Here is a 55,471-nt window from a genome sequence, read left to right on the forward strand (position 1 = left end):
GATCGGGCCGATGATCGCCCAGGTGGTGTCGCCGGTCATCACGCTGCCGCCCACGACGCCGATGCCCTGAAGCGTCCACAGGCCGCCCAGCAGGATCAGGACGACGGCGGCGATGACGAGGATCCACGACTTCATCGTTCACCTCATTTCTCACTGAACATCAGACCACACAGTCGCCGGTTTGCAATACGTGGAAATCCTGAATGCCGGGCGCGGTCTCGGCAAGGCGGCGATAGGACGGGCATTGGGTGAAGTCGTCCGCCGTGCAGCGCATGAGGTGTTCGATCAGCGCCTTGGAGGCCGTGATCTCCGCGAGCCTGCGCTCCAGTTCGTCGTGGTGGCGTTGCAGGAGCGCGTGCCGTTCGGCCTGGCCGGAGACGGTGAGCACCTCGCGGATCTGCTCCAGGCTCATGCCGGCCGCCTTGGCGCGGATGATCGTCAGCACGCGGACGAGGTGGTCGGCGGTGTAGCGGCGGCGGCCGTTCACCCGGGCGGCGGGGGCCAGCAGGCCCATCGCCTCCCAGTGCCGCAGGACGTGCGGCGCGAGGCCGAACCGCTCCGCGAGTTCGCCGATCCGCATGATCTCGCTTGACTTCATGTTGACATTAACTTGCAGGCCCGCCCCCGCGTCAAGTGCCGGGCGTCAGCGTGGTGGGGGCGGGGACCGGGAGGGGATGCGCGGCCTGCGGGCGCAGCCCGTCGAAGACCAGGCCGAGGTAGCGCCGCCACAGGCCGGGGGCCGCGTCTCCGAGTGGTGACGTCGCCTGTGCCACGGCGTTGATCAGTAGCACGATGTCGTGCCCGGTGACGTCGTCGCGTACGGCGCCGGCGGCCACCGCGCGGGCCGTCAGCGCCTGGGCCGCCGCCACCAGCCGGTCGCTGGCCGCCCGAAGCCGTGCGTCCTGACGCTTCCGCAGGCTGACCGCCTGACAGAAGGACCGGTCGGCGGCCTGCGACTCGATGGTGTCCGCCATGAACGTCAGCAGCGCCCGCCCGGCGTCGGCGTGGTCCAAAAGCTCCTCGCCTCTGGCGGCCACCTGGTCGAGCCGGTGCTCGAAGATCGCCGTGAGCAGGTGCTCCTTGGAGGCGAAGTGCCGGAACACCGTGCCCTTGCCGATGCCCGCCCGCGCCGCGATCCGCGCGATCGACACCTCCATGCCGTGCTCGGCGAACTCGGCCGTGGCGGCCTCCAGCAGCAACCGCCTGTTCCGTGCCGCGTCGGCCCGCATCCCGTCCACAAGGGCACTCTACCCAACCGGACCGGCCGGTCATGTTACGCTCTGGCTAACCTGACCAAGCGGTCCGTTTATGGAGGTGGCTCGATGGGGACGATGCAGGCGCTGACCGCCCGGGAGTACGGCGGGGTCGAGGTCCTGGAACTGCGGGAGGTGCCGATCCCGCGACCCGGGCCCGGCCAGATCCAGGTGCGGATCGCGGCGGCGGCGCTCAACCCGGCCGACCTCCGGCTGGCCAGCGGGGTGTTCGGGCAAGCGGCCCCGCTCACCTTCCCGCACGTTCTCGGCAACGACTTCGCCGGGACGGTCACCGCCGTCGGCGCGGGCGGCGGCCCGTACGCGGTGGGCGACGAGGTCTTCGGCATGGGCCTGCCGATGGCGGCCAGGGGCCTGGCCGGGCCGCTGTCCTCGCCGCCCCCGCTCGCCACAGGCACGATGGCGGAGTACGCGGTCTTCGACGCGGGCGCGCCCGCGCACGCCCTGCGGCCCGCCGGGCTGTCCGCCGAGCGCGCGGCGAGCCTGCCCACCGCCGCCCTGACCGCGCTGCCCCTGCTGCGTGCCGCGAGCCTCGCCGAGGGCACGAAGGCGCTGGTCATCGGGGCGGCGGGCGGAGTCGGCAGCGCGGTGGTGCCGCTGCTGGCGGCGCGCGGCGTCCACGTCGTGGCCACCGCCCTGCCCGAGGACGAGGAGTACGTACGCGGGCTCGGCGCGGCCGAAGTGATCGACTACCGGGCCGCCGACACGGCCGCGGAAACCCGCCGCCGCCATCCCGGGGGCGTGGACGCCCTGGTCAACCTGGTGCTGCCGGGGACGTCGCTGCCCGCCATGGCCGGGCTCGTCCGTCCCGGCGGGCGCGTGCTGAACATCGCCTTCCCCAGCCCCGGCCCCGGGTCCGGCATCGAGACCGTCTACATGACGGCGCGTCCCGGCGAGCTGGAGGAGGTGGCGGCGCTGACGGTGAAGGGCGTCCTGCCGGACGGCGTGACCCGGCGCTACCCCCGCGACCAGGCCGTACACGCCTACACCGACCTGGAGCACGGGCACGTCACCGGCAAACTGGTGATCACCTGGTGAAGCGGAGCGCGGCCCCGCGCACGATCGCCTGCCAGGTACGTTCGTGCGCGGGGGGCGCGTTCCGCGCGTGCCGCCGGGTGTGGGAGCGGCACGCGCATCGGCCGCCGGGGTCTCCGGCTCAGCCGATGCCGGCGACGATGCGGGCGACCTCGCCGGGCATCGACAGGAACGGGGAGTGCGAGGCGTCGAGCGCGGCCGTGGCGGTCGGGTTGCCAGGGAAGGCGGCGTCCGCCTCGGCGATGAACCTCGCCTGGAGGGCGGGCCGGACGGCCATGTCACGCGCGCACTTGATGTAGGTGCGGGGCACCGACCCCCAGCCGCGGCGGGTCAGGGTGGTGGTCTCCATGCCGATCCCGACCGGGCTGTCCGGGGTCAGCATCCCGAGCGCGGCCTCGGCGGTGACCGGGTCGACGTCCGCGCAGAACGCCTCGCGGAGCAGATCCCGGTAGGCCGGGTCGCCGGACAGGACGTCGAGCCGCAGCACGCCGGTCGCGCCCGGGTCGCCGAGCAGCGCCGCCGGGACGAGATTGCCGTCGCTCTCCGGCATCCGCGTGTACTCAAGTGCCGGGACGCCCGACGCGGGCATGTACGCGGTCAGGTACACCGCGTGGGCCACCAGCCGGGGCGCCTGCTCGGCGGCCCGGGTGAGCACCGCGCCGCCCATGCTGTGCGCCACGACGGTCACCGGCCTGCCCCGGCCGAGCCGTTCGATCTGGGCCACCAGCAGGTCACCGGCCTGGTCGAGGCCGATCCCGGCCATCGGGGAGACCTCTTCGGCGAAGTCCTGCGGCACGAAGGGGCGCTTGGTGATCGACCTGGGCCACTGGGCGCGCAACCCGTGGCCCGCCATGTCCACGGCCAGGGTCGTACGCCCGGTATGCGTCAGGTGCGCCTGTACCTCGCTCCAGCACCAGGAACCGTGCCAGAAACCGGGCAGAAAAAGTATCGGGGTGGACATGGTCGACTCCTTCGGTAAAGGTGGACCGGCCGAGTGGCGTGCGTCCCGGCCGGTCCCCCTTATTAAAAGGACCGTACTGCCCGGCGTTACCGGCCAAGTCGCAAATAGAGTGACAACCCCAGTGACTTTGCTCACGATCGGCCGCCCTTTTCGATAAGCCCGGGAAAAGGCCGTTCCGATAATCAGAATTCCGCCTTTTACGAAGGGTGCCGGCCGCCCTGGGGAGTGCTGGCCGTGCCGGCCCCGGCCGAGGTAGGGTAATAATCGTACGCGTACGAAACCTAGATGGGAGGGCTATGAGCGCGATCGACTCCGCGGAGGCGGCGGTGCCGCGCACGCCGTCGCCGGACGCCGGTCCCGCGGCCGGGCAGAGCATGGCGAGACTGCTGCGCCCGCACGCCCGGAGCTTCGCCGCCGTCGTGGTCTTGCAGGTCATCGGCGCCATCGCGGGGCTTTTGCCGCTGCTCGCCGTGGTCGAGCTGGGCCGCGCCCTGCTGTCGCCCGGCCCGGCCGACACCGGCCGGGTCTGGGCCGCGGTGATCGTGGGCGCGGCCGGCCTGCTGGTGCGGCTGGTGTTCACCGCCGCGTCGTCCGGGATCGGGCACCTGGTGGACGGCCAGGTCCAGCTCACCTTCCGCAGGCACCTGGCCGCGCGGCTGGGCCGGGTGCCGATCGGCTGGCTGTCTCGCCGCCGGACCGGCGAGCTGGCCAAGGTGGTGGGCGAGGACGTGAGCGCGGTCCACCCGTTCATCGCGCACGCCCCCGGCGAGCTGGTCTCCGCGTTCGTGGTCCCGCTGGTCTCGCTGGTCTACCTGCTGTCCATCGACTGGCGGCTCACGCTGATCACGCTGATCCCGGTGGCGCTGGCCATCGCGCACGTCCCGCTGCTGATGCTGCCCGCCCGGGCGCGCGAGCAGGAGGAGTTCGACGCGGCGATGGGCCGTATCGCCGACTCCGTCGTGGAGTTCGTGCAGGGGATCGCGGTGGTCAAGGCGTTCGGCGGCGGTGAGCGCGCCCACCGCGCCTTCCGCGCCGCCGCCGACGACTTCGTGGCCGTCTTCTCCCGCTGGGTGCGCGGCATGTCGCTGGTCGCCGCCGGGATGCAGCTCGCGCTGTCCCCGCCGTTCGTGCTGCTGGTCGTGCTGATCGGCGGTACCGCGCTGATCTCCGGCGGCGGCCTGGCCCCGGCCGACCTGCTGCCCTTCCTGCTGCTCGGGCTGGGGCTCACCGCCCCGGTGGCCGCGCTCGGGCACGGCTTCGACGACCTCCAGGCCGCCCGCCGCGCCGTCGGCCGGATCAAGGAGGTGAGCGAGGTGCCGCCGCTGCCCGAGCCCGCCGTCCCGGCCGTCCCGCACGGGCACCGGGTGGAGTTCCAGGGGGTCCGGTTCGGCTACGACGACGACCGCGAGGTGCTGCGCGGGATCGACCTGGCGCTCGAACCGGGCACCGTCACCGCGCTCGTCGGCCCGTCGGGGAGCGGCAAGTCCAGCCTGGTCCGGCTGCTGCCACGGTTCTTCGACCCGAGCGGCGGCTCGGTCCGCATCGGCGGGGTGGACCTGCGCGACCTGCCCACCCGGGACCTGTACCGGATGGTCTCCTTCGTCTTCCAGGACGTCCGGCTGCTGCGCGCGTCGGTCACCGACAACATCGCGCTGGCCGTACCGGACGCCGCCCCCGAGGATGTGGTCCGCGCCGCGCGCCAGGCGGGCGTCCATGACCGCGTCCTCGCCCTGCCGCGCGGCTACGACACGGTGATCGGCGAGGAGGCCGCGCTGTCCGGCGGCGAGGCGCAGCGGATCGCCCTGGCCCGCGCGCTGCTGGCCGACACGCCCGTCCTGGTCCTGGACGAGGCGACGTCCTTCGCCGACCCGCAGACCGAGCACGCGATCCGCCGCGCCCTCGCCGCGCCCGCGGGCGACCGGACGATCCTGGTCATCGCGCACCGCCTGGAGACGGTCGCCGACGCCGACACCGTCGTCCTGCTCGACGATGGCGTCATCGCCGAGCAGGGCCCCCCGGCCGAACTGCTCGCCACGAACGGAAAGTTCGCCGCCTTCTGGCGGTCCCACCGATCGGCCATCGCCGATCCGGCCGGCCCACCACAAGGAGGTCAGCCCCGATGACCCGCACCCTGCTGTCGCATGGTGGGCCGGGGGTATGCCCGCCCGATACGCCGCGCCATCGCCCTGCTGAGCGCTGTCAGGCCGCGAGGAGGTCAGGTCTGATGATCCGGCCTCTGTTGTGTGTGGTGGGCCGGGGGTACGCCGGGCCGATACGCCGCGCCATCGCCCTGCTGAGCGCTGTCAGGCCGCGAGGAGGTCAGGTCTGATGATCCGCGTTCTGTTGTGTGTGGTGGGCCGGGGGTTCGGTCGGCCGATGTGTCGCGCCGTCGCCTTGGTGGGCGCTGTCAGGCCGCGAGGAGGTCAGGCCCGGTGATCCGGACTCTGTTGCGTGTGGTGGGCCGGGAGTACGCCCGGCCGATGCGCCGCACCATTGCCCTGATGACCGCCACCGCGGTCGTCGAAGGGCTGCTCTACGCCCTGCTGGTGCCGGTGCTGCGGGCGCTGTTCGGCGGTAACCCCGCCGACGCCCGGCCCTGGCTGGTCGCCTTCGGGGGCGCGGTGGCGGCCTACGCCGTGCTGCGCTACTTCAGCGACCTGTCCGGCATGCGCGTCGGCACCACGATGCTGCGCGGCATGTACCACCGCCTCGGCGACCACCTGGCCAGGCTGCCCATCGGCTGGTACGACGCCGCCCGCGTCGGCGAGGTGTCCGTGATGGCCGGGCGCGGCCTGCTCCAGGCCATGGGCGTGGCCGCGCACCTGCTCGCCCCCTTCATCGCCGCCCTGGTCACGCCACTGACCATCGTCGCGGTGATGCTCGCGTTCGACTGGCGGATGGGGCTGGCCGCGCTGGCCGCCGCCCCCGTCGTGGCCGTGACCAGCGCCTGGACCGCGCGTGCGATGGCCGCCACCGACGCCGAACGCCACGAGCGCGACCACCAGGCGGGCGCCCGCGTCATCGAGTACCTCCAGGCCCAGCCGATCCTGCGGGCCGGGGGGCGCACCGCCGAGCGCTTCGGCCTGCTCGACGACGCGCTGCGGCAGGTCCAGCGGGCCTCCCGGCGTACCGCGCTGGCCGCGCTGCCCGGCGCGATCGGCCTGACCCTCACGGTGCAGGCGATGTTCACCGCGCTGCTGGTCCTCGGCGCCTACCTCGCCCTGGGCGGGGGCATCGGCGCCGCCGAGGTGCTGGCCATCCTGGTCCTGGCGGCCCGCTGCGCCGACCCGCTGCTGTCGCTGGCCGACATCGGCGGCAAACTGCGCGGCGCCCGCAGCGAGATCGACCGGCTGGACGCGGTACTGCGCACCGAGCCGCTGCCGCAGCCCGCCGAACCGCGCGAGCCGCGCGGGCACGGGCTGGAGTTCGACGCCGTGACCTTCCGGCACGGCGACCGTACGGTCCTTTCCGGCCTGTCCCTGTCGGTTCCCGAGGGACGGCGGGTCGCCGTCGTCGGGCCGTCCGGCGCGGGCAAGAGCACTCTGCTCCAACTGGTCGCGCGGTTCTACGACGTGGACGAGGGCGCGGTACGCGTCGGCGGCGCGGACGTCCGCGCGATCGGCACCGAGACGCTGATGTCCCGGATCGCCGTCGTCTTCCAGGACGTCTACCTCTTCGCGGGCACGATCGAGGACAACGTACGCCTCGGCCGCCCGGACGCCACCGACGCCGAAGTCCACGCGGCGGCGACCGCGGCCCGGCTGGACGAGGTGGTCGAGCGGCTGCCCGGCGGCTGGCACGCCGACGTCGGCGAGGGCGGCGCGCTGCTGTCCGGTGGCGAGCGCCAGCGGGTCTCCATCGCGCGGGCGCTGCTGAAGGACGCGCCGATCGTCCTGCTGGACGAGGTGACCTCGGCCCTCGACCCGATCAACGAGGCCGCCGTCCACCAGGGCATCGAACGCCTGATGGCGGGCCGCACGGTGGTGATGGTGGCGCACCGGCTGCGTACCGTGCAGCGTGCCGACCACATCGCCTTCCTTGAGGACGGCCGGATCGCCGAGCAGGGCGACCACGCCGAACTCCTCCGCCGCGGCGGCCGGTACGCCGACTTCTGGAACGCCTCCCTGGCCCCGGCCACACGGCAGTGAGCCCTCGGCCCCTGCCTCCGGCGATGCGCGGGCGGGCCGGGTCGCGGCCTCTGGACGTCCGGCCTTCGTGCGCGCCGATGAGCGGGGTGCCGTCCCCCGGCCCCTGCCTCCGGCGATGCGCGGGCGGGCCGGGACACTGGCTCCGGCCGGCCGCGAAGGCGCCGGTCACGGCCTTCGGCCGCCTGCCTCCGGCTCCGGCGAGGCGCGGGTCAGCGGCCTCCGGGGGCGTCGGTGGAGCGGAGGAGGCCGTCGATGATGGCGGTCAGGGCCTGGCGGTGGGTGTCGCGGGCGTTCAGTTCGGACCAGCGGCCGGCGACCCTGGCCAGGTGCGGGTGGGTGCCGCTCTCCACCCCGGCGATGACCTTGTTCTCAGGGCTCGATCCGGCGGCCCGGGCGCGGCGGCGTTCGCCGTTCACGCGGATGATCAGGTCGCCGACGATGTAGAACCAGATCGTGCGGTAGATGTAGACGGCCTGCTCGGGGGTGTGGCCGTAGTCGATGGCCGCGCCGATCATCTCATCGACGAACCACAGCGCCGAGGGGGCGGTGAAGTCGTCGCCGGTCAGCACCTCGACGATCCACACCCGCTCGGCGAGCAGTTCGTACAGCGTGGTCGCCACCGCCACGAGCCGGTCGCGCGGTTCGTCGGGGAACTCCGGGCGCGGAATGCGCCGGGCCTGCGCCTCCATCAGAAGCAGCAGCAACTCGTCCTTGTCGCGTACGTGGTAGTACAGCGCCATCGGCGCGCTGCCCAGCTCGCTCGCCAGCCGGCGCATCGACAGCTTCTCCGGGCCCTCGGACCGCAGGACGCGCTCCGCCGCGGCGATGATCGCCTCCAGGGACAGGCGCGGCGGCCGGCCGGCACCCTTCGCCTTGGGCGGCCCTGCTGCGGGCATCTCTTTTCCTCCACGACCGTCGATTGCCGGGAAAATCGCCAAGTCCCGAAAGCCCAAGTTTAGCAAAGGCCGGATTAACGCTTCCACGGTGGAATGAAATGCGCCGGAAACGACGGCGAATGGGATCGGGAAATGCGCCGGGACGGTTCAGCGGGCCGGGCGGACGAGGTCGTTCTCGTAGGCGGCGATGACGAGGTGGACGCGGTCGCGCGCCCGGAGTTTGCTCAGCAGGTTGCCGACGTGCGTCTTCACGGTCTTGATCGAGATGGTCAGGCTCGCCGCGATCTCGTCGTTGGACAGGCCGCGCCCGATCAGGGCCAGGACTTCGGTCTCCCGCTCGGTCAGCGCGGCCAGGCCGCCCGGCCGCTCGCCGGTGGGCCGGGCGAGGTACGCCTCGATGAGACGGGTGAGGACGCTCGGCGCGAACAGCGACTCGCCCCGGTGGACCCGGCGGATCGCGTCGAGCAACTGGGCGGGGTGGGAGTCCTTGAGCAGGAAGCCGCTCGCGCCCGCCTGGAGGGCCGTACGCACGTACTCGTCCAGCTCGAACATCGTCAGCACGATGACCTTCACCGATCCGGCGCGGGCGTCCGCCGTGATGCGGCGAGTGGCGGCGATGCCGTCGGTGTCCGGCATCCGGATGTCCATCAGCACCACGTCGGGACGCCGCTCGGCGCAGAGCCGGACGGCCTCCTCCCCGGTGCCCGCCTCGCCGACCACGCTCATGCCGTCGTCGGCGTCGATGACCGCCGCCAGGCTGTGCCGCAGCAACGGCTGGTCGTCGGCGACGAGGACGCGGATACCGCTTGTCATGGCCGGGCCTCGGGGACGCGGGCGGTCACGCGGAACCCGTTGCCCGCCTGCTCGGCGTGGAAGGTCCCGCCCAGCGCGGTGAGGCGTTCGCGCAGCCCGGCGATCCCGTGACCGGCCCCCGGGTGCGGGGTCCACCCGGGCACGGGCCCGTCGTCGTGGACGCTGGTGACGATCCAGTCGCCGTCGCGGCGGACGTACACGCTCGCGCCGGTGGGCCCGGCGTGCCTGGCGGTGTTGGTGAGGGCCTCGCGCACCACGAAGCAGATCGCGAGCTGCGCGCCGGGGCTGACGTCGGCCACGTCGTCGAGCCGGAGCGTGACGGCCGGGCCCGCGCGCTCGGCGTCCTCGATGATGGCGGGCAGGTCGTCCAGGGTCTCGGCGGGCCGCAGCGGCACCGCGGGCTCGGCGGGCTCGCGCAGCACGTTGAGCATCCGGCGCAGCTCGGTCGTGGTCTGCCGGCTGATCCGCTCGACGTCCGACAGCGCGGCGGCCCGGTCGCCCGTGCCGCCGAGGTGGCGGGCGGCGCTCGCCCGGACGGTGATCAGGCCGAGGCCGTGGGACACGATGTCGTGCAGCTCGCGGGCGATGCGCAGCCGTTCGGCCTGCGCCGCGCGCTCCCCGGCCCAGGCGGTCAGCCGCGCCTCGTACGCGATCCGCTGCCGCCGCGCCCGCAGCACCGCCAACGCGGTGGTCAGCACCGCCAGCGCCACCACGACCATTGGGACGACGATCGCCGCGCCGCTTTCCCGGCCGACCGCGAGCAGCGCGAACAACAGCACGAGGTGGACGGCGACGGCCGTCGGCCAGACCGGCCGCCTGCGCCTCGGAACCGCCTGGTCGCCCCCCACCCGTGCGATTCTATGGACCGCCTTCCGGCAGCGCATCGGCCCTGGGTCCGAGGGACCTGGGTCTGAGCCGCGTGGCCCAGGTACCGCCCGCGGCCCGATGCGCGGGCGGTCGCGTACCCGGTTCGCTTGGGCGCATGGTGACCATCGACGGCCTCGTCAAGCGGCGCGGCGGCAGAGAGATCCTGAGCGGCATCGGCTTTTCGGCCCGCCCCGGGCGGGTGACCGGGTTCCTCGGCCCGAACGGCGCGGGCAAGAGTTCCACGCTGCGCGTCCTGCTGGGCCTGGACCGGGCGACCGCCGGCACGGCGCTCATCGACGGCCTCCCGTACGCCCGGCTGCGCGACCCCCTCGGCACGGTCGGGGCGGTGCTGGACGGCTCCGGCGCGCACCGGGCGCGGACCGGCCGGGCGCACCTGCGCTGGGTGGCCCGCTCCGCCGGACTGCCCCGGGCCCGCGTCGACGAGGTGCTGGAACTCGTCGGCCTGACGCACGCCGCGGGCAAGCGCGTCGGCACGTACTCGCTGGGCATGGGGCGGCGGCTGGCGATGGCGACGGCGCTGCTCGGGGACCCGGCGGTGCTGATCCTGGACGAGCCGGTGAACGGGCTGGACCCGGAGGGCATCCGGTGGATCAGGACCTTGCTGCGCGAGCGCGCGGCGGCCGGCCGTACCGTACTGCTGTCCAGCCACCTGATGGGCGAACTCGCCGAGACGGTGGACGACGTGGTGGTCATCGACGCGGGCCGGATCGTCGCGGACGGCACGCTCGGCGAGGTCACCGGCGCGCACCGCACCCTTGAGGACGCGTTCTTCGCCCTCACCGGCGGCGGTTCCCGGCTCACCGGCGGCGGGGCCCGATGAGGGCGCTCGCGGCCGAGCTGGCCAAGCTCGCCTCGCTGCCCGCGGCGTGGGTCGCCGCGGCGACCGGGGTGCTGGTGCCGAGCGCGGTCGCGGCGATGACCGCCCGTGGCGGGCCGGTGCCGGGCGGGGAGGACATCGGCTACCAGGAGCTGGCGTTCGGCGTGCTGGGGGCGATCGTGCTCGGCGTCGTCGCCATCAGCAGCGAGTACGTCACCGAGAGCGCGGAGTCCGGCGGCGGGCGGCAGATCACCACCAGCCTGACCGCCGTCCCCTCCCGGACGCGGTTCCTGCTCGCCAAGATGGGCGCGGTCGCGATCGGCGGCGCGCTGCTCGCGGTCGTCGCGGCAGCGGCCACCATGGGCGTCGTCCAGGCGGGGGCGCAGACCCCGCCGCTGGGCGCGGACGACGTCCCGCGCCTGGCCGGCGTGGTCTGCTACTGGGCGCTCACCGCGCTGCTCGCCTTCGGGGTGACGGTGCTCACCCGGCACGGGGTCATCCCCGTCGCCCTGTTCATCGTGAACACCTCGGTCGTCAGCGTCACCTACCTGCTCACCAAGATCACCCCACTGGCGAACTACCTGCCGGACACGGCGGGCGTCCGCATGTTCATCCGTCACCTCGCGGACAACGACGTCGAGATCGCCCCGCTGACCGCCGGGCTGGTGATGACCGCATGGGTGGCCGCGCTGCTGGCGGTCGCCACCGTGGTGTTCACCTGGAGGGACGCGTGACGGCGGCCCGCGCCCTCGCGGCGGAACTGTCCAAGCTCCTCTCGCTGCCGGCGACCTGGCTCACCATCGCGGGCACCCTGGCCGCGAACCTGGTCCTCGCGGTGGCGTTCGCGCAGGCCGCGCTGCGGGGCACGGCCGCCACGCGGGACGTGGTGGACGTCGGGCTGGCCTCGATCGGCTACGCCCAGGCCGGGTTCGTGGTGCTGGGGGTGCTGGCCGCCTGCTCGGAGTACGTCGGCGGGCAGGTCCGTACCACGCTGGCCGCGATGCCGCACCGTGCCCGCCAGCTCGCCGCCAAGCACCTGGCGACGGCGATCGTCACGCTGCCCGCCGCCGCGCTCACGGCGGTCTCCGGGGTCGCGCTCACCGCCCTCGTACTCGGCGACACGCCCGCGACCTTCGGTCCCATCCTGGGCGTGACCGGATATCTCCTGCTCACCACGTTGATCGGCGTGGCCGCCGGAGCCCTGGCCCGGCGGACCCTCGTGGCGGTCGCCGTCCTGCTGGGGTACTTCTTCGTCGCCGGGCCGCTGCTGCGCGACAATCTCGACCTGGCGAAGTACCTGCCGGACACGGCTGGAGCGGCCATGTGGTTCCCGGCGCGCGGCGCGCTGACCCCGGCGCAGGGCGCGCTGGTGCTCACCGCCTGGACCGCCGCCCTCATCGCCGTCGCCCTGGCCGGGCACCATCGTCGGGACGCCTGAGTTCTGTCGGTGATCGCTGGTTGGATGCCCGGTATGGAGTTCTCCCCCCTCGCCCGGCGGCTGCTCGCCCTGATCACCGGCACCGCCGACGACGCTTCGTACTGGCCCCACGTCTCACAGTTGACCGTCGGGCTGGGCACGCCGGTCGGCGGCGGTGACGGCGACTCGTGGCCGCCGCGTTTCGAGATCGACGAGCGGATGCGGCAGCGGGTGGTGGAGCCGGCCCGCGAGCTGATCGGGTTCCTGCTGCCTGCGGACCGCGAGCCACCGCACGGGCGCTTCTGCGTGCTGGTGGCGGCGGGGCTGGCGGGCATGGACACCGAGGTGCGCGCCATGCTGGCCGAACGCTACGGGCCGATCGCGCTCGCCGAGATCGACCTGCTGCTCGGCTGGGACGTCGAGCGCCGGGCGCTGTTCGTCGTGCCCCGGCCGGACGGCCACCCGTCCGGCGTGGCCGAATGGCTCGCCGGCCTGCCCGGCTATCCGGCCTTCGCCCACGCGGCCCTGGAGAGCGCCGTGGCCCGTGTCGAGGCTCTCCACGCGGGCGAGACCCCCTACCGGGCGGAGGAGGCGTTCGACCGCGCGGAGACGAGCGTCCTGGGCCGGGCGGTACGGCTGGCGCTGTTCCGCGACGACGACCGGCTGCCCGGCCTGCTCGACCCGCTGGTGCGCGGGATCGCGGTGGCCCCCACCCAGGCCAGGACCCTGCCCTCGCAGCGGCTGCTGTTCGAGATCGCCCGCGTGGCGGAGGCGCACCCCACGCCTGAGGTGATCTCCGCGCTGCGCGCGGCCGGCCGGATCACCCGGCACGGCGGGGTGCCGGGCCAGCTCGATCGCAGCCTCAAGCGGATCGAGGCCGCGCTGGCCAACCGGCTGGAGGTGGCGTTCCGGGTGCCCGACGGGCGGGTACGGCAGGCCGTCGGCGACCACACGGCGGTGATCTCCACCGATGGCGAGGTCGAGCTGTCGTGGTGGCAGGGCGACAAGCGGCTGCGGTCCGTGCCCGCGGCGGTCAGACGTGAGCATCCCGACGAGGTCAAGCGGCTGCGCGAGCTGGTCAGGCAGACCAGGCAGCAGCAGGCGACCCTGGCCAGGGCGCTGGAGGCCGGGATCGGCGGGGAGACCGATCCGCCCTATCGGCGGCTGGCCGGGCGGCCGGTCGCCGACCGGCTGATCTGGGAGTTCGAGGTCTCGCCCGGCGTGTGGCGGGCCGAGCTGGGGATGGGTGTGCCGGACGCGCGGGTGCGGCTGTGGCACCCGGCCCGCGCGACAGTGGAGGAGGTGCGCGCCTGGCGGGAGGTCGTCCAGGACAAGGAGCTGCGCCAGCCGTTCAAGCAGGCGTTCCGCGAGGTCTACCTGCTCACCCCGGCCGAGGAGGCGGCGGGGGTGGGGTCGGCCCGGTTCGACGGGCACGTCCTGCGCTACCGCACCCTGCGCGCGCTGTTCAAGGAGCGGGGCTGGGCGGCCGAGTTCCAGGGGCACTGGGAGACCGACGGGCACGCCCGGCGGGTGATGGCGGGCGGAGGCTGGCGGGTGGCCCTCTCCCACGGCCTCTACGACGAGGAGCACGCGGTCACCGGCCTGGTCCAGTTCGAGCGGCGCACCGAGGACGGGTGGCGGCCGGTGTCGTTGACGGAGGTGCCGCCGCTGGTGTTCAGCGAGGCCATGCGCGATGTCGATCTGTTCGTGGCGGTGGCCTCGATCGCGGTCGATCCCCGGTTCGCCGAGGCGGGGCCCGACGCGCTGCGCGACACCTGGCGGTCCGGGGCGTTCGGGGCGCTGCCGCCGTCCGCCGAGGTGCGCAGGGACGCGCTGGCCCGGCTGATCGGGCGCACCGCCATCGCCGGGCGCTGCACGATGACCGACCGCTTCCTGGTGGTACGCGGTGACCTGCGCACGTACAAGATCCACCTCGGTTCGGCCAACGTCCTGATGGAGCCCAACGACGCCTACCTGTGCATCGTCACCGGGCGCGAACCCGGCACCCGGCTGTTCCTGCCGTTCGAGGAGGACGGCCAGTTGGCGCTCATCCTCAGCAAGGCGTTCCTGCTGGCCGACGACACCGCCATCACCGACCCCTCCATCACCCACCAGATCAGGGGGTGAGCGCTCAGTCCACGTGCCGGAAGTCCGGCCAGGCGGTCGCCCACGGGGTGTGCGGGTCCGAGCAGACCGTGATCGGCTGCCCCTGCTCCTCGTTGGCGACCCCGGTGCCGTGGTCGATGACCCCGGCCGGCGAACAGCCCGCGAAGCGCTCGCGCAGCCGCTCGGGCGGCAGGCCCACGAAGACCACCGTCCGCGTGGCCTGCGGCGGCGGCCCCTGGAACCACAGCTCGTTGTGGCCGCTGTAGACCGGGACACCCGGGGCGAACCTGTTCAGCGCGCCGGCCTCGCCGTAGTTCGCGGTGATCACGACCGTCCCCGGCGGCAGCGTCCGGTACACCTCGGCGACCTGGTCGGCGAACCGCGGCCAGCCCACCGACTCCCGGGCCACCTCGTTGGGCGAGCCGCTGAGGACCGGCAGCGGCAGCAGCGGCAGCGCCATGGCGATGCCGATGAGCGAGCCGCCGAGCAGCCCGCCCCACACCGTGCGCCGCCGGGCGGCCCGGCCGGCGGCCCACGCGGCGACGGGCACGCAGCCGGCCGCGTAGGCGAAGATCAGGCTGCCCGCCACGTAGTCCGCCCGCCCGCCCGACACGAAGCCGAGCAGGATCGTCACCAGGGTCGCGATGGCCAGTGCCCGCGTCTGCGGCCTGCGGCGCAGCCAGAGCCACCCGGCGACGGCGATGGCGAACGCGCCCATGCTGAGCAGCGACACCAGCATCGGCACGAACATGATCCGGTTCATCGGCTCGCTGAGCGCGGCGGCCATGGTGAGCTGGGGCCAGCCGTTGGTGGCCTGGTAGACCAGGTTCGGCGAGGCGATCAGCGCGGCCAGGGCCACCCCCGACCAGAACCACCGGTCGGCGAACACCACACGCGGCCCCTTCACCGCCAGTCCGGCCGTGATGAGCAGGCCGGTGGCCAGGCCCGTGATCAGCAGGACGATCAGATGCTTGTTGAACGTGGCCGCTCCCGCGACGGCCCCCGCCGCCACCCACCAGCGGCCGTCGCCGCGCAGCAGGGCGCGCAGCGCGAACAGCACGCACGCCGTCCAGAACACGAAGTCGGCCGACTGGGTGAGCAGGGTGTGCCCGGCGATCAGGGGGAACATCCCGGTGCCGAGCCCGGCGGCGGCGAGCGTCTGCGCGCCCGCCCGGCCGCCCAGCTCGCGGGTGATCGCCACGCCGAGCAGTACCAGCACCCCGGCGCACAACGCGGGCAGCACCCGCAGCCCGAGGATGGTGTCCCCGAACAGCCCGGTGGACAGCCGGGCCAGCAGCGGGGTCAGCGGCGGCTGGTCGAAGTACCCCCAGGCGGGGGACTGGCCGAGCAGCCGGAAGTACAGCTCGTCGCGGTGGTAGCCGTACCACGGGCTGAGCCCGAGCAGGGTGACCACGACGACGCCCGCGATGGGACCGACGGTCCGCCAGGCGAATGCCGGGAGCGGGGGAACGGCGAGCTTGCGGCGGGGGGCTCGAAGAAGCATGCCCCCACGGTCGCGGAGCCGCCGCGCCGTGTCGTCTGCCCCGGAGCAGAACGTGGGGTCAACCCGCGGGCATAGCCGGTGGCTCTCCTGGGTGTACGACGCCGTGGTCGAACACGTACACCACCGCCCTGCTGCGGTTGCGTACTCGCAGCTTGGTGAAGGTCCGGCTGATGTGCCAGGCGCGGAATGTCGGTCGGTGGCTCCCGGGGTGTACGACGCCGTGGCCCTCGGGTCGCGTACTGCGAGCGGAACGTCGGGTCAGCCTGTGGGCATAGCCGGTGGTTCTCCTGGGTGTACGACGCCGTGGTCGAACGCGAAGACCACCGCCCCGGCCCGGTCGCGCACGCCCAGTTTGGTGAAGATGCGGCCGACGTGGGTCTTGACCGTGCCCTCGCCGACCACCAGGTGGCGGGCGATCTCGGCGTTGGTGAGGCCGCGGCCGATGCCCTTGAGGACGTCCAGCTCGCGGGCGGTCAGCTCGCCGAGCCGCCGGACCGCGGCCGGGTCGGTCGCCGGATCGGTGCGGTAGCGCCGCAGCACCCGCCCGCAGACCGCCGGGTCCAGCCAGCCGTCGCCCGCCGCGACCGCGCGGACCGCGCGCTGGATGTCCTCGGCCGGGGCGTCCTTCAGGCAGAACCCGGACGCGCCCGCCCGCAGCGCCGCCGCCAGCACGGCGTCCTCGCCGAACGTGGTCAGCACCAGCACCCGCGCGGCCGGATCGGCGGCGAGCAGGGCACGGGTGGCCTCCACACCGTCCATCCGCGGCATCCGGATGTCCATGACCACGGCATCGGGCCGGGCCCGGGCGACCTCGGCCAGTGCCGCGTGCCCGTCGGCGGCCTCGCCGACCACGCCGAAGCCGTACGGCTCGCGCAGGATCGTGCGCAGCCCGGCCCTGGCCAGCTCCTGGTCATCGACCAGCACGACCGAGATCATGCCGGGAGGTCCGTCCGCACGGCCCACCGGCCGTCCTCCGGCCCGGCGGTGACCTGGCCGCCGATCATGCGCACCCGGTCGGCCATCGCGCGAAGTCCCATGCCGCCATTGTGCCGGGGCGGGCGGCCGGGCAGCGGGTTGGTGACCGTCGCCTGTACCGCGCCCTGCTCCGACACGCGCACCCGTACCTCGACGGGGCAGCGCGGCGCGTGCCGGGTCGCGTTGGCCAGGGCCTCCTGGACCAGCCGGTAGAGCACCATTCCGGTGGTCGCGCTCACCGCGGGCAGCGCGCCCTCGACGCTCGCGTCCAGGTCCAGGCCGGCCGCCCGGTATTCGGCGAACAGGCCGGGCAGCTCCGGCGCGGTGGGCTGCGGGGCGGCCACGGTGGCGTCGGGGGACTCCTCGGCCAGGACGCGGACCACCTTGCGCAGCTCGGTCATGCTCTGCCGGGCCAGGCGTTCGGCCTCGGCGATCCCGGCCGCGGCGGCCTTGGGGTCGTGTTCGAGCGCCAGCCGTACGCCGCCCAGGTGCAGTACCGTCACCGCGAGGGTGTGCGCCACGATGTCGTGGACGTCGGCGGCCAGCCGCTGCCGCTCGGTCAGGGCCGCGGCGGCGGTGGCGGCGCTCTCGGCCCGGTGCAGCCGCTCGCCTACCTCGATCCGGTAGCGCGCGGCCCAGCCGCTCCAGAAGACGAGGCTCGCGGCGGCCAGCCAGTTCGGCCACCCGGGGTCGGGCGAGGCGTACGCCGCCGCGCCCACCACGCCCAGCGAGGCGAGCCAGATCACGACGCCCGCCCGAAGCCGCAGGGCGAGCGCGACGAACGCGACGTAGAGCACCAGGATGAACCAGCCGACGCTGTTGATCGCCAGCCCGGTCAGCGCGGCGAAGGCCGCAGGGGCGAGGAGACCGGCCACCTCGGCGGTACGGCCGGGCCCGGCCCGGACCATGACGACACACAGGACGACCAGGCCGGTCCCGCCGGCCAGCGGCCATACGGGGTCACCGCCGCGGATGATCGTTTGCACCCACGACAGGCCGACCAGCAACACCAGCGCCCCAAGACCGACCGGCACCAGCCGGCGGGAAGACTCCACCACCCGCCAATCGTAGAAACGCCCGGCCCCCCGCACATCTCCCTGAAGGGATACCCGCCCTCCACCCACGGTCAGAGCCAAAGGGCGGGCCGGGGCCCGGAGTACCTGTCCGCCAGCGACTGTGCGGCGGGGAAGCTCCGCGCACCGCGCTCCGCGCGCAATCGCCTTCGCTTCGCTCAGCCGCCCTTTTCTCATGTCGGGCTCCGCCCGACGCCGTGGCCCGGCCTCGTTCGCCGCTTTCCCGCTGTTCCCCACTGATACTCCGGCGGCTTCTACCACGCACTCAATGGGTCGTCGCACGAGAGATGGGCAGGTCCCCTATTACCATCGACGACCTGAGTGTGTGTCGGCTCCTCCCCATCCCGGAGCATGGCCGCCGCCGGAGGCGTCTCTTTAAGGCCCTGGTGCGCTCGGGCCGGGCCGGGCTCGCCGGGCCGCTGTCGCACTTCGGTCTCGGCCGGTCCGGGCGCATCTATGTGATCGCCGCCGGGCGGTGCTGGCACAACGCGCCCTCCACCTCTGCCCAGCACACCAACAGCGCGAGCATCGGCATCGAGGCCGAGAACAACGGCTCGCAGCCATGGCCGCCCGACCAGCTCGACGCCTACCGCAAGCTGTGCGCTGAACTGTGCCGCGAGTTCGACCTGCCCGCGTCCCGGGTGAAGGGCCACAAGGAAGTCAACTCGCAAAAGCCCGACCCACACCACCCCGACCCACACCACATCGACATGGACGACTTCCGCGCGGTGGCCGCGCGGCTCATCAAGGGAGGGGACGACGACGTGAGCGCCAAGGAGCTGTGGCAGCACGAGCTGGCCGTGCCGTACGGCAGCAAGGAGAACCCCGAGTGGCAGGCCGGGAACATCCTGGTCAACCACGGGAACTGGCTGCGGAAGATCTCCGCTCAGGTGGACGCGCAGAACGCGACCATCAAGGCCCTGGCCGACGCGCTGGCGCAGCGCGACGAGGCCGTGGACGTCGATGCCCTCGTGGCGCGGATTCGCGCCGAGATCGAGCGTGTAACCGTCCGACTGGACGTCACCGAGTAACCCCCTGTTTGGCCGCCCAGGCGGTCTGAGCCCTTGGAGGCTACCTGTGAAGATCGGCAAGTACTGGAAGAGCGTCCTGGCCGTGGTCGGCGCGGTCGTGGTCGCGGGCGAGGCCGTCATTGACGACCAGCTCATCACCCCGAACGAGTGGGTGAACCTCGGCATTGCCCTGCTCACCGCGATCGGAGTGTGGGCCGTGCCCAACAAGGGCGCCGGTGCCCGGACTGCGGGCTACCACCCGGGCGGGCACGCCGGGCGGGACCTGCACGGCCTATAGACCGACACCGTCACCCCCGCCCTTCCCGCGATACACCGCGGGAAGGGCGGGGCTTTTGTTGTTTCGTCCCTAGCGGGTCGCGCCATCTGGCCAGAACACCCGAACCGGCATTCCCCGTTCCCTCGCGGCGGCGACCACGTCGGCGGTGCCGCCGTAACCGCGGGCGGGCAGTCCGTCCCACACCGCCCACACTTCTTCGGCCATCTCCAGCATCCGCTCCGACGCGGCCTGATGAGATGCGCCAGTGGATTCGACGAACGCCATCTCATGCACTCGCGCCGCAGCGGCGTACAGGGAATCGTAGAGGGGCCAGTGCTCGGCAGGTAGACCCTCCCGGTATTCGGCCGCAGGCACCACGACCTCAAGTTCCCCGCCAGTGTCGAGGACGGCACGGGCGAACAGGGAGTCGGCCCCGTCGGCGATGCACGACAGGCCGACCACCTGTTCGCCGATGCCGCCCAACGCATCGCGGAGTTCTCGGTCGATCTGCTGCTCGACGGCGGTCGGCAACCCCCGATGCCCGGTGATGGCAATGCGCAACGTCATGAAAAGATTGTCCCCCGCTCAACCGATCCTGGCGGCCAGTAGCCGCTCATCGAACGCGGCGACGCTGGGCAGGACAGGCCCGCTATAAGAGGAGCGGAAGCGCTGGGCGGCCTGGATCACACGCTCGCTGTCGTACAACACCCCAGTCGAGAGTGCGGTGCCGGCGAGCGAAAATGCCTCATCGAGTTCGCCCTCCATACGGCGGATGGCGGCAATCTCCAAAACCAAAATCGCCCGCTGCTTCTCGGCTGGCTGGATTGCGTTTAACGACTCAGCGAAAGCGGCGAGCGCTGTGGCAGGCTGCCCGAGCCGCACCGCGCACAAGGCCCGAAAACCAGCGAGCTTAGCCTCGGTGAAGGGGAAAATAAACGGCCACGGGGGCGTGGACGTTCGGCTGACCGCGCGCTCGGCTTCGGCGAGCGCAAGGCGACAGGCGCGGCCGTCGTGGGCGGTGGCGTGCGCGAGCGCGGTCAGGCAGGCGAGCCAGGCGCGGGCAGATGCAGGTGCCTGATCGCCCATCGCCGCTCGGGCGCGCCCCAGCAGCAGGAGCGCGAGGCGGGGGTCGCCGTCGGCCTCGAACTGGGCGAGACTGCCGACTAGGTAGCCCGTGAGAAGACCGTGCCCACTCCGGCGGGCGGCATCTATCCCAACCCTGTAGTAGGTGCGGGCACTGCCGGCGTCGGCCATGTCGGCGTGCAGCCAGGCAGCGAACCCGGCGGCCTCGGCGATCACGCTCAGCAGTTGACCGCGCAGTGGGCTGGTGGCCGATCTGGCGAGCACAGCACGGGCGACGCCTAGATGTGCGATCACGCCGGGCGCGAGATGGTGGCCGCCCTGAACGTGCAGCTCGGCATCCTCGCCCGGATGGGCGCGGCCTAAAGACCGGGGGTGGCCGGGCCGACGTCCACCCATAGAGGGACACCCGCTCGCCGCCCCTGAGGGGACCGGATCTCGCGGATCTCGAACTCCATCGCACTCCCCAAGCTGGGGTGTTGCGACGACCGCTAGAAGGGAGGAGATCCCGGGCGGGGCGCTCGCGCGTACGGCTGCGCGTGGGATACGAGCTGTATCTGTTGTTGATCTTGCAGGGGGTGCCAGCAGGTGTCAGGCGCACCCGGCCACCCACTTCTGGTAGCCGCGCGCCGACAGCCGGTCGGTGCGCTTGGGCGCGATGCGCTGGAGTAGGGAGTGCTTGGCCACCTGGGCCGTCTGCATCGGTGTTGGGTCAGAGGTGGAGGATGCGTTGGAGCCAGGAGTGTTTGGTGGTGAGGGCGGCCTGGGAGACACGGGCGGCCGATGTGCCCGCGAAGCCGTGGTAGCCGCCCGCCCAGACGTGCAGTTCGGCCTGGCCGCCGGTGGCCCAGATCCGGGTGGCGAACTCGACGGCCTCGTCGCGGAAGACCTCGGCCGCGCCCACCTCGATGTACGCGGGCGGCAGGCCGGACAGGTCGGCGGCGCGGGCGGGGGCCTCGTGCGGGAGTACGTCGGCGGTGCCGCGGCGCGGGCCGAGGATGGCGGTCCAGGCGGTGTCGTTGTTGTTGCGGTCCCAGGCGCCGATGCCGTCGTACTGGTGGCTGGAGACGGTGGTGTTCCTGTCGTCGATCATGGGGGCGCCCATGTAGAGCCCGGCCGCCGCCGGGCCGCCGCGGTCGCGGGCCATGAGGGCGACCGCCGCGGTCAGCCCGCCGCCCGCGCTGAAGCCGGAGATCAGCAGCCTTTCGGGGTCGAAGCCCAGCTCCTCGGCGTGCCCGGCCGTCCAGAGGTACCCGGCGTAGCAGTCCTCGGCCTGCGCGGGCGAAGGGTGTTCGGGGGCGAGCCGGTACTCCACGGTCACCCCCACCGTGCCGTACTCGACCGCCGCCGAGATCAGGCCCTCGATGCCGAAGAACCGGGTGCCGACCAGCATGCCGCCGCCGTGGATCTCGTAGATGCCCGCCGCGCCGTGGCGCGGCCCGCCCTTCGGACGTACGACGGTGACGGTCACGTCGGGCGCGCCCTCGGGACCGGGCACCTCCACGTCCCACCACTCCACCGGGCGGTCGCCCACGATGTCGGCCATCGGCGGGATCAGCGCGGCGAAGATCTCCCGGTTGCGCTGGATGGTGTCCGCCCGCAGCGGCACGGCCTCCACCGCCGCCACGAAGGCCGCCAGCCCCTCTTCCAGCTCGGGGTCATAGGGAACCGGGACGTAGTTCATCATTGGGCCTCCCTGCGCCGCGCCGCACGGCAGCAAAATTCTACGAACGTAGACGCTAGCCGTCGCGGGCCGGTTCGTACAGCCCTTCTCACCCGCACGGGCGGGCCGGTGCGGCGCACCGGTCGGGGCGCAGCAGGTCGAGCAGGATGTCGCAGGCGTGCTCGGCGTCGTGGTTCGCGCGGCCGGCCGGTTCCCTGGGGGCGCGGGAGAAGTACCACACGAAGGCCAGCAGCAGGCGGGCGACCACCTCGGCCGGATAGTTCGCCACGATGGCCCCCTCGGACTGCGCCTGGCGGATCAGCGTGAGCAGCGGGATGTGGATCGCGGTGAGGTCCGCGGACGCCGCCGGTCCGTCGGTGAGCAGGCGGATGGCCGCCCGCGTGCGGATGTCGCATTGCAGGCCCCGGGCCAGGGCCATCACGCTGCGGTGCAGGGCCACCTCGGCGGAGACTCCGGATCGGCGGTTGCGGGTGTAGGTGTCGGCCCAGCTCGTCAGGAACTGGTCGATCAGTACCCCGGCCAGGCCCTGCTTGGAGCGGAAGTGCGCGTACAGGGCGCCCTTGGTCATGCCGATCCGGGCCGCCACCGCCTGCATCGTCGCGTCGCCATAGCCGTGCAGGACGAACTCCGCGGCGGCGCTGTCCAACACCTGTTCGCGTGTGCGTCGAGACCGCTCCTGCACTGGCCGCCTCTCATCATCATCAGCAGATGGGGTGAATCGGGAAACGGGCCTCGGGCGGCGGCGGCCCCGCGCCGCCGCCGCGCGAGAGTGGAAGCGAGAAGGCTAGAGCGCGCTCGGGCGCCTCGACGGGAACGCGTGCGCGCGGGCGGCCACCACCACGATCAGCACCGGCACCAGCAGCAGGAAGACGCTCCACGGGAAGGACGACGGGCCGAGGGCGTCCAGCAGGATGCCGCCGACCGCGCCGCCGCCGGCCATGAACGAGTTCCAGGTGGTGACCAGGAGGGCCTGCCCGCGGTCGCCGCCCGCGTCGGTCACCGCGGTCTGGAGAAGGGTGGCCACGCCGCCCCAGCCGAGCCCCCACAGCACCATCGCGACGTAGACGACGGCGGGGACGTCGGCCAGCAGCGCCAGCGCGGCGGCGGCCACGATGAACAGGGCCGTGCTGCCGATGGTGAGGTGCCGTAGCCTCCGGTCCACCAGCGCGCCGGTGATCCAGATGCTGACCATGGACGCGATGCCGAAGACCAGCAGCACGATGTCGCGGTCGCTCTCCATCTTGTACTCGTTGAGGAACGTGGCGATGTAGGTGTAGAGGATGTTGTGCGACAGCACGTAGACCGCGACCACGAACAGAACCGCCACCACGCCGGGCAGGGAGAGGGCGCGCAGGATCGGTTCGCGGGCCTCCGGCCGCTGCCCCGGGTAGTTGGGCACCGACAGCGAGATCCAGCCCAGCAGGATCACCGCGATCGCGGTGACCAGTAAGAACGTCAGCCGCCAGCCGAACAGCCCGCCCAGGAAGGTGCCGGCCGGGATGCCCAGGGACAGCGCCAGCGGGATGCCCGCCATGGTGATCGCGATGGCCCGGCCCTGGAGGTGCGGGGGCGCCAGGCGGCGGGCGTACCCCACCAGTTCGGCCCAGATCACGCCCGCGGCCACACCGGCGACCAGCCGGAAGACCATGGTCACCGGGTAGTTGGACGATATCGCGGTGATGGTGTTGGCCACCGCGAAGGTCGCCACGGCCAGCAGCACCAGGTGCTTGCGCCGCCACGTCGCCGTGGTCACCGCCACCGGGATCGCCGAGACGCCGGTGGCGATGGCGTAGATGGTCAGCGCCTGCCCCATCGCCGACTCGCTGACGGAAAGGTCACGGGCCATCTCGGGGAGTACACCCGCGGGCAGCGCTTCTGTCAGAATGCCCATGAACGCGGCGGTGCACAAAGCCAGCAGCGGTGACCAGGGAAGCCGGTCCGACGCCGCCACCGTGCCGGGGCCGGATCTTGATTCTGTACGTTCGGTGGTCATGGTTGGTATCCTCAAACCCTCTCATAGATGTGAGTGTCAACAGCGAACGCTGTGAGGTGGGTCACATGCGGATCGGGCAGCTTTCCGAGCGCACCGGCACGTCCCGTCGCCTGCTGCGTTACTACGAAGAGCAGGGCCTGATCGGCGCGACGCGCTCCTCGAACGGATACCGCGAGTACGACGAGCGGTGCGTGGACAAGGTCCTTCAGGTGAGAGGTCTGCTCGATGCCGGACTCCCGGTCCGGATCATCAAGCAGATCCTCCCGTGCATCGACCAGCCGCGGACCATTCACGTCTCCGACGCCACCCCCGAGACGATCGCCACCCTGGAGCACGAGCGCGACCGGATGACCCGGCAGATCCGCTGCCTGACCCGCAACCGCGACGCCCTGACCGACTACCTCGACGCGGTGCGCGCGGCTCAGCGATCGGCCGCCCCCGAGCCCGGCCGCGCCGCCGAGCCCGAGGTCGCCAGGACCGCCTGACCCGTTCCGGCCTCGGCCGCGTACTCCACCACGTTGGAGAGCACGACGTCATGGCTGGTCACCTCGATGGTCAGCCGGTCGCCGTCGGCGATGGTGAACCCGTCGTGGTAGCTCGCCTTGTCCGCGCCGAGCAGCAGGTAGTTCACCAGCCCCGGCCGGCGCACCGCCGGGTACGAGAACAGGTTGCCCACCATGTCCGGCACCCGGTGGTAGATGGCGTCGGACCCGCAGGCGAAGGGGCCCTCCCAGGCCGTCGCCCCCGCGCGCTCGATGACGATCCGGCCGGCCACGGTCCGGGGCGGCTCGTCCAGGAACAGCCAGGGCGTCAGGGAGGTGTCGCACAGCTTGGCGTACGGGGTCCAGCCCCACGGGTTCTGAAGGTGCAGGCCGATGTCGTTCAGGTCGTTGCCGAAGGTGTATCCGGCGTAGTGCGGGGTGCCGTCGGCGTCGTTGACGTACACCAGCGCGACCTCCGGCTCCTCCAGCAGCGCGATCGGCGCGGCGGGCACCGTCAGCGGCTCGCCGGGCATCCGCAGCCAGGAGCCGAAGCCCTTGATCACCCAGTTCGGCGCCCGGAACTCCTCCGCCGGGTCGGGGGCGCGGTCGAACTTGGACCTGTGCGTCCCCATGAAGCCGCTGACCAGGGCGTTCCCGGTGCCGGTGGGCAGTAGCGGGGGCAGGTGGCGCACGCCGGGGTCGCCCGCGGTCACCGTGACGGTCGCGGCCCCCTCGGTGACGGCGGCGATCACCGCCGCCGCCCCGCCCCCGGCGATCACGGCGTCGCGCAGCGTGTCGTCCGTGACGCGGTAGAGAGTCACGGGCTCACCGTGGGACGGTTTGCCGAGGCCCGCGTACCGGTGGCCCCGGTATTCGCACTCGAAGATGATGGACATGGGATCCTCCTAGGTCGTGGGTCCGGTGAGGTCGGTCAGGACCTCGGTGACGCGGTCCAGGGACGCCCTGATCCAGGGCAGTCCCAAGGGGGCGGGCGAGGTCAGGGCGGTGGTGCGTTCGGCGGCGGTCTCGCCGTACAGCCGGGCGGTCGCGGCCCGGATGCGCAGCGAGCGGCGGGGTTCGCCGAACGCCGGCCCCGGCAGCACGCCCACTCCGTACCGTTCGGCGAGCAGCGCGGCGAGGTCGTCGCCGCCGCGTACGCCGTGGTCGCGGGCGAGCCGGTCCCGCAGCGGCTCGAAGTCGGGGTAGAGGTAGCAGGTCGCGCGGACCGGGGCGAGTTCGGCCCCGGCGGCGGTGAAGGACCGCGCCATCGCGCGGGCCACCGCCTCGTGCAGCGCGCGGCTCGCGGCGACGCGGGCGACCACCTCGGGCGGCTCCGCGAAGGCGTACGCCGCGGCGGCCTGCACCGGGGCCGCCGTGGTCGACCAGATCTGGCTGGCCACGGCGACCAGCCGGGTGCGCAGTTCGTCCCCGAGCGGCCCGTCCGGGAGCCGGGCGACCCCCATCCGCCAGCCACCGAGCGCCAGGTTCTTGGTGAGCCCGGTGGTGACCACGGTGCGCTCGGGCGCGGACAGCGCCGGGGAGACCGCCGGGTTCGCGGCGTCGAAGACCAGGTCGCAGTAGATCTCGTCGGAGATGACGATCAGGTCCAGGTCCCTGGCCGCCTGCCCCAGGGCCTGGACGGTGGCGGGCGCGGCGATGGTGCCGGTCGGGTTGTCCGGTACCGTCACCACCACGCACCTCGGGTGCCGCCCGGCCGCCCTGGCCGCGGCGACCGCCTCGCGCAGCGCCGCCGGATCGGGCACCCCGCCCTCGCCCGGCCGGGTGCGTACCGGGATCGTCCGGGCCCCGGCCAGCGTGGCCTGCGCCGTGTAGCTGACCCAGCTCGGCACCGGCACCACCACGTCGCCCCCGGCGGCCAGCAGCAGCGCGAAGAGCAGCGGTTTGCTCCCCGGCCCGCAGACCACCTGGCCGGGGTCGCAGCCGAGGCCCCGGCGCGCCCAGTACCCGGCCGCGGCGGCGCGCAGCGCGGGGCTGCCCGCGACCGGGCCGTAGGCGTTGCCGCCGGCCGCCGCGGCGAGCCGGTCTTTCAGCGCGGGCAGGACCGGCAGGCCGATCTCGCCGCTCGCCATGGACAGCACCCGCTCGCCCGCGCCACGGCGGCGGGCCAGCGCCTCGTCGGCCGCGAGGGTCGCCGACATCGTCACGGGTGTGGGCCGGGGCATGGTCGCGGGTTCGGGCATGGTCGCCTCCAGCGGTCGGGCAGCGGTCGGGCAGCGGTTGGGCAGCGGTCGGGCAATGGCGGGCAATGGCGGGCAATGGCGGGCAATGGCGGGCAATGGTCGGATTTCGGCGATCAGGGGTCAGCGCACGGCGTGGCGCTTGCGGAGTTCGGCCTTGCGGACCTTCCCGGTGAGGGTCTTGGGCAGCGCGTCCACCACGACGACCCGTTCCGGTACCGACCAGTCCTCGACTCCGGCGTCGCGGACGTGCCGCCCGATCTCGGCGAGGGACGGCCCGGCCGCCCCGCGCGGCACGACGACCGCGCCGATCTCCTCGCCGGTGGCGGTGGGCAGGCCGACCACGGCGGCCTCGGTCACCTTCGGGTGCCGGCCGATCAGCGCTTCGAGTTCGGTGACCGGGACGTACGACCCGCCGCGCAGGATCGCGTCCTTGACCCGCCCGAGGACGCGGATGCCGCCGCGCCCGTCGGACCGCGCCAGGTCACCGGTGTCGAACCAGCCGTCCGCGCCGAACTGCGCGGCGAACGCGTCCTCGTGCCTGTGGTAGCCGAGCGCGAGCGACGCGCCGCGCATCCGCAGCCGCCCCACCTCGCCCCCGGGGGTGACGGGGTCGATCCGGACCTCCATCGGGCCGATCGGCCGCCCGTGGCTGTGCGCCGCCCAGTCCGCCGGCTGCTCCGGCCTGGTCATGGTCACCGGGCCGCTCTCCGACATCCCCCACAGCGAGTAGGCGCGCGCGCCCAGCACGTCGCGCACCTCGTCGATCAGCCCCTGGAGCACCGGCGCGGTACCGATCACCACATGCCGGAGCCGGCCGACGTCGCGGGGCCGCTCCCGCTGCGCGGCGATCACGTCGCCGATCGTGGCGGGCGGGCCGTACAGCAGGTTCGCCGCGTACCGGTCCACCAGGTCCAGCAGCGCGCCGTTGTCCGTGACGTCCTGGAACACCACGGTGCCGCCCAGCATCACCCCGCCGAGCACGCCCTGCGCGAAGCCGGAGTAGTGGTAGAGCGGGCTGGACAGCACCGCGACCAGCTCGTCGCCGACGCCGTACGCGGAAAGGTAGCCGCGCACCGCCGAGTAGATCGTGTTCTGGCTGTGCAGCACGCCCTTGGACACGCCGGTGGTGCCCGAGGTGAAGAGCACCACGAACGGCTCGTCCGGCCCGAGCGCCAGCGCGGGCAGGTCTTCTCGCCGCCGGTTCTCCCAGTCCACGGCCACGAAGAGGGAGTGGAACTCGCGGGCCCCCGGCGGGACCTCGCCACCGGCCACCACCACGTGCTCGACGGCGGGCAGCCCGGCGCACAGCTTCGCGGTGATCGCGCCCACCGGGGTGCCCTGCCACTCGCTCAGCGTGATCACCACCCGGGCCTGGGTGAGTTCCAGGCGGTGGCGCAGCTCGGCCTCCGGGCAGATCGGCGCGATCGGGCAGACGACCGCGCCGACCCGGGCGCAGGCGAAGATCAGCGGCACGATCTCCCAGCGGCTGGAGAGCTGGACCGCCACGAAGTCGCCCCGCCGTATGCCCAGTTCCAGCAGCGCGCCCGCGAAGCGGTCGGTGAGCCGGGCCAGTTCGGCGTAGTCGAGGGTGTCGGTACGGGCCTCGGCGAGCCGGCGTCCGGCGATGGCGGGCTTGTGCGGACGCTCCCTGGCCTGGCGGAACAGGTCGTCCAGGAAGGTCTCGTCCCGCCACCAGCCGCGCTCGCGGTACTCCGCGGCCCACGCCGGGCCGTATGTCGCGAGGACGGTGGTCACGCCCGGACCTTCCGGCGCGCGGCCAGCAGGTCCGCCAGCGGATCGACCGAACCACCGGACGCCGCCGCCAGCAGGTCCCTGGTGTTGTCCCTGACCCGGTCGGCCACCCAGCCGAACACCCACTCCTTGCGCGCGTCCGCGGCCAGCTCGAACGGCACGACCCTGGCGATGGCCAGGCCCGCCGCCGCGGCCCCGCCGACGTTCGCGACCACGTCGGGGATCAGGGTCGCGCCGGAGGCGGCGACCTTCTGCTTGGCCTCCGCGCTGGAGCACAGGTTGCCGCCCTCGACGACCAGCCCGGCGCGCAGCCGGTAGGCGTTGTCGGCGTTCAGCGCGTCCTTGTTGGCGGCCAGGACCAGCAGGTCGGCGTCCACGTCCAGCCAGCCGTCGGACTCGTCGCAGATGGTGACGCCCTGCGGCAGCCGGGATCGGTCGATCCGGCCCAGGCTGTCGGTGATGGCGATGAGGGCGTCCACCGGCAGCCGGTCGGCGCTGATGGTGCCGTTGACGTCGGCGACGGCCACGATGCGGTGGCCGCGCTCTTCCAGGAACCGGGCGACCGCCCGGCCGACCGTGCCGAACCCCTGGATGACGACCCGCGCCTCCTGGTCGTGGTGGGTGGCCACGAGGGCGGTGACCGCCGACACGCCGACGCCGTGCCCGGTGCAGTCCACCAGCGGCTCGTAGTAGGTGCGCCAGTCCATCGGCATGTCCACGGCCCTGGCCCGGTGCCGCGGGTCGTAGCCGGCCTCGGCGAAGAACAGCGCCCGGTCCGCGGGCGTCACGCCCAGGTCGATGCCCAGGTGGATGCCGCCGTGCAGCAGTGGCCGCACGGTACGGCCGAAGGTCTTGAAGGTCTCCTCGCGGTTTTCGCCATCGGAGATGATGCCGCCCTTGGCCCCGCCGATCGGCAGGCCGACGAGGGTCAGCTTCTCGGTCATGCCCCGGGCGAGGCCGCGTACCTCGTCCTCGGTCACCGAGCCGGTCATCCGGACGCCGCCCATGGCCAGGCCGTCCACGAGCGAGTCGACCACGACCCAGCCGTTGAGCGGGCCGCCGCTGCCGTTCAGCGAGACGACGAAGGCGGGCTCGCGTTCATCCATGGTGCTCATCACGCACTCCTCATTTCGATGTGGTCACTGGTAGAGCCGGGCGAATCCGCGCAGGATCTCCAGTCCGTCGCCGCGGAATTCGAGGTGCGCCTGCGAGCCGTAGATCCGGCCGTCCGCAGACCGCAGGAACTCCACGGGCGCGTGCTCGGAGCGGCCGATGGCGCGGAATCCGGCGGGCGCCTCGCGCAGGTACAGCGTGTGCCGGTGGAAGACCGTCACGGTGGGCTTGACGTGGGCGAACAGCGGGTCGTCCAGGTCCACCTGGACCTCGTAGCCGCCCACCCGCTGCGGCCCTTCGGCCAGTTCGCCGCCGTGCGCGACGGCGATGATCTGCATGCCGCCGCAGATCCCGAAGACCGGGACGTCCGCCGTGGTGATGAGGTCGATCAGCGGCCGGTAGTGGTCGCGATCGTAGGCGCGGACCTTGGTACCGCTCAGCACGATCGCCCGGTAGCGCGGATCGAGCCGTTCCGGCACCTCGGAGACGGGCACGGCGTCGGTCTGCGACCCCAGATCCTCAAGGCGCCGGCGAAGCTGTTTCAGGGAAAGCGTTCCGTTGTTGACCACCAAGACCCGGGACGTCGCCACGAGTTCGGCTCCTTTCGCTTCAGGCAGGGGTGATGACGGTGCCGGACCGCTCGGCGAGCATCTCGGTGACGAGCGCGCTGCCGATCACGACCCGCTGCACACCGCCCGCCAGGGCCTCGCCCGCGGCGCGCAGCTTCTTGCGCATGCCGCCGGTCGCGCCCTGGTCACGGAACTCCGCGGCGGCCTCGGCGGTGATCCGCCGCACCGGCCGGCCGTCGATGAGCAGGTGGGCGACGTCGGTGACCAGGGTCAGGGAGGTCGCCGAGGTCGCCGCCGCGATGGCGGCGGCGGCCCGGTCGCCGTCGGTGTTCACCTCCTGCCCGGCCGCGTTCCTGGCCAGCGGGGTGATGAGGTGGCAGTGGCCCGGCTGGAGGTTCTTCAGCAGGCCCGGGTCCACGCCGACGATGGGCCCGACCAGGTTCTCCAGCTCGACCAGTTCCTTGCCGCGCCACCACCAGCGCTCGCCCTCGCCCGCCCGGACCAGGCCGTCGCCGCCGATCAGCCGCTCGGTGGTGATGCCCCGGCGGGCGAGCAGGCCGATGACCTGCTCGGCGAGTCCGGCGCTGACGGTCTTGATGTCGGCGATCACCTCGGGCGTGGTCCATCGGCTCTGGTTGCCGTAGCGGTCGCGGAGGATCGCCGACGGCCGCGCGTACTCCGGCTTGAGCCGCTTGAGCGGCTTCGACCAGCCGTGGACCAGGATGAGCGGATGGTCGCGGCCGTGCCCGGCGAGGTCGTCCCACCAGGCGTCGGCCATCGCGTGCAGGGTCGAGCCGCCGAGTTTGACCACCGTGGGCGGTGACGTGGTACTCATGCGGGCATCACCGGCTGCATCTCCAGCCCGGCCCGCTCGGGCAGCCCGAACCGCCGGTTGACCGCCTGTACGGCCTGCCCGGCCGCCCCCTTGATCAGGTTGTCCAGCGCGGCCAGCACGACGATCCGGCCGCCCTCGCCGTCGTGGAGGACCGTCACGTCGCAGTAGTTGGACCCCAGCACCGCCTGCGGGTCGGGCACCGGGATCAGCGTCTCGGTGTGCCGGCGTACCCGCACGAAGGGGTGCTCCTTGTAGAAGCGCAGGTAGGCGCGCTGCAAGGTGCGCTCGTCCACCTCGTCGCCGGTGAACACGTAGCAACTGGCCATCAGCCCGCGTACGTGCGACACGCCGTACGCCGACATGCTCAGCGAGCCGATCTGCCCGGGTTTGCTGCGCTCCAGGAAGTCGGTGACCTCCGCCGCGTGCCGGTGGCCGACGGGCGCGTACGGGGCGATGGCCCCGTTGCGCAGCGGGTGCAGGTCGGCGGTGCGGAGCTGGAGGCCGCCGCCGCTGGACCCGCTCTTGCCGTCCACCACCACGGTCTTCAGGTTGAGACCGAGGGAGCGGACCAGCGGCGCCAGCCCGAGGGTGATCGCGGTGGCGTAGCAGCCGGGCAGCGAGATCAGCGGGGCGCCGGCCATCTGGTCGCCGACCAGCTCCGGTACGCCGTACACGCTGCGGTCGGCCAGCTCGGCGGACCGGCGGACCGACGGGTACCAGCGCGCGTGCAGCTCCGGGGTCCTGATCCGGAAGGCGCCGCTGAGGTCGATGACGGCGGGCACCCGGTCGGTCAGCTTCGCCGCCAGTTCCGCCGACACCGGTGCCGGGGTCGCCAGCAGTACGACGTCGCAGCGGCCGGACAGGTCCTCGGTGACCGGCTCGACGGTCACGCCGAGGTCCAGCCGGAGGTTGGGGTGCAGCTCGGCGGGCCGCCGCCCGACGCTTGAGGAGCCGCCCAGGAAGGTCAGTTCGAGTTCGGGGTGCTGGGCGACCAGCCTGATCAGCTCGCCGCCGGCCAGCCCGGAGGCCCCGGCCACACCGACGCGGATCATGCGATCAGCTCCCGTACGTGATGGCAGATGGCGGTGGCGATGTCGGCCTCGGTGGTGGACGCCACGGCACGGAAGGCGGGCGCGTGGTTGACCTCGTTGACGACGTGGCCGCCGGGCGTCCGGAACAGGTCGATGCCGTAGACGCCCCCGCCCAGCTCGTTCACCACGGCGTCGATGATCTTGCGGACCTCGGGGTCGGGGGTGACCGCGCGGTTGCGGTTGCCCACGGCCGCGTTGCTGCGCCAGTCGCCGCCCGCGCTGCGGAACTCCGCGACCGAGACGAGTTCGCGGCCGACGACGAAGCAGCGCAGTGACGAGCCGCCCGCCAGGTACGGTTCGACCAGCCCGGCCTGCTCGAAGCCGTGCCCGAGGTCTTCGACGTGGTCATAGACCGAATGCGCGGTGTCGGCGTCGCGCAGCAGGGTGACCCGGCGGCCCATGCCGCCGAAGACCGGCTTCAGCACCACGGGCGGCGGCAGTTCGGCCAGCGCCCTGTCGAAGTCCGCGCGGGACAGTACGAGCCGGAAGTCCGGCACCGGCACCCCGGCGGCGCGCAGCAGCGCGCGCAGCGACAGCTTGTTCTCGCAGGCGTGGACGGCCGCCGCCGAGTTCAGCACCGGGACTCCGGTCTCCTCGGCCAGGGTGGCGACCAGGCCGCCCCGGGTGTAGCTGCGGCTGCGGATCAGCAGGGCGTCGTAGCCGGTGAGCGACGCCGGGGCCGGGTGCCCGAGGCACAGGGACTCGTCGTTGACCCACTCGGCGCGCAGGCCGAGCGCCGGGGCGGCGTCGATCAGCCGGCGTTCCTCCCAGCCGATCCGGTCCGCGACGATGGCGACTTTGCGTTCCATCAGGTCACTGGCCCCAGTCGCGGAGCTTCACGGCGACCATCTGGAGGGCGAGCCTGCCGTCCTGGACGTCCTCCACGCGCAGCGTCAGCATGCACTCGGGGCAGGAGATGGTCTCGCCCTTCGCCATCGGCGGAGTGGTCATGTCGGTCTCGCACTCCGGGCAGGAACCGTTCAGCGTGCTGGTTGACATGGTTCGTTCTCCTTTTGCGGGGCTGAATCAGAGGGACAGGAAATCGATGGCGGCCTTGCAGATCTGGACGCGGTCGAGCAGGCCCCGCCCGTCCCGCTCCTGGCGCTCGATCAGCCAGGCGGTGAAGGCGGCCACATCGACGTCGATGCCGGACTCGTCCAGCGCCCACCCGACGAGGGCGGGCGTCAGGCGGGTGCGCACCCGCAGCTCGCGGGAGTTGCCGACCAGCTCGGGCGGCACGCTCTCGTAGGCCGCCGGGTGGCTGAGCTGGCCCGGCAGCTCGTACGCGAAGGCGTGCGGGGTGGTCGGGCCGGGCTGGAAGGCGTCGCCGAGCTGCGAGCCGCGCAGCGCGATCTCGGTGAGTTCGGTGAGGTGGCTCAGGTCGAAGCGGGTGTCGCCGTGGATGATCCGGAGTGAGATGAGCAGTTCGGCCAGCGGGGCGTTGCCGCCGCGCTCGCCGATGCCGCCGACCGTGGCGGAGATCCACTCCGCCCCCGCCCGGCAGGCGGCCAGCGAGTTGGCGACCGCCATGCCCAGCATGTTGTGCGAGTGGATCTCGATCTCCGCGCCGTCGATCGCGGTGATGCTCCTGATCTGCTCCTCCATCTGCCAGGGCGACAGATAGGCGACGGTCTCGGCGAGCCGGAACCGGTCGGCGCCGGCCTCGAAGCCCGCGGTCACGTACGGGACGAGCCGCTCCCTGGGGGTGCGGGCGCCGTCCTCGCCGCTGAAGGTGACGTGGAAGCCGTGCTCCTTGGCCTGGGTGATGGCCGCGCGGGCCAGCGCGTTCAGGTACTTGAGGCTGGGGGAGTCCAGCTTGAGCCCGGCGTGCTCCTCGGAGGTCGGGATCGAGAACATCACGGACCGGACGCCCAGCCGCGCGGCCTCCGCGAGCGCCTTGGCCACCTGGTGGCGGTCGCGCACCAGGACCAGCGTCAGGCAGCGCCCGGGGCCCACCGCCTCGTGGGCGGCGAGGATCAGGTCCGCGTCCTTGGCCGAGGGGCCGGAGATCATGCCCACCTCGACCAGTTCCACCCCGGTCCGCACCAGCAGGCTCGCGATGCGGGCGGCGTCCTGCGGGCCGAACTCCACGCCGGCCATGTGCGCCGAGTCCCGCAGGGTCGCGTCGGACAGGTGGGGGAGCCCCCTCGGGAGGTCGCCCCCGTGCTCTGTAACAGCCATTGCGCGCTCTCCTTCGCTGAAGCTCTTCGGTGGAGTCGTTGACGATGGTGGGCCAACCTTTTCTAAAGGGACAACGGCCTTTACTTCAGAGATTTGTTAATGACTGTCATGGAACGTTATGTGAAGTGAGATATGCGAATTCTCCGTGTGTGCGATGACAAATCATCAGGCGAGCCCTCTGGTAGACCGGCTTTCCCGGTTAGCGTGGGCAAGTCCGTCGCGACCGATCCGAAAGTTCTTCAAACGCTCCGGCATCACCGGGCGATGAGAAGGAGAAGGATCCAATGGTGCTTTCGCACACCTTTACCGAGACCAGCGGCGTCGAGCCACCGCTCGTCGAACGAGTACGGGCCCTCGCGGGGCGCGTGGCGGGGCCCACCGCCGCCGAGCGCGACCGTGACCGGCGCTGGGACCCTGAGCTGCTGACCGAACTGGCCCATGCCGGGGCCGGCCGCCTCACCGGGCCGCTGGTGCCACGATCTCTCGGCGGCGCGGAACTGTCCGCCGTCCAGACATTCGCCCTGCTGGAAGGGCTGGGCGAAGGGGCCCGCGACCCGGGACTCGCCCTGGCGATCGGCGTCCACGCGGTGCTCGCCACAGTACCGCTGCGCGCCTTCGGCCGCCCCGGCCAGCGGGCACGCTACCTGCCCCGGACGGCCTCCGGCGAGTGGCCGGCCGGCCTGTCCCTGCGCCAGACGCAGGGCGCCGCGCTGGACTCGACCGTCACCGCCCGGCCCGCCATGGCCGGACTGGGCGGCTGGGTGCTCGGCGGGGAACTCGACCTCGTCGTGAACGCGCCGATCGCCAACCACTTCCTGATCGTGGCGGCGCACCACGGCGGCGGCCGTACCGCGTTCGTCGTGGACCGCGCCACCCCCGGGCTGCTGATCGGCGACGCCGCCCCGGCGGCGATGCGGACCTGCGCGTGGGGGCGGGTGGTCCTGGACGGCTGCCGGGTGCCCGACGAGGCCGTACTGGGCACCCCGCTCGGCGCGGCCACCGAGGTGGAACCGCTGCTGGCCACCCTGGACTGGGTCTTCACCAGCGCGCCCTGGCTCGGCATCATGCGGGCCCTGACCAGGGACGCCGTCAACGGCGCCCACCAGGCCAACCGCTTCGGCCGGCCCGTCGCGCACGCCCAGTCGGCCCGCTTCACCCTGGCCGACCTGGCGACCCGGTGCGAGCTGGCCGCGGGGCTGCTGTACCGGGCCGCCCGCCGCTTCGACACCGACGGCAGGCCCTCCCACCAGGACGCGGCCATCGCCCGGCTCTTCGCCGCGAAGGCCGCCCTGGCGGTCACCGAGGGCATGGCCCGGCTCTCCGGCCCGCTCGCCTTCACCGGCGACCACCTGATCGAACGGGCCCACCGCGACGCGCTGTTCTTCGCCGAGACCGGCGGCGGTACCGAAGTCCTCCGCCCGGTGATCGCGGCTTCCCTACTCGGACTCGGCTGAACGCGGGGGTACACCACCATGACCGACGCAGTACTGAACTTTCCCGGCATCGCCGCCCGCGCGGCCGAGACCGACGCGACCGGGCGGGTGCCGCCGCCGAACTGGCAGGAGATCGCCGAAAGCGGGTACGCGCGGCTGTTCTACCCGCCGGAGCACGGTGGCACCGGAGCCGACGGGACGACCCAGGCCGAAGCCATGGAGGCGCTGGCGCGGGCCTGCCCGGGCACGTACTGGGCCGCGACCGTCTCCGCGCTGCTGTGCGGCAAGCTGATCACCGGCTACGGCGACCCCGCCCGGCACGGCGGCCTGCTTGAGAGCCTGCTGTCCGGCGAGCGACTGGCCTGCTTCGCCATCGTCGAACCGTCCGCCGGCAGCGACTCCAGCACCTACCGGACCATGGTCCGCCCGGTCGGCGGATCGGAGGGCGGCTACGTGATCCGGGGCGAGAAGTCCCGGATCACCAATGCGCCCTGCGCCGATCTGGCCGTCACGCTGGCCCGGCGGGAGCGCCCGCCGGGCGACGACGGGCCCGAATGGTGCCTGGCCTTCGTGGACCTGCGGCAGGAGGGCGTACGCCGGTACGAGATCCCGCACATGGGGCTGCGCGGCATGCCGTGGGGCGGCCTCGTCTTCACCGACGCCTACATCCCCGGGGAGAACGTGGTCCCGGTGACTTTGGAGGTGTTGTCGGAGGGCATGGCGTGGGGCTGGCTGCTGGTCTCCATCGCCGCCATCGCCACCGCCGAGTCGGCGCTGGCCGCCTCGGTACGGCACGCCAGGGAACGGGTCTCCTTCGGCCGCCCGCTGGCGCACATGGAGGGCGTACAGGCCCAGCTCGCCGACTCGCGCACCCAGATCGACGCGGCCCGGCTGCTGGCCCGCCAGGCAGTGTGCGAGCGCGTGGCCGGCCGCTCGGCCCGCGAACTGATCGCCATGCTCAAGATCTACGCCACCGAGATGGCCGTCGAGGTCGCGGCCCGCGCCGTGCAGATCCACGGCGCGGCCGGGGTGACCCAAGGTCACGAGGTGGAACGCCACTACCGGGACGCCCAGATGAACGTCATCGGCGGCTTCACCTCCAACCGGCTGCGCGAGGTGGTCGCCGAGGGGCTGGGCCTGGGGCCCGCGGTCTACCGCCCGTTCGACTGGGTGAAGCCCACCGGCATGGGACAGGACCCGGTGGGCCTGGACGGCCTGTGGCCGGTACGGGCGGTGTCCTGATGGACATTTGATCCATTGATCCGAGTGATCCGAGGTGGTCCGCCCGGTCTGTCGTGGCGGCGTGCCGGCACGGGCCCGTGCGAAGTTCTCGCCGGGCCCGTGTCGGCATGCCCAGGCCCGGATGAGGATGACGTCATCTGCGCGTTCAATCACCCTTTGTTGCATGTTCTGTGAATTATGCCGGCGCCGGCTGAAGGCCCGGCCGGTTAGCGCTCGCGGGTGACGTGCGGCCCCGCGGGGCGGCTGAACCGCGCCCGCCTGTTTTGAACTGCGGAAATACGCCGCGAGCCGGAAAAGCCGCCGCGGCTCTAGATTTCGCTCATCCGGTCAATTCCGTGCCCGACGCGCGGCCATGGCGGTCGTGGGCGAGCGGTTCACGGGGCATTGCAATATACCTTCCGGCAGGTATATTCGGTCCTGGTGACGGTCGATTTGCCGTGCACTGTCGCGCTCTTGTTCACGCTCAAGTGGGCAGAGCCGGAACTTCTTCTCCGGGAGGAAATCTGTGAGCTTGCCGGTGCATCTGATGGAGTTCGACCGGCACGCCGGGACGTGCGGCATGCGGCGGACGCGTGGGCGCGCCGAGGTCATCGACACGGGTACGGCGGGCGCATCGCCCGCGAGCGGGCGCCCGCGGCCGGTACCACTGATCGCCATCGCCCCGGGTGAGCTGTTAGCCGGGGCCGTCGCAGGCCGCCGACATTGCGAGGAAGCGCCGCCGGCATCCGGCCGCGTCCGTACCCGTGACATGGAGGGCCGCCGCGAATGAGCGGGCCCCTCACGACCGTGCCGACCGACCGCCTGGACCGCCTCGACCGCCTCGCCCGGCAGGGGCCTGCCGGGCGTCCCATCGTCTCGTTCTCACTCATTCGACCGGCGGCGACCGGAGTTCACCGGAGGTCTTCGCCTGGCTCCTGATCAATTGCGGCGGATCCGCTGGATCCTGCACGGGACGACTGGCATTAACTCGAATGCGGGGTGACGGGTGCTGCCGCCCGTCATCGGGTGAGGAGCCAAAGCGATCATGGAGATTTTGATAGTCGAACCGTCTGACATCGTGGCCGAACGGCTGGTCGGCGCGGCCCGCCGGCAGGGTTACACCGTTTCGACCGTACGGCGGGGCCGAGATGCCCTGCGGAAGTACCATGGCGCCGATTTCATATTGCTGAATCTCGGGCTTCCGGATATCGACGGCCTGGAAGTCTGCCGGTCGATCCGGGCCGCGAGCCCGACGCCGATCATCTGCCTCAGTGACCAGGACAGCGCGGTCGAACGAGTGCTGGCCCTCAAGTCGGGGGCCGATGACTGCGTGGTCCAGTCGTGTGGTGAGCGGGAACTCATGGCCAGGATCGAGGCCGTGATGCGCCGGGCCAACGGCCTCGGGTCGAGCCCGCAGGTGATCGCCCTGTGCACCCTGCGGATCGACGGCAAGGCGCGCGAGGTCCGCCTGCGCGACCAGGTGGTCGATGTGACGTCCAAGGAGTTCGAGTTGCTCTACACGCTGGCCGCCAATCCCGAGACGGTCGTCTCCCGCAAGGAGCTGATGGCCAAGATCTGGGGCGACAACTGGGCGCAGACCAGCCGTACCATCGACACCCACGTCAGCAGCCTGCGGGCCAAACTCGGCTCCCCCACCTGGATCGTCACCGTCCGCGGGGTCGGTTACCGGATCGGCCTCGCCTACACCAAGGTCCCCGAACCGGTGGGGGCCCGCGCCGGAGACGCCGACGAAGAGTAGTTAGGCTGCGCCTCCGGAAACGCCGGAAAGGAGATTGTTGTGCCGTCATCAGTGCAGATCGCTGCCTTTACGGGAATCGTGTTGCTCGGGGCGATGAATCCCGGGCTGGATTTCACCATCGTGGTCCGTCAGTCCGCGCTGCTCGGCAGGCGTGGCGGGATGGCCACCGCGCTGGGCATCGGGGCGGGGGTGTTCCTGTGGGCGTGTGTGGCGGCGACCGGCGCGGCGGCGTTGATCGCGGCGTCGGCGACGGTGTTCATGGTGATCAAGCTGGTCGGGGCGGCGTACCTGATCTGGCTGGGGGCGCGGGCGCTGCGTTCGGCGATCAAGGGGGGCGGCGGGGCCGGGGTGCTCGCCGAGATCGACGGATCGGCCGCGTCGGCCTGGGTGGGCTTTCGGCGGGGTCTGCTGACCAACCTGCTCAACCCCAAGGTCATCGTCTTCTACGTGGCGCTGATGCCGCAGTTCCTCGGGGACGCCCCGGCCTTCGGGGCGACGTTGCTGCTGAGCGCGATAGCGGCGGGGGTGTGTCTGGTGTGGTTCGTCCTGGTGGCGAATGTCGTGGGGGCGCTGCGGCGGCTGTTCACCCGGCGGGCGGTACGGCGGAGCATGGACGCGGTGACCGGTACCGCCCTGGTGGCCCTCGGCGTCGGGGTCGCCGTCAGCCGTTCCTGACGCTCATGCCGCCACGGGCCGGCTCGTGGCGACCGTGCGGTAGCGGCCGGAGTGGAAGATCAGCGGTTCGCCCGCCGAGCGCTCGTAGTGTTCCACCGCGCCGAGGAAGATGTGGTGGTCGCCTCCGGCGTACACGTGCGAGGTACGGCAGATGAACGTGGCCAGCGTCCCCGCCAGCACGGGCAGGCCCGTGGGGGTGGTGAGCAGGTCCACCCCGGCGAACTTGTCCGGGGCGGGGGTCGCGAACCGGGTGGACAGCTCGTCCTGGCCGGCGGCCAGGACGTTGACCGCGAACCGCCCGGCCCGCAGGAAGACCGGCGCGCTCGGCGCGCGGTCCGACAGGCACCACAGTACGAGCGGCGGGTCCAGGGAGACCGAGGAGAAGGAGTTCACCGTCACGCCCGCGCGCTCGCCGTCCGGGGTCACGGTGGTGACCACCGCCACCCCGGTGGCGAACTGCCCGAGCGCCGCGCGCAGCGATCTCATGCCGCGACCTGGCCGAGGTAGGCCCGCGCCTTGCCGGCGTCCAGGAACCACTCGGTGTAGTCGGTGGGGTCGTCGAAGCCGTTGACGAAGCGGGAGGCGATCTGCGGTACCTGCCCGGCCGCGCCGAGCAGTTCCAGGTGGTGCGGTTCGGCGGGGGCGAGCAGCGCGTTGGTCCAGCGGGTGACGTGCCGGGCCTGCGACCAGAAGCGCTCGAAGGTCCGGCCCATCCACTCCGCGTCGAACGGCTGGTCGCCGCGTTGCAGAATGGCCTGGAGGTAGACCGCGGCGCACTTGGCGGCGTTGTTGCTGCCCTGCCCGGTGATCGGGTCGTTCAGTACGACGACGTCGGCGACGCCGAGCACCGGCGCGCCGGACGGCAGCACGGCGACCGGGTGGCGCACGGTGGGGGCGAACCGCCCGGTCAGCACCGCGTTGGCGTCGGTCAGCTCGATGTCCGCGCAGCGCTCCGCCTCCCAGGGGAAGTAGGTCGCCAGGATCTCGCGGCTGCGCGCCAGGTGTTCGGCGGGGCCGCGTACGTCGCCCCAGCAGTCCATCGGCCCGCCCGGCAACCCCTCGAACACCATGATCTCGCACGGGCCGGTGTGCGTCAGGGCGGGGAACACGAAGTATTCGCCGACGCCCGGCAGCAGGTTGAAGCACACCGCCGAGTGCTCCGGCCGCGGGGCGAGGCCGTTGACGTAGGTGACCGCCAGCGCCCGCTGCGGGGCGTCGTGCGCCGAGCGCGCCGCGTCCCGCTCGAACAGCGAGGCGATCTCCCCCTTCCCGGCCGCGACCAGCACCAGGTCGTACCGGGCCGCGTAGTCCGCAAGGTCGCCGGGGGTGGCGTCATGGATGACCAGCTTGCCGCCCAGCCGCTCGAACTCCGCCAGCCAGGCCGGCATCTTGACCCGCTGGTCCACCGCGGCGGCCGGCGCGTGCAGCCGGGCCGACCAGCCGAGCGCCTTACCGCCGCCGGGGGCCGGGACCGACAGCTCGATGCCCTCGATGGGCGGGCAGACGTCCGCCCAGCGGTCCAGGCCGAGCGCCCGCTCATGCGCCCGCGCGGTGCCGAACATGCACTGGCCGGACATCACCCGGCCGTCGCGGATCGACTCGGGGGTGCGGTTGGAGACCACGGTGACGTCGTAGCCGTTCTGAAGCAGGCCGATGGCCAGGTGCAACCCGGCCTGGCCGGCGCCGACGACGAGGATTTCACGCATGGGGGCGTCCCTTCTGTGGTGATCTGGGGTGACACTGAAAAGGTACGAAGACGAGGGCCGGGTGATCCATCCACTGAGCGCGGATCTCATCCATCCGGCGCGGCGTCGCTTTCAGCCGCGGCGCAGGGTCTCCGACGGGTGCCTGCCGTACCTCTGCCGGTACTGCGCGGCGAACCGCCCCTGGTGCAGGAAACCCCAGCGGGCGGCCACGGTCGTGACGGTGGTGCGGGACGGGTCCCCGGCGGACAGCTCCTCGTGCGCCTTGGCCAGCCGTACCTCGCGGAGCTGGGCCATCGGCGTACGGCCCAGGTGGGCGCGGAAGCCCTCCTGGAGCGAGCGGCCACTGACCGCCACGGCCCGCGCGACGTCCTCGGTGGTGATCGGCAGGTGCGCGTGCTGCTCGATGAACTCAAGTGCCCGCCGCACCACCTTGGGCAGCGCCGGGGGCCGGGGGGCCGTCAGCCGCTCCCGGTAGTTGGAGGGCTGCATCGTGAGCAGCGAGGTGACCAGCGCGTTCTCCAGGTGCGCGACGGCCAGCGGCTGCGCGGTCAGCCCGTCGTCGTGCTCGGCCTCCCTGACGATCAGGTCGGCCATCCCGCGCCAGGCGCGCGCCCAGCCCGCGGTGAGGTCCACGCCCAGGTCGAAGACGATCGGCCGGTCGAGCGGTTCGCCGAGCAACTGCTCCAGCGCGCACTCGATCGCCGTACGCTCGAACTTGACGATCAACTGCGGGGTGCCCGCCGCCCACCGCATGTCCAGGTGCCTGGTGGGGGAGGGCAGGGCGGCGATCTCGGGCGTCGAGACGATCTCCTGGTCGCCCCCGCGGATCAGGCTCCGCCCGGCCAGCGGGATCATGACCAGGAAGAACGTGCCCAGGTCACCCGGCTCGATCCGGACGTCGGCCCCGTAGTCGAGGTAACTGATCCGTACCGAGCCGAGCCCCACCGAGTTGAACCGCGCCGACAGCAACGACGCCGCCCCGGCCAGGTCCAGCTTGTGCGGGCAGAAGATCCTGCCCACCTCGTCCCGTACCTCGTCAAGGTCGCTGCTGGCGAAAACCGGCCTGTTGCCGAGCAGCACGTCCATCCATCCCCCGCTCCGACGAACCTCTCGCCGGATCATGACCGGGCAGGTCTGGACCGATCCAGGTAAAAAGACACGTTCAGGTAGCTCGCCGACCCAAGTCCGGCGAGCCGTCCGCGTGATCGCCGAGGCCGCCCAGTGATGCTACTCTTTGTAGTGGCTTGACTACGGTTTGGTGATCGGTTGGCATGTGGAGGAAGAGTTGAACGATCGTCCCGGCCAGGGTCGGCGCGTGGCCTCCGGCCCGTCCGCGTTCTCCGGTCGTCCCACGGGTCTGGGCACCTCCGCGGCACGCCTCGCCGACGCCGCCCAGGCCCCCGCCGACACCCGCCCCGCCGAGGCGGCGCCCGATGCCGCCCGGCCCGACCCTCTGGTCCCCCACGAGGTGGTGCCCGGCGAGCCCGGCTCCGGTGATGCGCGGGGGCGGCTGATCGGCTTTCTGGCCGGTCGGGTGGCGCCCGACGGGCGGCTGCTCGACGCCTGCGAGAGCCGCATCCTGGAATCCGCGCTGTTCCTCCGCCTGTTGCAGGCCGAGGACACCGGCCCCGGCGAGCAGCAGGCGCTGACCGCGTACCTGACCATGGCGGAGCCCGTGGACGAGGGCAGCGCGATCATCCGGGCCGCCGCGCTGGGGCACCCCGACCCGGCCCGCGCGGACCGGTTCCGCGCCACCTTCACGCACAGCACGGGCGAGCGCAAGCAGGTCCTCCTCGCCACCGTGTTCGCGCTGTTCGACCTGGCGCCGATGGCCGACCTGCCGGTCGTCCCCTACGGCGGGCAGGCCCTGTGGACCGAGCTCATCCTGTGCGCGAGCAACATCCTCGGCGCCCACGCCCGTGGCCGGTCCGACCCCGAGGACCAGGCGTTCCTCGCGGGCCGCCTGGCCACCGGCACGTTGCTGGGGCGGCCCTGGCAGGGCAACGTGCTCGCCCACCTGATCGCCCTGCACGCGCTGCGCACCTTCGAGCCCAAGGGGGCGCTGCTGGGCACCGGGCTCGCGGCCGTGTCCGGCACCCGGCGGCCCGATGGCGGCGTCCCGTTCGTCGGCTCCCAGGACGTCTACCTCACCGCGATGGCCGGGATCGCGCTGGCGGCCTGCGGCGAGCGGCCCGATGTGGTGACCCGCATGGCCGACTGGATCGCGAGCGCGCAACTGCCCGACGGGGCATGGGGCTACTGCACCGAGACCGTGCAGACCGACGTGGACGACACCTCCCGGTGCGTGGAGTTCCTGCGCGCGGTCGATCCCGGCCGCTACCAGGCGGTGATCACGGCGGCCGAGCGCTACCTCACCGGCATGGCGGGAGCGGACGGCGGGTTCCCGACCTACCTGGCCGGGCACCCGTCCGAGCCGGACATGACCGCCGGTGCCGTCGTGGCACTGAGCGAGGGGTGGGACCGGCACGCCGACGTGCTCGGCGCGGCGGTCGAATACCTGCTGGGCCAGGGCCGCGACGACGGCACCTACGAGCGGAGCTGGACGCTCAGCGAGTCCAGCGTCATCTGCCACGTCCTCGACGCGCTGCACCGGGTGCCCGGCGACGTCGCGGACGACCGGGTCGGGCAGGCGGTGGACGCGAGCCTGCGCCGCCTGCGGCAGACCCAGAACGACGACGGCGGCTGGGGGAGGCGGCCCGGCGACCCCAGTGACGTCCTGTCCACCGCGCAGGCCCTGACCGCACTCGCCGGCGACCGTCCCTCGGCGGCGCTGCGCCGGGGGGAGGGCTGGCTGCGGGCGCGGCAGGGGTCCGACGGATCCTTCCCCTCCATCCCCGACCAGGCGGGGCCGCGTCCCCACCCGTACGACTATCCGACCCTGGCGGCCATCCACACCCTCAACGCCTTCAACGCCCTCAACACCGTCGCCGGCCTCCCCGATGACTCCGACTCCGGGGAGGGACGGCGGCTGCCCGACTTCTACTGCCCGTTCCCGTCCGCCGCGCACGCCGACGGCGATGAGCTCGACCGCGGATCGGTCGCCTGGATGCGGCACTACGGCCTGGGCGCGGGCGACGCGGAGCGCGACCGCCTGGCCCGGGTCGGTGTGGGCCACTTCGCCGCCCGGGTCGCCCCGCGCGCCCGTGCCGACCTGCGGCAGATCCTCTCCGACCTGACGATGTGGATCTACGCCTTCGACGACGAGTACTGCGACGAGGGCCCGCTGCGCGACCGGCCGGGCGAGCTGGCCGAGGCGACGAGCCGCATTCACCGCTGCGGCGACGTCGTCGAGGACGCGGTCTACGACGACGACCGGTACGGCATGAGCCTGCGCGACCTGCGGACCCGGCTGTGGAAGGCGGCCTCACCGGCCGAGAGCGACCGGTTCATCGAGGCGATGCGCGGCTACTTCGAGGTGGAGACGGCCAGAGCGTCCTTCGTGGCCAGGAAAGAGCGTCCGGGGCTGGACGCCTTCACCCTGATCAGCCTCCGCTCCGGCGGAGCGCTGGCCCTGGCCGGTCTGGCCGGGTCGCTCAACTGCGGCGACGCGCCACCGCCCGCGCTGCTGCACGACCGCTCCGCGCAGGCGGTGACCGAGATCGCAAGCACCATCGCCACCTGGAACAACGGCATCATCTCCATCGCCAAGGAGCGCGAGCGGACACCCGACGGGTTCAACCTGCTCGACGCGATCCGCGAGGAGACCGGCTGCGGCGACACCGAGGGCGTCGAACGCATGATGGCCCTCATGGACCGGGTGACCACCCTGTTCATCCGGATGCGCGACCGGCTCCGGCTGCGCCGCCCCGATCTGACGCACTACCTGTCGGGGCTGGAGCACTACATCGGCGGATCGCTCGACTGGGCGCTCACCAGCGACCGTTACGTCTACCTCGACGGTCAGGGCGGGTCCCCGGCCTTCGAGCCGGGCGGCCGGCGCCTCACCCCGCGCGACGACTCCACCGATCCACCCCCCATCCCGTCCATCGCCTGGTGGTGGCGGCACGACCCCGGCCCACGATTCCGGAGTTGACCACGGGCGTCAGAGGCCGGGGAGCCGGATCGCGTTCTTGGCGTGGTCGACTCCTGACTCCTCGGTGGGTTCGTGTTCCATGGCCTCGCGGTTCTGTTCGATCAACGCCTGGTTGAGGGTGACGAAGGGGCGCATCCGGGCCTCGTACGCGGCGAAGGCGGCCTCATGCTCCGGTGCCGTGGACAGTTCGGCGGCCAGGACATACGCGCCGACCAGCGCCAGGCTGGTGCCCTGGCCGGACAGCGGAGAGGGGCAGTAGCCCGCGTCGCCGAGCAGGGTCACCCGGCCCGCCGACCAGTGGTCCATGTGCACCTGGGCCATCGAGTCGAAGTAGAAGTCCGGGGCCGCCCACATGGCCTTGAGCAGGCGAGGGACCTCCCAGCGCACGTGTGCGCAGTGGTCGGCGATGAGCCGCTTCTGTGCCTGGACGTCGCGGTGGTCGTACTCGATCGGCTCCGCGCTCTGGAAGCCGAGATTGACGCGCAGTTCGGTGTTGCCGCGCACCGGGTAGACCGCGCCGCCCGCCGGCCCGTCGTTGAACCACGTCTGCCAGTCCGCGAGGCCGAGGTAGTTGTCCGTGGAGAAGATCGACAGGTAGGTCCCGAGGTGCCGGACGTACTCCCGCTCCGGGCCGAAGGCGAGCCCGCGTACGTTGGAGTGCAGCCCGTCCGCGCCCACCACCAGGTCGAAGGTGCGGGGAGCGGAGCGCTCGAAGGTGACGCGCACGCCGTGTTCGTCCTGGGTCAGCGAGGTGATCGAGTCGCCGAAGACGTACTCGACGTCCTGTCGCGTCCGCTCGTACAACAGGCCGGTGAGGTCCTCGCGGAGCACCTCTATGTCGTCGCCGCCGACCCGGCCGCTGGACAGCGCGACCTCCGTCGACCGCCACAGCTCGTTGCCGTCGCCGTCCAGCATGGAGGTGCCTTTCATGTGGGTGCGCAGGCCCCGCAGTTCGGCCAGGATTCCCAGGCGTTCGGCGACGGTGAGCGCGGCGCCGCGCACGTCGATCGCCTGGCCGCCGGGGCGGGGCGCGGGGGCGCGTTCGACGACGGTGACGGTGAAGCCGTGGCGGCGGAGGAAGTACGCGAGCGCCGGTCCGCCGACGCTCGCCCCTGAGATCAGTACGGAAGTCATGGATCCTTGGTATTCCGGGCCGCCGCCGGTCGTCCAACTGTGCTAGCCCAGTTCCGCCCGCTCCCGACCTCAACTGTGCTAGGACAGATGGATGGACTCACCGTACCTGCGGATCGCGGCCGAGCTGCGGCGGCGCATCCGGGAGGGCGAGCTGGCCCCCGGCGGCAAGGCGCCCTCGACCCGTGCCCTGGCCCGGGAGTTCACGGTGGCCACGGCCACCGCGGCACGGGCCCTCGCCGTGCTGAAGGACGAGGGTCTGCTCACGGCCCGCCCCCGGTCGGGGACGGTGGTGGCGGTCGCGCTGAGCCGTCCCCGGCGGCGCGCCAGGCCGGTGGAGCTGACCCGGGAGGCGATCGTGCGGGAGGGCATCGCCATCGCCGACGCCGAAGGGCTGGGCGCGGTGACCGTCCGGGCGGTGGCGGCCCGGCTCGGCGTCGCGGCGGCGGCGGTCCACCGGCAGGTGCGCGGCAGGGACGAGCTGGTCCGGCTCATGGCCGACCTCGCCTACGGCGAGGAGCGGCATCCGGCCGAGGACCTGAACGGGCGGGAGCGGCTGGCGGCGGTCGCCCGTACGCTGTGGCGGATCTACCGGCGGCACCCGTGGCTGTCGATCCTCACCCCGCTCGGCCGCCCGCTGACGCTGCCCGGACTGCTCGGGCACAGCGAGCACATGCTGCGCGCGCTCGACGGCCTCGACTCCCACACCGCGCTCACCATGGAGATCCTGGTCTACGCCTACGTGCAGGGCCTGGCCGTGCACATCGAGCGGGAGGCGCAGATGCTGTCGGCCACCGGGCTGTCCAGCGAGCAGTGGCTGGACGTCCACGGAACGCAGATGAAGGCGTTCATGGCCTCCGGCCGGTACCCGCGGTTCACCAAGATGATCACGGGGCTCGGTGCGGAGGGGTACGACTTCGACCTCGACCACCTCTTCGAGGCCGGGCTGTCCGCGCTCCTTTCCGGCCTGCGCATCCCATAGCGTCAGTGCCGGATCGCGCCTCCGACGAGGGTGTGGCGTACCTTCGTGTCCGCCACCTCGTCGGCGGGCACGGACATCACGTCGCGGTCGAGGATCACCAGGTCGGCGAGCCCGCCCGGCCGGATGCTGCCCAGCTCGCCCTCCATCCCGGCGGCGCGCGCCGCCCACCGGGTGTACCCGTACAGCGCCTCGGCCCTGGTCAGCGACCTGGTGGTGATCGCCGTGCAGATGCCGAGGAACGGGTCGGGCGAGGCCACCGGGAAGTCGGAGCCGCAGGCCAGTACCACGCCGCGGTCGAGCATGTCGCGGAAGGCGTAGGCGTCGCGGAGCCGGGCCGGGCCGAGCCGGTCGGCGATCCAGGCGGCGTCGTCGCGGACGTGGACCGGCTGCACCGAGGCGATCACCCCGAGCCCGGCCATTCTGGCCCGGTCGGCGGCCGACTGCACCGACGCGTGCTCGATCATGAACCCGTCCGCGCCCACCTGCTCGAAGGCGTCCAGGACCAGCCGGTTCGCCAGGTCGCCGATGGCGTGGACGACCAGGCTGAAGCCGAGCCGCCGGACCGCGCGACCGGCCTCCGCGACGCGCTCGGCCGAAAGGAGCTGAAAGCCCCGGCCGTCCGGCTCGTCGTGGTACGGCTCGGACAGCAGCGCCCCCCGCGCCCCGAGCCCGCCGTCGAAGATCATCCGCAGCCGCCGCATGCTGAGCGTCGCGTCCCCGGTGAACAGGTGCTCGGCGGCGAACTCCGCCAGGTCGCCCTCCTCGGGCGCGCCCAGCATGCCGAAGACGCGCGGCCCCCCGTCCAGCGCGGCGTAGTCGGCGATCCAGTCGATCTCCTCGGTGGCGTCGTGCAGCCCGGTCAGGCCCAGGGCCAGGCAGTCCGCCGCGCCCGCGCGCAGCAGCGCCCGCCGCCTGGCCGCGTCCTTGACCGGCACGGCCTCGCGTACCGGGCGGGCCGCGCCCTCCACCAGCACCCCGGTCGGCGCGCCCGTGGCGTCGCGCAGGATGCGGCCGTCCGGCGGGTCGGCGGCGTCCGGGCCGATCCCGGCCAGCCGCAGCGCGGCGGCGTTGGCCAGCGCGCCGTGCCCGTCGAAGCGGTTGAGCAGCACCGGGTGGTCGGTGACGAGGTGGCTCAGCGGGTCGCGGTCCGGACGCTGCTCGCCACTCCAGCCGCGGCCCAGGATCCAGGTGCCCGGGGGCAGCCTGCGGGCGCGTTCGGCGACCAGGCCGGCGATCCGCCCGAGGTCGTCCAGGCCGCGCAGGTCCAGGTCGGCGTGGGTCTCGCCGAGGTTCAGCAGGTGCGCGTGGCAGTCGATCAGGCCGGGCAGTACCGAACCCCCGGCCGCGTCGATCGCCTCGGCTCCCGGCACCGCCGCCCGGCACTCCCGCTCGTCGCCGACCGCGACCACCCGTTCGCCGCGCACCGCCACGCAGCCCGGCGCCGCGCGGGCCCGGGCCGGGTCGGGTTCGGCGGCGGTGAACAGCGAGGCATTGCGGATCAGCAGCTCAGCGGCCATGGACGCGTACCCCGTCCTGGTAGACGTCGGTGATCGCGCCCTTCAGGGCGGCGAAGTCGTACGGGTCGCCGTCCACCACGACCAGGTCGGCCCGCTTGCCCGGCGCGATCGTGCCCCGGTCGTCGGCCACGCCGAGCAGTTCGGCGGCCGAGGAGGTCGCGGCGACCAGTACGTCCGCCGGGCTCATCCCGGCCTGGGCCATCAGCTGGAGTTCGGTGAGGTTCTCGCCGTGCGGGGTGACGCCGCTGTCGGTGCCCATCGCGATCTTCACCCCCGCCGCGTACGCCCTGGCCACCGACTCGCGATGGACGTCGGTCATCTGGCGGGCCTTGGCCAGCGCGTTCGGGCTGATCCGCATGCCCTCGTCGGCCATCCGGAGCAGGAAGTGCCCGGCCGACAGGGTCGGCACCAGCCACGTCCCGGCCTGCGCCATCAGCTCGATGGCGGCGTCGTCCAGGATGGTGCCGTGCTCGATGGAGCGCGCCCCGGCGCGCACGGCGTTCATGATCCCCTCCGGCGAGGTGGCGTGCGCCATGACCGAGCGGCCCTGCGCGGCGGCCTCCTCCACCATGATCGAAAGTTCGGCGGGGCTGAACTGGCGGTGCCTCGGGTCGTCCCGCGACGACAGCACGCCGCCGGTCGTGCAGACCTTGATCACGCCCGCGCCCGCCCGCAGCAGCTCGCGTACCTTGCGGCGGACCTCGTCGGGCCCGTCGGCGATGCCGTCGGGCCGGCCCGGATAGGGCAGGCTGTAGAGGAAGTGGTTGCCCGAGGCGCGCCAGCCGTCCCCGTGCCCGCCGGTCTGGCTGATCATCGAGATGGCGATCTGCAACCGCGGGCCCTTGATGTCGCCGCGTTCCTGCGCGAGCTGGATGCCGAGGTCGGCGCCCTCGGCGTCGCGGGCGCTGGTGATGCCGCAGGCGAGGGTGGCGTCGAGATTGCGCATCGCGGCGTAGAACTGGTAGGAGAACGGCAGCTCAAGCCGGGTCGGCAGATCCAGCCCGGAGCCGGTGACGTGTACGTGGCAGTCGAACATACCGGGCAGCAGCGTCTTGCCGGTGACATCAATGGTCACCTCACCCGTGAGGTCCGGACCGACCTCGGTGATCCGGCTGCCGTCGATCAAGACGTCGGCCGGGACGGGCGGGGCGCCGGTGCCGTCGAAGACGGAGCCGCCACGGAACAGCGTGCGGGTCATTTCCACTACTCCAGATGCCTGACGAACTCGCCGATCCGGCCACCGGCGGTGGCGAAGGTCTTGGCGGGGATGTCCTCGATGATCACGCCGTTCTCCATCATCACGACGCGGTCGGCCGCCCGCCGCACGAAGCCCATCTCGTGCGAGGCGACGATCATGGTCATTCCCTCGGCGGCCAGCTCCTCCATGACCATGAGCACTTCGGAGGTGGTCTCCGGGTCGAGCGCGCTGGTCGGTTCGTCGAACAGCAGCACCGACGGCCGCATGGCGAGCGCCCTGGCGATGGCCCCGCGCTGCTGCTGCCCGCCGGACAGCTTGCGCGGGTAGGCGTCGGCCTTGTCGGCCAGGCCGACGCGGGCCAGCAGCGCGCGGGCCTCCTTGGCGGCCTTGTCGGCCGGGACGCCGAGCACCCGTACCGGGCCCTCGACCAGGTTCTCCAGCAGGGTCATGTGCCAGAACAGGTTGAAGTCCTGGAAGACCATGCCGATCGAGCGGCGGGAGTCGGCGATGGCCTTCTCCGAGAGGCGGACCAGCTCGCCGTCCGGACCCTCGCGGTAGCCGACCAGCGAGCCGTTGACGCGGATTCGGCCGCGCTGGATCGGTTCGAGGTGGTTGACCGTGCGCAGGAACGTGCTCTTGCCCGACCCGGACGGCCCGATCAGGCAGACCACCTCACCGGCCTGCACGGTCAGATCAACGCCCTTGAGGACGTGCAGCTTGGCGTACCACTTGTGCACGCCTTCGGCCTGGATGGCGGTCATGCCGGGTTCGCCTCCTTGGAGCCCATCAGGTGCTCGCGCATGCGCCCGAGCAGCGTACGCGCGCCCGCGTCCGCCTCGTGGCGCTGGAGCCGGGTCTCGATCGCCGCCTGCACGACGCTCCACAGCGAGGTGAGCAGCGCGTAGTTGATCGCCAGGCCGATGAACAGCTCGAACACCCGGAACGTCTGCGCCGCGTAGGTGCCGGTGGTCTGGAACAGCTCGGGCACGCCGATCACCGCCGCCAGCGAGGTGACCTTGAGCATGACGTTGAACTGGTTGCCCATCGGCGGAATGATCACCCGCATCGCCTGCGGGATGATCACCCGGCGCAGCATGGTGGTGGGCCGCATGCCGATGGCCTTGGCCGCCTCGACCTGCCGCCGGTCCACCGACTGGATGCCGTTGCGGAAGATCTCCCCCATGTACCCGGCCTCGCGGATGGCCAGGCCCACGCACGCCGCCTGGAACCCGGCGGTCACCTTGATCACGCCGAACAGGTAGGCGTCCTCGAACCGGTAGATCTCCGCCGCGGCCAGCCCGGTGAACAGCAACATCAGGATGACCAGCTCGGGCACCGCGCGCAGCATCCACACGTAGACCGCCGCCGCGTATCTGATCGGGCGGAACTTCGACAGCCGCGCCACGCCCAGGAACATGCCGAGCACGATGCCGAGCGACTGGGCGATCACCGCCAGCAGGATCGTGCGCTGCATCGCGCCCCAGTAGTCGGGCGCGAGGTTGAACAGGTGGGAGAAGAAGAACTGCCAGTCGAAATTCACAGGGTTACCCCGGGCGCGCACAGGGCGGGCTTCTCGTCGCCGAAGGCGTCGAGGGTGACCTTGCCCAGGCCGTGCTTGTCGAAGATCTTCTGGTAGGTGCCGTCCTTACGGAGGTTGGCCATCGCCTTCTCCATGGCCTTGAACAGGTCGGTCTGGTCCTTGCGCATTAGGAAGCCGACCCGGTCGTCGTCGGTGGTGCCGGACGTGCAGCCGGCGCCGCCCGCCTCGATGCCGCCGGCGGCGAGCTTGCCGTAGTAGGCGGCGGAGGAGTCGGTACCGACCGCGGCGTCCACGTTCTTCGCGCCGACCTGCTGGAACATGTCACGCGTGTTGGGCAGCGTGACCACGTCGATCTTGGGCTTGCCCTCCGCGGTGATCTTCTTGTTCCAGGCCACCACGAGGTCCTGGGCCAGCGTGCCATCGGGCACGGCGACCTTCTTGCCCGGCATGTCGGCGAAGGTGTGAATGCCCTTGGGGTTGCCCTTGGGCACCACGATCTGGGTGACGGCGAACGAGGTCGGCAGCCACCAGACCTTGTCCCGCCGCTCCTCGCGGTCGGCGAACTCGTCGATCAGCATGTCGCAGCGCTTGCCGAGCAGGCCGGACAGCAGGCCGGAGGACTCGTACTGCGTCCAGTTGATCCGCAGCCCGAGCTGGGTGGCAAGGGCGGTCCCCAGCTCGATCTCCGCCCCCGTCTTGGCCCCGTCCTGCTGGTAGGCCCTGGGCGGGTTGGTGAACGCCGAGCAGAGGTTGATCACGCCCTTCGCCGCGTACTCCGGAGGCGGCTGCACCACTGCCTTCACCGTCTGCTCTCCCGCCCCGGCGGGGGCCTTGGTGCATCCGGCGAGCACCAGGGGGACGGCGATGGCAAGCATCAGGGCGCGCTGCTTCATGGGGGGCTCTCCTAGCCGACAAGCGACATACATCTCACACACAACTGGTATATCAGCGGGTTGTAGGACTGTAGGCTTTGCCGGGAAAGTACGTCAACACCAGGAGAGCAGGGATGGCGCAGGTGACCGACGGCTTATTGATGGCCGAACGGGCATACGCCTACATACGCGATGAGATCGTCACGACCAGGATCCGGCCGGGCTCGCCCGTCGACGAGGAACGCCTGATGGCGGAGCTCGGCGTGGGCCGCACCCCGGTACGCGAGGCGCTCAAACGCCTGGCGCAGGAGCGCCTGGTCACGGTCTTTCCGCGACGTGGCACGTTCGCCGCCGACATCCACATCGACGACGACCTCTGGCTGACCGAGGTCCGCGTGCCGATGGAGGGCATCGCCGCCCAGCTCGCCGCCCGCCGGGCCACCGCCCAGCAGCGGGAGAAACTCGCCCGGCTGTCCGACGAGATCACCAAAGAGATCGAGTCGGGGGCCGACCTGAAGCGCCTGGTGCTGTTCGACGCAAAGATCCACCGGTGCGTGTTCAACGCCGCCCAGAACCCCTTCCTGGCCGGCACCCTCACCATGTACCTCAACCTCAGCATCCGGATCTGGTTCCACCGCCTTGACCGGCTGCCGGACCTGGCCCCGCACGTACTCGATCAGCGTGAGGTCATCCAGGCCATCCTCGACCGCGACGGCGAACGCGCCCATGCCGTCGCGCAAGACCACCTGAACGGGTGCTCCCACAGCATCCGCACCGGCTCGTGACGGCCGGTCCGTAGAAGGAGATCGATCGCGTGTCGCACACCGTACGTTCCGTCATCGCCGCGGAGCGTGAGGCCGCCACCGGGCGGGCCTTCCGCTCGACGAACCCCGCCACCGGCGAACTCGTCGCCGAGGTCCACCTCAGCGACGCCACCGGCTTCGCCGCCGCCGCCCGCACCGCCAAGCAGGCCCAGCGGGCCTGGGCCGACCTGCCCGCGCCCGCGCGCGGCGAGGTGATCGCCCACGCCGGGCAGCTCGTCCGCGCCAACGCCGAGAAGCTGGCCAGGCTGGTGACCCGCGAGATCGGCAAGCCGCTCAAGGAGGCCAGGGGCGAGGTGCAGGAGGTCATCGACACCTGCACGTTCTTCCTGGGCGAGGGCCGCAGGCTGTACGGCCAGACGGTGCCCTCGGAGATGCCGGACAAGGAGCTGTTCACCTTCCGCCAGCCGGTGGGCGTGGCCGCCGTCATCACGGCGGGCAACTTCCCGGTCGCGGTGCCGTCGTGGTACCTGGTCCCGGCGCTGCTGTGCGGCAACGCCGTCGTGTGGAAGCCGGCCGAGTACTCCGCGGCGTCCGCCGAGGCGCTGTACGAGCTGTTCGCCCACGCGGGCCTGCCCGAGGGCGTGCTCAACCTGGTCTTCGCCGACGGCGCGGACACCTTCGCCGGGCTCACCGAGGCGCTGGGCGCCGGCACGGTGAACAAGGTCGGCTTCACCGGCTCCTCGGAGGTCGGCGCGCGCATCGGCGAGCTGTGCGGGCGGCACCTCCAGTCGCCGTGCCTGGAGCTGGGCGGCAAGAACCCGATGGTGGTCACCGCCGACGCCGACCTCGACCAGGCGGTCGAGGGCGCGCTGTTCTCCGGGTTCGGTACGGCGGGGCAGCGCTGCACCTCCCTGGGCACCGCGATCGTGCACGAGTCGGTGCTGCCGGAGTTCCTGCGCCGCTTCGACGAGGCCACCCGCGCGGCGGTGATCGGCGACCCGACCGGCGACGTCCTGTACGGCCCGCTGCTGGACGAGAAGTTCGCCCACTCCTACGAGAAGACGCTCGGCCAGATCGCCTCACACCACGAGGTGCACGGCTCGACCGCGATCGGCCGGATCGGCGACGAGCGCCCCCGGGCCGGCTTCACCGGCGACCCCAGCGGCCTGTACTACCACCCGGTGATCGTCTCCGGGGTCCGGCCCGGCGACGCGCTGTTCGACAACGAGACCTTCGGCCCGATCGTCGGCGTGACCTCCTACCGGACCCTCGACGAGGCCATCGAACTGGCCAACGCCCCCGGCTACGGCCTGTCCTCGGCGATCTACACCACCGACCCGGCTTCCGCCTTCCGGTTCCGCCGGGGGATCGGCGCGGGCATGGTCAGCGTCAACAACACCACGTCGGGGGCCGAGGCGCACCTGCCGTTCGGCGGCAACGGCAAGTCCGGCAACGGCAGCCGCCAGTCCGGCATGTGGGTGCTCGACCAGTTCACCCGCTGGCAGTCACTGAACTGGGACTTCTCCGGTCATCTGCAGAAGGCCCAGATGGACATCACCGTCGTCGATCCCGACCTGGAGTACCGCCTGCCCTGAAATTCGATTTCGGTCCGGCTCGGCACTCGCTAGGGTGCTCGCATGACAAGCGTGGACATCGACCGTTTCGTCACCGACGGGTTCGTCAAGCTGACGGCGGCTGCGCCGCGCGAAGTCGGCGACGCGGCCAGGGCGCTGCTGTGGCAGCGGATCGGCCTGTCGCCCGACGACCCGTCCGGCTGGCGGGAGCCGGTGGTGTGGACCGCCGACCTCACCGGGGAGGGCCCCTTCGGGCAGATCATGACCAGCCCGAAGCTGCACCGCGCACTCGACGAGATCGCCGGGCCCGGCGGCTGGGCGCCGCGCGCCGCCCTCGGCAACATGCCGATCCGCTTCCCCGGCCGATCGCCCGTCGACGACCGGGGCTGGCACATCGACGCCACCGTCGCCCGGCCCGACGGCTCGTGGGCCGTGTCCGGGCGGCCGGAGGCGATGTTGCTGCTGGTACTTCTGTCGGACGTGGGGCCGGACGACGCGCCCACCCGCATCCGGGTGGGCTCGCACCATGACGCCGCCAAGGCGCTCGGTGACCAGGTGCTCGACCCCTTCGAGGCCGGTCCGCTGCTGGACGCGGCCTCGGAAGGGCGGCCACTGGCGTACGCGACCGGCGCTCCTGGCGACATCTACCTCGTCCACCCGCTGACCGTCCACGCGGCCGACGAACACCGCGGCACCCGGCCCCGCTTCATGTCCCAGGGGCCCATCATGCTCGCCACCCCGGTCACCCCGGACGGCACGAACGCTCTCTCCCGGGCTCTCCAGACGGGCTAACCGCCGGTGGTGGTGGGCAGCGCGTAGAGGTTGCCGTTCGAGACGCCGAGGTAGACGAAGTCCTTCGTGACGACGGGCCGG

54 protein-coding genes (2 of these 54 only partly in view) are annotated in these 55,471 nt (G+C 72.3%); 19 read left to right on the plus strand and 35 right to left on the minus strand.

Features of this window, described 5'->3' with window-relative positions; genetic code table 11:
- The 3 genes in view from ACH34R_RS11135 to ACH34R_RS11145 are tightly spaced (at most 31 nt apart) and all read right to left on the minus strand, a layout consistent with a single transcriptional unit that may run on beyond the window.
- Window positions 1-135, minus strand: the 5' portion of a protein-coding gene (locus ACH34R_RS11135; protein WP_397561275.1) for a hypothetical protein. It extends 63 nt beyond the left edge of the window; 135 of the gene's 198 nt are visible here — the first part of the coding sequence; the start codon lies at window positions 133-135; its stop codon lies beyond the left edge, outside the window.
- 25 nt (window positions 136-160) lie between these two features.
- The gene (locus ACH34R_RS11140) at window positions 161-598 is read right to left on the minus strand and encodes a MerR family transcriptional regulator (protein ID WP_397561276.1); all 438 of its coding nucleotides are present in this window, start codon (window positions 596-598) and stop codon (window positions 161-163) included.
- A 31-nt stretch (window positions 599-629) separates the two neighbouring features.
- Window positions 630-1,229 (minus strand): TetR/AcrR family transcriptional regulator, encoded by a 600-nt coding sequence (locus ACH34R_RS11145; RefSeq protein ID WP_397561511.1) that lies wholly within the window; start codon window positions 1,227-1,229, stop codon window positions 630-632.
- Between the two features lie 93 nt (window positions 1,230-1,322).
- Here ACH34R_RS11145 and ACH34R_RS11150 point away from each other — a divergent pair, with 93 nt between their 5' ends.
- Window positions 1,323-2,309, plus strand: a complete 987-nt coding sequence (locus tag ACH34R_RS11150) for an NADP-dependent oxidoreductase (protein ID WP_397561277.1) — start codon at window positions 1,323-1,325, stop codon at window positions 2,307-2,309.
- Window positions 2,310-2,427: 118 nt separating this feature from the next.
- Here ACH34R_RS11150 and ACH34R_RS11155 read toward each other — a convergent pair whose 3' ends face one another.
- Window positions 2,428-3,267, minus strand: coding sequence for an alpha/beta fold hydrolase (locus ACH34R_RS11155; RefSeq protein ID WP_397561278.1), 840 nt, complete (start codon window positions 3,265-3,267; stop codon window positions 2,428-2,430).
- 296 nt (window positions 3,268-3,563) lie between these two features.
- Between ACH34R_RS11155 and ACH34R_RS11160 the strand changes: the two genes are divergently transcribed.
- Together ACH34R_RS11160 and ACH34R_RS11165 are read left to right on the plus strand one after the other, a co-directional pair.
- Window positions 3,564-5,390: an ABC transporter ATP-binding protein gene (locus ACH34R_RS11160; RefSeq protein ID WP_397561279.1), complete on the plus strand. Its 1,827-nt coding sequence runs from the start codon at window positions 3,564-3,566 to the stop codon at window positions 5,388-5,390.
- A 309-nt stretch (window positions 5,391-5,699) separates the two neighbouring features.
- Window positions 5,700-7,415, plus strand: coding sequence for an ABC transporter ATP-binding protein (locus ACH34R_RS11165; RefSeq protein ID WP_397561280.1), 1,716 nt, complete (start codon window positions 5,700-5,702; stop codon window positions 7,413-7,415).
- A 209-nt stretch (window positions 7,416-7,624) separates the two neighbouring features.
- Here the strand turns inward: ACH34R_RS11165 and ACH34R_RS11170 are convergent, their stop codons facing one another.
- From ACH34R_RS11170 to ACH34R_RS11180, 3 genes are all read right to left on the minus strand, one after another.
- Window positions 7,625-8,311, minus strand: coding sequence for a TetR/AcrR family transcriptional regulator (locus ACH34R_RS11170; protein ID WP_397561281.1), 687 nt, complete (start codon window positions 8,309-8,311; stop codon window positions 7,625-7,627).
- Window positions 8,312-8,458: 147 nt separating this feature from the next.
- Window positions 8,459-9,124 (minus strand): response regulator, encoded by a 666-nt coding sequence (locus ACH34R_RS11175; protein WP_397561282.1) that lies wholly within the window; start codon window positions 9,122-9,124, stop codon window positions 8,459-8,461.
- Entirely contained in the window at window positions 9,121-9,972 is an 852-nt protein-coding gene (locus tag ACH34R_RS11180; protein ID WP_397561283.1) for a sensor histidine kinase, read from the minus strand. Before ACH34R_RS11180 ends, ACH34R_RS11175 begins: the two co-directional genes overlap by 4 nt.
- Before the next feature lie 134 nt (window positions 9,973-10,106).
- Between ACH34R_RS11180 and ACH34R_RS11185 the strand changes: the two genes are divergently transcribed.
- Genes ACH34R_RS11185 through ACH34R_RS11200 form a run of 4 tightly spaced genes read left to right on the plus strand, consistent with a single transcriptional unit; the run spans window position 10,107 to window position 14,373 of the window.
- Window positions 10,107-10,832: an ABC transporter ATP-binding protein gene (locus tag ACH34R_RS11185; RefSeq protein ID WP_397561284.1), complete on the plus strand. Its 726-nt coding sequence runs from the start codon at window positions 10,107-10,109 to the stop codon at window positions 10,830-10,832.
- Window positions 10,829-11,563: an ABC transporter permease gene (locus ACH34R_RS11190; protein WP_397561285.1), complete on the plus strand. Its 735-nt coding sequence runs from the start codon at window positions 10,829-10,831 to the stop codon at window positions 11,561-11,563. Before ACH34R_RS11185 ends, ACH34R_RS11190 begins: the two co-directional genes overlap by 4 nt.
- Window positions 11,560-12,267, plus strand: coding sequence for a hypothetical protein (locus tag ACH34R_RS11195; RefSeq protein WP_397561286.1), 708 nt, complete (start codon window positions 11,560-11,562; stop codon window positions 12,265-12,267). Before ACH34R_RS11190 ends, ACH34R_RS11195 begins: the two co-directional genes overlap by 4 nt.
- Window positions 12,268-12,300: 33 nt before the next feature.
- Window positions 12,301-14,373, plus strand: a complete 2,073-nt coding sequence (locus tag ACH34R_RS11200) for a DUF4132 domain-containing protein (RefSeq protein WP_397561287.1) — start codon at window positions 12,301-12,303, stop codon at window positions 14,371-14,373.
- A gap of 4 nt (window positions 14,374-14,377) precedes the next feature.
- Here ACH34R_RS11200 and ACH34R_RS11205 read toward each other — a convergent pair whose 3' ends face one another.
- From ACH34R_RS11205 to ACH34R_RS11215, 3 genes are all read right to left on the minus strand, one after another.
- A complete protein-coding gene (locus ACH34R_RS11205; protein ID WP_397561288.1) occupies window positions 14,378-15,856 on the minus strand; it encodes an ArnT family glycosyltransferase in 1,479 nt (492 codons plus the stop codon).
- Between the two features lie 258 nt (window positions 15,857-16,114).
- The gene (locus ACH34R_RS11210; RefSeq protein ID WP_397561289.1) at window positions 16,115-16,792 is read right to left on the minus strand and encodes a response regulator; all 678 of its coding nucleotides are present in this window, start codon (window positions 16,790-16,792) and stop codon (window positions 16,115-16,117) included.
- Window positions 16,789-17,889 (minus strand): sensor histidine kinase, encoded by a 1,101-nt coding sequence (locus ACH34R_RS11215; protein ID WP_397561290.1) that lies wholly within the window; start codon window positions 17,887-17,889, stop codon window positions 16,789-16,791. Before ACH34R_RS11215 ends, ACH34R_RS11210 begins: the two co-directional genes overlap by 4 nt.
- Window positions 17,890-18,290: 401 nt before the next feature.
- On the opposite strand from ACH34R_RS11215, the gene ACH34R_RS11220 reads away from it, so the two are divergent.
- A complete protein-coding gene (locus tag ACH34R_RS11220; RefSeq protein ID WP_397561291.1) occupies window positions 18,291-18,935 on the plus strand; it encodes an N-acetylmuramoyl-L-alanine amidase in 645 nt (214 codons plus the stop codon).
- 46 nt (window positions 18,936-18,981) lie between these two features.
- Entirely contained in the window at window positions 18,982-19,212 is a 231-nt protein-coding gene (locus ACH34R_RS11225; protein WP_397561292.1) for a hypothetical protein, read from the plus strand.
- Between the two features lie 69 nt (window positions 19,213-19,281).
- On the opposite strand, the gene ACH34R_RS11230 is transcribed toward ACH34R_RS11225, so the two are convergent.
- The 5 genes from ACH34R_RS11230 to ACH34R_RS11250 all read right to left on the minus strand — a co-directional run bounded on the left by ACH34R_RS11230 (window position 19,282) and on the right by ACH34R_RS11250 (window position 23,948).
- Complete coding sequence (locus ACH34R_RS11230) at window positions 19,282-19,758, minus strand: hypothetical protein (RefSeq protein WP_397561293.1); 477 nt, start codon at window positions 19,756-19,758, stop codon at window positions 19,282-19,284.
- 18 nt (window positions 19,759-19,776) lie between these two features.
- Window positions 19,777-20,670, minus strand: coding sequence for a hypothetical protein (locus tag ACH34R_RS11235; RefSeq protein WP_397561294.1), 894 nt, complete (start codon window positions 20,668-20,670; stop codon window positions 19,777-19,779).
- 313 nt (window positions 20,671-20,983) lie between these two features.
- Window positions 20,984-21,958, minus strand: a complete 975-nt coding sequence (locus ACH34R_RS11240) for an alpha/beta hydrolase (protein WP_397561295.1) — start codon at window positions 21,956-21,958, stop codon at window positions 20,984-20,986.
- 85 nt (window positions 21,959-22,043) lie between these two features.
- Window positions 22,044-22,604 (minus strand): TetR family transcriptional regulator, encoded by a 561-nt coding sequence (locus ACH34R_RS11245; protein WP_397561296.1) that lies wholly within the window; start codon window positions 22,602-22,604, stop codon window positions 22,044-22,046.
- Window positions 22,605-22,739: 135 nt separating this feature from the next.
- The gene (locus ACH34R_RS11250; RefSeq protein WP_397561297.1) at window positions 22,740-23,948 is read right to left on the minus strand and encodes an MFS transporter; all 1,209 of its coding nucleotides are present in this window, start codon (window positions 23,946-23,948) and stop codon (window positions 22,740-22,742) included.
- Window positions 23,949-24,013: 65 nt separating this feature from the next.
- Between ACH34R_RS11250 and ACH34R_RS11255 the strand changes: the two genes are divergently transcribed.
- A complete protein-coding gene (locus ACH34R_RS11255; RefSeq protein ID WP_397561298.1) occupies window positions 24,014-24,433 on the plus strand; it encodes a MerR family transcriptional regulator in 420 nt (139 codons plus the stop codon).
- On the opposite strand, the gene ACH34R_RS11260 is transcribed toward ACH34R_RS11255, so the two are convergent.
- From ACH34R_RS11260 to ACH34R_RS11305, 10 genes are all read right to left on the minus strand, one after another.
- Window positions 24,370-25,326, minus strand: coding sequence for an FAH family protein (locus ACH34R_RS11260; protein ID WP_397561299.1), 957 nt, complete (start codon window positions 25,324-25,326; stop codon window positions 24,370-24,372). The genes ACH34R_RS11255 and ACH34R_RS11260 overlap by 64 nt on opposite strands.
- 9 nt (window positions 25,327-25,335) lie before the next feature.
- Window positions 25,336-26,631, minus strand: a complete 1,296-nt coding sequence (locus ACH34R_RS11265) for an aminotransferase class I/II-fold pyridoxal phosphate-dependent enzyme (protein WP_397561300.1) — start codon at window positions 26,629-26,631, stop codon at window positions 25,336-25,338.
- A 120-nt stretch (window positions 26,632-26,751) separates the two neighbouring features.
- A complete protein-coding gene (locus ACH34R_RS11270) occupies window positions 26,752-28,386 on the minus strand; it encodes an AMP-binding protein (protein WP_397561301.1) in 1,635 nt (544 codons plus the stop codon).
- Window positions 28,383-29,498, minus strand: coding sequence for a Glu/Leu/Phe/Val dehydrogenase dimerization domain-containing protein (locus tag ACH34R_RS11275; RefSeq protein ID WP_397561302.1), 1,116 nt, complete (start codon window positions 29,496-29,498; stop codon window positions 28,383-28,385). The genes ACH34R_RS11270 and ACH34R_RS11275 overlap by 4 nt, the downstream gene beginning before the upstream one ends.
- Before the next feature lie 24 nt (window positions 29,499-29,522).
- Complete coding sequence (locus ACH34R_RS11280) at window positions 29,523-30,086, minus strand: type 1 glutamine amidotransferase (protein ID WP_397561303.1); 564 nt, start codon at window positions 30,084-30,086, stop codon at window positions 29,523-29,525.
- A 19-nt stretch (window positions 30,087-30,105) separates the two neighbouring features.
- Window positions 30,106-30,900, minus strand: a complete 795-nt coding sequence (locus tag ACH34R_RS11285) for a hypothetical protein (protein ID WP_397561304.1) — start codon at window positions 30,898-30,900, stop codon at window positions 30,106-30,108.
- Complete coding sequence (gene argC / locus ACH34R_RS11290) at window positions 30,897-31,952, minus strand: N-acetyl-gamma-glutamyl-phosphate reductase (RefSeq protein WP_397561305.1); 1,056 nt, start codon at window positions 31,950-31,952, stop codon at window positions 30,897-30,899. The genes ACH34R_RS11285 and argC overlap by 4 nt, the downstream gene beginning before the upstream one ends.
- Window positions 31,949-32,800, minus strand: a complete 852-nt coding sequence (locus tag ACH34R_RS11295; protein ID WP_397561306.1) for a RimK family alpha-L-glutamate ligase — start codon at window positions 32,798-32,800, stop codon at window positions 31,949-31,951. Before ACH34R_RS11295 ends, argC begins: the two co-directional genes overlap by 4 nt.
- Before the next feature lie 4 nt (window positions 32,801-32,804).
- A complete protein-coding gene (locus ACH34R_RS11300) occupies window positions 32,805-32,990 on the minus strand; it encodes a hypothetical protein (RefSeq protein ID WP_397561307.1) in 186 nt (61 codons plus the stop codon).
- 27 nt (window positions 32,991-33,017) lie between these two features.
- Window positions 33,018-34,172, minus strand: coding sequence for a hypothetical protein (locus ACH34R_RS11305; RefSeq protein ID WP_397561308.1), 1,155 nt, complete (start codon window positions 34,170-34,172; stop codon window positions 33,018-33,020).
- A gap of 284 nt (window positions 34,173-34,456) precedes the next feature.
- Between ACH34R_RS11305 and ACH34R_RS11310 the strand changes: the two genes are divergently transcribed.
- The 4 genes from ACH34R_RS11310 to ACH34R_RS11325 all read left to right on the plus strand — a co-directional run bounded on the left by ACH34R_RS11310 (window position 34,457) and on the right by ACH34R_RS11325 (window position 39,260).
- Window positions 34,457-35,626 carry an acyl-CoA dehydrogenase family protein gene (locus ACH34R_RS11310; RefSeq protein ID WP_397561309.1) on the plus strand — a complete coding sequence of 390 codons (1,170 nt, stop codon included), beginning with the start codon at window positions 34,457-34,459 and terminating at the stop codon, window positions 35,624-35,626.
- 18 nt (window positions 35,627-35,644) lie between these two features.
- Complete coding sequence (locus ACH34R_RS11315; protein ID WP_397561310.1) at window positions 35,645-36,847, plus strand: acyl-CoA dehydrogenase family protein; 1,203 nt, start codon at window positions 35,645-35,647, stop codon at window positions 36,845-36,847.
- A gap of 1,024 nt (window positions 36,848-37,871) precedes the next feature.
- Window positions 37,872-38,585: a response regulator transcription factor gene (locus ACH34R_RS11320; protein ID WP_397561311.1), complete on the plus strand. Its 714-nt coding sequence runs from the start codon at window positions 37,872-37,874 to the stop codon at window positions 38,583-38,585.
- Between the two features lie 93 nt (window positions 38,586-38,678).
- Window positions 38,679-39,260, plus strand: coding sequence for a LysE family translocator (locus tag ACH34R_RS11325; RefSeq protein WP_397561312.1), 582 nt, complete (start codon window positions 38,679-38,681; stop codon window positions 39,258-39,260).
- 3 nt (window positions 39,261-39,263) lie between these two features.
- Here ACH34R_RS11325 and ACH34R_RS11330 read toward each other — a convergent pair whose 3' ends face one another.
- The 3 genes from ACH34R_RS11330 to ACH34R_RS11340 form a co-directional block, all read right to left on the minus strand.
- A complete protein-coding gene (locus tag ACH34R_RS11330; protein WP_397561313.1) occupies window positions 39,264-39,746 on the minus strand; it encodes a flavin reductase family protein in 483 nt (160 codons plus the stop codon).
- A complete protein-coding gene (locus ACH34R_RS11335) occupies window positions 39,743-40,966 on the minus strand; it encodes a styrene monooxygenase/indole monooxygenase family protein (RefSeq protein ID WP_397561314.1) in 1,224 nt (407 codons plus the stop codon). Before ACH34R_RS11335 ends, ACH34R_RS11330 begins: the two co-directional genes overlap by 4 nt.
- A 111-nt stretch (window positions 40,967-41,077) precedes the next feature.
- Window positions 41,078-42,052 (minus strand): AraC family transcriptional regulator, encoded by a 975-nt coding sequence (locus ACH34R_RS11340; RefSeq protein WP_397561315.1) that lies wholly within the window; start codon window positions 42,050-42,052, stop codon window positions 41,078-41,080.
- A 199-nt stretch (window positions 42,053-42,251) separates the two neighbouring features.
- Here ACH34R_RS11340 and ACH34R_RS11345 point away from each other — a divergent pair, with 199 nt between their 5' ends.
- Window positions 42,252-45,020, plus strand: coding sequence for a prenyltransferase/squalene oxidase repeat-containing protein (locus ACH34R_RS11345; RefSeq protein ID WP_397561316.1), 2,769 nt, complete (start codon window positions 42,252-42,254; stop codon window positions 45,018-45,020).
- Between the two features lie 9 nt (window positions 45,021-45,029).
- On the opposite strand, the gene ACH34R_RS11350 is transcribed toward ACH34R_RS11345, so the two are convergent.
- Entirely contained in the window at window positions 45,030-46,154 is a 1,125-nt protein-coding gene (locus ACH34R_RS11350) for an FAD-dependent monooxygenase (RefSeq protein WP_397561317.1), read from the minus strand.
- A gap of 91 nt (window positions 46,155-46,245) precedes the next feature.
- Here ACH34R_RS11350 and ACH34R_RS11355 point away from each other — a divergent pair, with 91 nt between their 5' ends.
- Window positions 46,246-47,133, plus strand: a complete 888-nt coding sequence (locus tag ACH34R_RS11355) for a GntR family transcriptional regulator (RefSeq protein ID WP_397561318.1) — start codon at window positions 46,246-46,248, stop codon at window positions 47,131-47,133.
- Between the two features lie 2 nt (window positions 47,134-47,135).
- On the opposite strand, the gene ACH34R_RS11360 is transcribed toward ACH34R_RS11355, so the two are convergent.
- Genes ACH34R_RS11360 through ACH34R_RS11380 form a run of 5 tightly spaced genes read right to left on the minus strand, consistent with a single transcriptional unit; the run spans window position 47,136 to window position 52,281 of the window.
- Complete coding sequence (locus ACH34R_RS11360) at window positions 47,136-48,650, minus strand: amidohydrolase (RefSeq protein WP_397561319.1); 1,515 nt, start codon at window positions 48,648-48,650, stop codon at window positions 47,136-47,138.
- Window positions 48,640-49,848: an amidohydrolase family protein gene (locus ACH34R_RS11365; protein ID WP_397561320.1), complete on the minus strand. Its 1,209-nt coding sequence runs from the start codon at window positions 49,846-49,848 to the stop codon at window positions 48,640-48,642. Before ACH34R_RS11365 ends, ACH34R_RS11360 begins: the two co-directional genes overlap by 11 nt.
- 5 nt (window positions 49,849-49,853) lie before the next feature.
- Complete coding sequence (locus tag ACH34R_RS11370; protein ID WP_397561321.1) at window positions 49,854-50,609, minus strand: amino acid ABC transporter ATP-binding protein; 756 nt, start codon at window positions 50,607-50,609, stop codon at window positions 49,854-49,856.
- Window positions 50,606-51,388 (minus strand): amino acid ABC transporter permease, encoded by a 783-nt coding sequence (locus tag ACH34R_RS11375; RefSeq protein WP_397561322.1) that lies wholly within the window; start codon window positions 51,386-51,388, stop codon window positions 50,606-50,608. The genes ACH34R_RS11370 and ACH34R_RS11375 overlap by 4 nt, the downstream gene beginning before the upstream one ends.
- Window positions 51,385-52,281 (minus strand): transporter substrate-binding domain-containing protein, encoded by an 897-nt coding sequence (locus tag ACH34R_RS11380; protein WP_397561323.1) that lies wholly within the window; start codon window positions 52,279-52,281, stop codon window positions 51,385-51,387. Before ACH34R_RS11380 ends, ACH34R_RS11375 begins: the two co-directional genes overlap by 4 nt.
- Window positions 52,282-52,394: 113 nt before the next feature.
- On the opposite strand from ACH34R_RS11380, the gene ACH34R_RS11385 reads away from it, so the two are divergent.
- The 3 genes from ACH34R_RS11385 to ACH34R_RS11395 are packed head-to-tail and all read left to right on the plus strand — an operon-like array spanning window position 52,395 to window position 55,390.
- A complete protein-coding gene (locus tag ACH34R_RS11385) occupies window positions 52,395-53,045 on the plus strand; it encodes a GntR family transcriptional regulator (protein WP_233507138.1) in 651 nt (216 codons plus the stop codon).
- Window positions 53,046-53,074: 29 nt separating this feature from the next.
- The gene (locus ACH34R_RS11390; RefSeq protein ID WP_397561324.1) at window positions 53,075-54,619 is read left to right on the plus strand and encodes an aldehyde dehydrogenase family protein; all 1,545 of its coding nucleotides are present in this window, start codon (window positions 53,075-53,077) and stop codon (window positions 54,617-54,619) included.
- Window positions 54,620-54,661: 42 nt separating this feature from the next.
- A complete protein-coding gene (locus ACH34R_RS11395; protein WP_397561325.1) occupies window positions 54,662-55,390 on the plus strand; it encodes a phytanoyl-CoA dioxygenase family protein in 729 nt (242 codons plus the stop codon).
- Here the strand turns inward: ACH34R_RS11395 and ACH34R_RS11400 are convergent.
- Window positions 55,387-55,471: the 3' portion of a PQQ-binding-like beta-propeller repeat protein gene (locus ACH34R_RS11400; protein WP_397561326.1), read on the minus strand. It continues 2,618 nt past the right edge of the window; 85 of the gene's 2,703 nt are visible here — the last part of the coding sequence; the start codon falls outside the window, past its right edge; it ends in the stop codon at window positions 55,387-55,389. The genes ACH34R_RS11395 and ACH34R_RS11400 overlap by 4 nt on opposite strands.

The sequence above is a fragment of the Spongiactinospora sp. 9N601 genome (assembly GCF_044326295.1).
Taxonomy (GTDB): domain Bacteria; phylum Actinomycetota; class Actinomycetes; order Streptosporangiales; family Streptosporangiaceae; genus Spongiactinospora; species Spongiactinospora gelatinilytica.

Bases quoted from the DNA above. Each gene is read 5' to 3' on its own strand.
- ACH34R_RS11140 (WP_397561276.1), bottom strand. From the start codon at position 598: ATGAAGTCAAGCGAGATCATGCGGATCGGCGAACTCGCGGAGCGGTTC.
- ACH34R_RS11145 (WP_397561511.1), bottom strand. From the start codon at position 1,229: ATGCGGGCCGACGCGGCACGGAACAGGCGGTTGCTGCTGGAGGCCGCC.
- ACH34R_RS11150 (WP_397561277.1), top strand. From the start codon at position 1,323: ATGGGGACGATGCAGGCGCTGACCGCCCGGGAGTACGGCGGGGTCGAG.
- ACH34R_RS11155 (WP_397561278.1), bottom strand. From the start codon at position 3,267: ATGTCCACCCCGATACTTTTTCTGCCCGGTTTCTGGCACGGTTCCTGG.
- ACH34R_RS11160 (WP_397561279.1), top strand. From the start codon at position 3,564: ATGAGCGCGATCGACTCCGCGGAGGCGGCGGTGCCGCGCACGCCGTCG.
- ACH34R_RS11170 (WP_397561281.1), bottom strand. From the start codon at position 8,311: ATGCCCGCAGCAGGGCCGCCCAAGGCGAAGGGTGCCGGCCGGCCGCCG.
- ACH34R_RS11175 (WP_397561282.1), bottom strand. From the start codon at position 9,124: ATGACAAGCGGTATCCGCGTCCTCGTCGCCGACGACCAGCCGTTGCTG.
- ACH34R_RS11185 (WP_397561284.1), top strand. From the start codon at position 10,107: ATGGTGACCATCGACGGCCTCGTCAAGCGGCGCGGCGGCAGAGAGATC.
- ACH34R_RS11190 (WP_397561285.1), top strand. From the start codon at position 10,829: ATGAGGGCGCTCGCGGCCGAGCTGGCCAAGCTCGCCTCGCTGCCCGCG.
- ACH34R_RS11200 (WP_397561287.1), top strand. From the start codon at position 12,301: ATGGAGTTCTCCCCCCTCGCCCGGCGGCTGCTCGCCCTGATCACCGGC.
- ACH34R_RS11205 (WP_397561288.1), bottom strand. From the start codon at position 15,856: ATGCTTCTTCGAGCCCCCCGCCGCAAGCTCGCCGTTCCCCCGCTCCCG.
- ACH34R_RS11210 (WP_397561289.1), bottom strand. From the start codon at position 16,792: ATGATCTCGGTCGTGCTGGTCGATGACCAGGAGCTGGCCAGGGCCGGG.
- ACH34R_RS11230 (WP_397561293.1), bottom strand. From the start codon at position 19,758: ATGACGTTGCGCATTGCCATCACCGGGCATCGGGGGTTGCCGACCGCC.
- ACH34R_RS11235 (WP_397561294.1), bottom strand. From the start codon at position 20,670: ATGGGTGGACGTCGGCCCGGCCACCCCCGGTCTTTAGGCCGCGCCCAT.
- ACH34R_RS11240 (WP_397561295.1), bottom strand. From the start codon at position 21,958: ATGATGAACTACGTCCCGGTTCCCTATGACCCCGAGCTGGAAGAGGGG.
- ACH34R_RS11250 (WP_397561297.1), bottom strand. From the start codon at position 23,948: ATGACCACCGAACGTACAGAATCAAGATCCGGCCCCGGCACGGTGGCG.
- ACH34R_RS11255 (WP_397561298.1), top strand. From the start codon at position 24,014: ATGCGGATCGGGCAGCTTTCCGAGCGCACCGGCACGTCCCGTCGCCTG.
- ACH34R_RS11260 (WP_397561299.1), bottom strand. From the start codon at position 25,326: ATGTCCATCATCTTCGAGTGCGAATACCGGGGCCACCGGTACGCGGGC.
- ACH34R_RS11265 (WP_397561300.1), bottom strand. From the start codon at position 26,631: ATGCCCGAACCCGCGACCATGCCCCGGCCCACACCCGTGACGATGTCG.
- ACH34R_RS11275 (WP_397561302.1), bottom strand. From the start codon at position 29,498: ATGAGCACCATGGATGAACGCGAGCCCGCCTTCGTCGTCTCGCTGAAC.
- ACH34R_RS11285 (WP_397561304.1), bottom strand. From the start codon at position 30,900: ATGAGTACCACGTCACCGCCCACGGTGGTCAAACTCGGCGGCTCGACC.
- argC (WP_397561305.1), bottom strand. From the start codon at position 31,952: ATGATCCGCGTCGGTGTGGCCGGGGCCTCCGGGCTGGCCGGCGGCGAG.
- ACH34R_RS11295 (WP_397561306.1), bottom strand. From the start codon at position 32,800: ATGGAACGCAAAGTCGCCATCGTCGCGGACCGGATCGGCTGGGAGGAA.
- ACH34R_RS11300 (WP_397561307.1), bottom strand. From the start codon at position 32,990: ATGTCAACCAGCACGCTGAACGGTTCCTGCCCGGAGTGCGAGACCGAC.
- ACH34R_RS11305 (WP_397561308.1), bottom strand. From the start codon at position 34,172: ATGGCTGTTACAGAGCACGGGGGCGACCTCCCGAGGGGGCTCCCCCAC.
- ACH34R_RS11310 (WP_397561309.1), top strand. From the start codon at position 34,457: ATGGTGCTTTCGCACACCTTTACCGAGACCAGCGGCGTCGAGCCACCG.
- ACH34R_RS11315 (WP_397561310.1), top strand. From the start codon at position 35,645: ATGACCGACGCAGTACTGAACTTTCCCGGCATCGCCGCCCGCGCGGCC.
- ACH34R_RS11320 (WP_397561311.1), top strand. From the start codon at position 37,872: ATGGAGATTTTGATAGTCGAACCGTCTGACATCGTGGCCGAACGGCTG.
- ACH34R_RS11325 (WP_397561312.1), top strand. From the start codon at position 38,679: ATGAATCCCGGGCTGGATTTCACCATCGTGGTCCGTCAGTCCGCGCTG.
- ACH34R_RS11330 (WP_397561313.1), bottom strand. From the start codon at position 39,746: ATGAGATCGCTGCGCGCGGCGCTCGGGCAGTTCGCCACCGGGGTGGCG.
- ACH34R_RS11335 (WP_397561314.1), bottom strand. From the start codon at position 40,966: ATGCGTGAAATCCTCGTCGTCGGCGCCGGCCAGGCCGGGTTGCACCTG.
- ACH34R_RS11340 (WP_397561315.1), bottom strand. From the start codon at position 42,052: ATGGACGTGCTGCTCGGCAACAGGCCGGTTTTCGCCAGCAGCGACCTT.
- ACH34R_RS11350 (WP_397561317.1), bottom strand. From the start codon at position 46,154: ATGACTTCCGTACTGATCTCAGGGGCGAGCGTCGGCGGACCGGCGCTC.
- ACH34R_RS11355 (WP_397561318.1), top strand. From the start codon at position 46,246: ATGGACTCACCGTACCTGCGGATCGCGGCCGAGCTGCGGCGGCGCATC.
- ACH34R_RS11360 (WP_397561319.1), bottom strand. From the start codon at position 48,650: ATGGCCGCTGAGCTGCTGATCCGCAATGCCTCGCTGTTCACCGCCGCC.
- ACH34R_RS11365 (WP_397561320.1), bottom strand. From the start codon at position 49,848: ATGACCCGCACGCTGTTCCGTGGCGGCTCCGTCTTCGACGGCACCGGC.
- ACH34R_RS11370 (WP_397561321.1), bottom strand. From the start codon at position 50,609: ATGACCGCCATCCAGGCCGAAGGCGTGCACAAGTGGTACGCCAAGCTG.
- ACH34R_RS11380 (WP_397561323.1), bottom strand. From the start codon at position 52,281: ATGAAGCAGCGCGCCCTGATGCTTGCCATCGCCGTCCCCCTGGTGCTC.
- ACH34R_RS11385 (WP_233507138.1), top strand. From the start codon at position 52,395: ATGGCGCAGGTGACCGACGGCTTATTGATGGCCGAACGGGCATACGCC.
- ACH34R_RS11395 (WP_397561325.1), top strand. From the start codon at position 54,662: ATGACAAGCGTGGACATCGACCGTTTCGTCACCGACGGGTTCGTCAAG.